Genomic DNA, 56472 nt, shown 5'->3' on the forward strand with positions numbered 1-56472 from the left:
CTACGGGCAGAGAGCAGGAGGGCGTTTACCCTTCCCCCACCGCCACCCCAATGCTGGGGCACCCTCCCCCCCCCCCTCCCCCCCCCCCCCCCCCCCCGCCCCCCCCCCGCCCTGGCACGTCCGGGGCCGTCAGCCCAGCGCCGCGTCGATGAGCGCGGACCACTGGGCCACCACCCGGGCCCGGCGGGCCCTGTCGTCGGTCAGGACGTTGGCCAGCCCCAGACCCCGGGCCATGTCGAGGAGGCCCTGCACGGTCTCCCGTACGCCCGGCCGCGATTCGTCCGCGCCCAGCAGCTCGACGGCGATCCGGTGCGTCTCACGGCCGACCCGGGCCTCGAGCTCGATGACCTGGGGGCGCAGCTGCTCCTCGTTGGAGGCGGCGACCCACAGCTGGAGCGCGGCACGGAACAGGGTTCCGGTGTACAGGTCGACCAGGGCCTCGACTACCGCCGTCCGCGGCCGGGGGGCGGGAGCGGTCCCGAAGAGCTCCCGCAGCGCGGTGGAGCGTTCCTCGGCGACGTACTCGACGGCGGCGGTGAAGAGGGACTCGCGCGTCGGGAAATGGTGCTGGGCGGCGCCCCGCGACACCCCGGCGCGTTCGGCGACGACGGCGACGGTGGAGCCCGCCCAGCCGTGCTCGGCGAGGCAGGACACGGCCGCCTCCAGCAGGTGGCGCCGGGTGACCCGGCTGCGGGCCTGCTTGGGGACGGGGCCGGTCACCGTACCCACGACGGGTCCCGGCGCTCGAAACGGGCGGTGATGCCCTCGCGGGCCTCGGCGGAGGCGAAGAGGCGCGCGGAGAGTTCCGTCAGGCGGGCGCCGTCGCGGTCGAGGGCCCCCCGTACACCGGCGGCGACCATGGCCTTGGTCTCCGCGAGGGCCTGCGGGGAGGCCTTGCGCAGGCCGTCGAGGACGGGGGCCAGGGCGGTGTCGACGTCCTCCGCGGTGTGCAGCGTCAGCAGCCCGATGCGGGCGGCCTCGGCGGCGTCGAAGGGCTCGGCGGTCAGGAGGTAGCGGGAGGCGGCGCGGGGGTCCAGACGCGGCAGCACGGTCATGGAGATCACGGCGGGGGCCAGGCCGAGGTGGGTCTCGGTGAAGGCGTACGAGGACCCGGGCCCGGCGGCGGCGATGTCGCAGGCGCCGAGCAGCCCGAGGCCGCCGGCGCGGACGTGCCCGGTGACGCGGGCGACGACCGGCTTGGGCAGGGCGGTGACCTCGCGGAGCAGGGCGAGGAAGTCGGCGGGGTCGCAGGGGGACTTCAGGTCGGCGCCGGCGCAGAAGGTGTTGCCGGTGTGGGTGAGGAGCACCGCCCGGGTGCGGGGGTCGGCGGCCGCCTGCGCGAGGGCCTCGCGGAGCTCGGCGACGAGGCGTGCGGAGAGGGCGTTGCGGTTGGCCGGGGAGTCGAGGGTGAGGGTGGTGATGCCGGTCGCCGTCGGGGCGGCGTGCACGAGTGGGGCCATGTCTACTCCGGAGGGGTCTGCGGGCGGGCCGGCCGGGCCGTTGCCCTGGCCGGGCGGTTGCCGGGTCGGGCCGTTGCCCTGGCCGGGCGGGGTTCGGTGGGGTGTTGCCCTGCCGGGTGGTTGCCCTGTGGGGCGGGGTTCGGTGGGGTGGTTTTGGGTCGGGGTCGGTGCCGGGGTGGGGTGTCGTCCGGGGCGGGCTTCGATGTTCGGCGCCCGTTCCGGATCCGGTTGTGCTCGGTACCGCGCGCCGAAATCATCTCGTTTTAGCCCCGGACGACACCCCACCCCGTCCCCGCCCCCTTGCGTTGTCCTCCGGCCGCCCGCCTGGCAACTTCAGCCCCGCCGGCGTTTGAGGCGCGGGGGCCGGGGCGGAGCCTCGGGGAACGGGCGAAGGGTGGGCAGGGGACTCCGCACCGCGCAGCGGTAGCCGACCGCGCCGGCCGGGTCAGTACGACTTGGGGAGGCCCAGGGTCTGGTGGGAGACGAAGTTCAGGATCATCTCCCGGCTCACCGGGGCGATGCGGGCGACACGGGCCGCCGTGATCAGCGACGCCAGCCCGTACTCGCGGGTGAGCCCGTTGCCGCCGAGGGTGTGCACCGCCTGGTCCACCGCGCGGACGCACGCCTCCCCCGCCGCGTACTTCGCCATGTTCGCCGCCTCACCGGCCCCCGCGTCGTCCCCCGCGTCGTACAGGTGCGCCGCCTTCCGCATCATCAGGCGGGCCAGTTCCAGGTCGATGTGCGCCGCCGCCAAGGGGTGGGCGACGGCCTGGTGGGCGCCGATCGGCTCCTTCCACACCTGGCGGGTCCTCGCGTACTCCACCGCCCTGGACAGGGCGTAGCGGCCCATGCCGATGGCGAAGGCGGCCGTCATGACGCGCTCGGGGTTGAGCCCGGCGAAGAGCTGGAGCAGGCCCGCGTCCTCGTCGCCGACCAGGGCTTCGGCCGGCAGCCGGACCTCGTCGATGACCAGCTCGAACTGTTTCTCCGCCGCCTGGAGTTCCATGTCGATGACCGAGCGGGAGAAGCCCGGGGCGTCGCGGGGGACGATGAACAGGCAGGGCTTCAGGCGGCCCGTGCGGGCGTCCTCCGTGCGGCCGACGACGAGGGTGGCGTCGGCGATGTCCACGCCCGAGATGAAGACCTTGCGGCCGGTGAGGATCCAGTCGTCGCCGTCGCGCCGGGCGGTGGTGGTGATGCGGTGGGAGTTGGAGCCGGCGTCGGGTTCGGTGATGCCGAAGGCCATGGTGCGGCTGCCGTCGGCGAGGCCGGGGAGCCAGGCGCTCTTCTGGGCCTCGGTGCCGAAGCGGGCGATGACCGTGCCGCAGATGGCCGGTGAGACGACCATCATCAGCAGGGGGCAGCCCGCCGCGCCCAGTTCTTCCAGGACGATGGAGAGTTCGGCGATGCCGCCGCCCCCGCCGCCGTACTCCTCGGGGAGGTTGACGCCGAGGTAGCCGAGCTTGGCGGCGTCGGCCCACAGCTCGTCGGGGTGGCGGCCCTCTCGGGCGACGCGGGTGAGGTAGTCGCGGCCGTAGCGCTGCCCGAGGGCGGCGACGGCGGTGCGCAGGGCCTGGTGCTCTTCGGTCTCGATCACGGCTGTTCCTCCTGGACTACGGCGAGCAGGGCGCCGAACTCGACCTGTCGGCCGGTGACGGCGTGGAGCGCGGTGAGGGTGCCGGAGGCGGGGGCGAGGATGCGGTGCTCCATCTTCATCGCCTCCAGCCACAGCAGGGGCTGCCCGGCGGTGACGGTGCTGCCGGGGGCGAGGCCCTCGGCGATGCGGACGACGGTGCCGGGCATGGGGGCGAGCAGCGATCCCGGTTCGGTGCGGTCCTGGGGGTCGGGGAACCGGGGGACGGGCACGAGGGTGTGGGAGCCGAGCGGGGAGTCCACGTAGACCTCGTGGTTCGCGTCGTGTTTCACGTGGAACACGTGCCGGACACCGTCGACTTCGAGGGTGACGGCCTCCGGGGTGGCGGCCAGGACGCGTACGCCCGGCTGTTCCACGGGTGCGTAGGGGGCCTCGTGGACCGCGCCGGCCACGGTGTACCGGCGGCTCTGCGGCTGGGAGCGGAGGTTGCGCCAGCCGCCGAGGCGGGCGGCGAGGCCGGCGCCGGCGGCCGGGGCCGCTTCGGCGAGCGCTGCGGCGAGGCAGGCGAGCGTGGGGTCCGGGGCGTCCTGGACGAGGGTGGCGAGGTGGCGTTCGTAGAAGCCGGTGTCGAGCCGGCCGGCGGCGAACTCCGGGTGCCGCAGGGAACGTACGAGGAGATCGCGGTTGGTGGTGAGCCCGTGGATCCGGGCCCGGGTCAGGGCGTCCGCGAGGATGCGGACCGCCTCGGCGCGGGTGGGCGCGTGCGCGACGACCTTGGCCAGCAGGGGGTCGTAGTGGATGCCGACCGTGTCCCCGGCGGCGAAGCCGGAGTCGACGCGGACGCGGCCGGGCACGTCGAGGGTGTGCAGGACGCCGGTCTGCGGGCGCCAGTCCCGGGCGGGGTCCTCCGCGTAGAGGCGGGCCTCGACGGCGTGGCCGGCGGGCTCCGGCGGGGTGGCGGGCAGCGCTGCGCCTTCGGCGATCCGCAGCTGGAGGGCGACCAGGTCGAGGCCGTGGACGGCTTCGGTGACGGGGTGTTCCACCTGGAGGCGCGTGTTCATCTCCAGGAAGTACGGGCGGCCGTCGGCGCCGACGAGGAACTCGACGGTGCCCGCGCCCCGGTACGAGACGGCCCGGGCGGCGGCCACGGCGGCGGTGGCGAGCCGCTCGCGCAGCGCTGCGGGCAGGCCGGGGGCCGGGGCCTCCTCGATGACCTTCTGGTGGCGTCGCTGGAGGGAGCAGTCGCGGGTGCCGAGCGCCCAGACGGTGCCGTGGCCGTCGGCCAGGACCTGCACTTCGACGTGGCGGCCGCGCTCCACGTACGGCTCCGCGAAGACCTCGTCGTCCCCGAAGGCCGACAGTGCCTCGGCGCGGGCCGCTTCCAGGGCCTCCTTGAGGGAGTCCAGGTCGCGCACGACGCGCATCCCGCGGCCTCCGCCGCCCGCGGCGGCCTTGAGGAGGAGCGGCAGGTCGGCGGCGGTGGCGGCGGCCGGGTCGACGGGGTCGAGGAGGGGGACGCCGGCGGCGCGCACGAGGTCCTTGGCCCGGGTCTTGGAGGCCATGGCCTCGATGGCCGCGGGCGGCGGCCCGACCCAGGTCAGGCCGGCGGCCAGGACCTGGCGGGCGAAGTCGGCGTTCTCGGAGAGGAAGCCGTACCCGGGGTGCACGGCGTCCGCGCCGGCCGCGCGGGCCGCCTCGATCAGCAGGTCCCCGCGCAGGTAGGTGTCGGCGGGTGCGGCTCCCGGCAGGCGGACGGCCGCGTCGGCGCTGCGGACGTGCAGCGCGTCGGCGTCGGGGTCGGAGTGGACGGCGACCGTGGCCAGGCCCAGGTCGCGGGCCGTACGGAAGATCCGGACGGCGATCTCGCCCCGGTTGGCGACGAGGAGGGAGGTGATGGGTGCGGTCATCTGGGGGCTCACATCCGGAAGACGCCGAAGCCGCCGCGGGCGCCCTCGACGGGGGCGTTGTGGACGGCCGACAGGCACAGGCCGAGGACGGTGCGGGTGTCGCGGGGGTCGATGACGCCGTCGTCGTACAGCCGCCCGGACAGGAAGAGGGGCAGGGACTCGGACTCGATCTGCGCCTCGACGAAGGCCCGCATCTCGGCGTCCTGTTCCTCGTCGTACGGCAGTCCCCGCGCGGCGGCGGACTGGCGGGAGACGATCGACAGGACTCCGGCGAGCTGCTGCGGGCCCATGACGGCGGATTTGGCGCTGGGCCAGGCGAAGAGGAAGCGGGGCTCGTAGGCGCGCCCGCACATGCCGTAGTGCCCGGCCCCGTAGCTCGCCCCGATGAGGACGGACAGGTGCGGGACGCGGGAGTTGGACACCGCGTTGATCATCATCGAGCCGTGCTTGACGATGCCGCCCTGCTCGTACTCCTTGCCCACCATGTAGCCGGTGGTGTTGTGGAGGAAGAGCAGCGGGATGTCGCGCTGGTTGGCGAGCTGGATGAACTGGGCGGCCTTCTGCGACTCGGCGCTGAACAGCACGCCCTGGGCGTTGGCGAGGATGCCGACCGGGTAGCCGTGCAGGGTGGCCCAGCCGGTGACGAGGCTGGTGCCGTAGAGGGGCTTGAACTCGTCGAAGTCGGAGGCGTCGACGATGCGGGCGATGACCTCGCGGGGGTCGAAGGGGGTCTTCAGGTCCGGCGGGACGATTCCGAGGAGCTCCTCCGGGTCGTACAGCGGCTCCTCGGCGCGGGGCGGGTCGGCGTACGGCTTGCGGTGGTTGAGCCGGGCCACGATGCGGCGGGCCTGGCGGATGGCGTCGTACTCGTCGAGGGCGTAGTGGTCGGCGAGGCCGGAGACGCGGGCGTGCATGTCGGCGCCGCCGAGGGACTCGTCGTCGCTCTCCTCGCCGGTGGCCATCTTGACCAGGGGCGGGCCGCCGAGGAAGACCTTGGACCGGTCCTTGATCATGACGGTGTGGTCGGACATCCCGGGGACGTACGCGCCTCCGGCGGTGGAGTTGCCGAAGACGACGGCGACGGTCGGGACTCCCTCGGCCGAGAGCCGGGTGATGTCGCGGAAGATCGCGCCGCCCGGGATGAAGATCTCCTTCTGGGAGGGGAGGTCGGCACCGCCGGACTCGACGAGGCTGACCAGGGGCAGCCGGTTCTGCCGGGCGATCTCGTTGGCCCGCAGCGCCTTCTTCAGGGTCCAGGGGTTGCTGGCGCCGCCGCGCACGGTGGGGTCGTTGGCGGTGATCAGGCATTCGACGCCCTCGACGGTGCCGATGCCGGTGACCATCGAGGCGCCGACCGGGTAGTCGCTGCCCCAGGCGGCGAGCGGGGACAGCTCCAGGAACGGCGTGTCGGGGTCGAGGAGCAGCTCGACGCGCTCGCGGGGCAGCAGCTTGCCGCGGTCGCGGTGCCGGGCGGTGTACTTCTCGCCGCCGCCGGCGAGGGCCTTGGCGTGCTCGGCGGCGAGCTCCGCGAGCCGCTCCAGGGCGGCGGTACGGGCCTTCGTGTGCTCGGCGGCGAGCGGATCGACGGTGGTACCGAGGCGGGTCATCGGGTCCCCTCAGGTGCGGGAGGCGGGTTGTCGGGAAGCCCGGGCGGGGGCGGGGCGGCGGAGGGCGGGGGCGGGGCGGCGGGGAGGAGGTGCGTCGGGATGTCGAGGTGGCGGGCGCGCAGCCATTCGCCGAGGGCCTTGGCCTGCGGGTCGAAGCGGTGGCCGGAGGCCACGCCGTCGCCGAGGAGGCCGGGGACGGTGAAGTTCAGGGCGCGCAGGTTCGGCAGCTCGTGGCGGGCGACGGGCAGCCCCCGGGTCTCCGGGAGCAGGCTCCGGAACGCCTCCACGGTCAGGGCGTGGCGCAGCCACCGCCAGGCGGCGTCGTCGTCCACCCACACCCCGACGTTGGCGTCGCCGCCCTTGTCCCCGCTCCGGGCCCCGGCCACCGACCCGAGCGGGGCACGGGTGGTGGGCCCGTACCCGCCCCGGGCCGCGCCGGCGGCCGCCGGGTCCGGTGCGGCGGGCGGCGGCGGGGCCGGGGACAGGGCCCGCGCGGGCGGGACCGGCAGGCGGGTGCCGTCCTCCAGGACCGCCGTGTGCGGGACGGAGCCGGCCGGGACCAGGGCCGAGGTGAACACCCCGTACGGCTGCGCGGGGCCCGGCGGGGCCGTCACGTGGAAGCCCGGATAGCTGGCGAGGGCCAGCTCGACCGCCGCCGAGGTGAGCGCCCGCCCCACCCGGTCCGGGGAGGGATCGCGGACCACCAGCCGCAGCAGGGCGCTCGCCGTCTCCTCCGTGTCGGCGTCCGCGTGGTCCGTGCGGGCGAGGGTCCAGCGGACGGAGTCCACCCCGCGCAGTGCCTCGGCGAGCTGTGCCCGCACCAGGGCGGCCTTGGCCTCGATGTCGAGCCCGGTCAGGACGAAGACCACCTCGTTGCGCCAGCCGCCGACGCGGCTGACGCCGACCTTGAGGGTGGTGGGCGGGGGTTCCCCCCGGACCCCGCTGATCCGGACGCGGTCCTCGCCGTCCGTGGCGAGGCGGACCGTGTCCAGGCGGGCGGTGACGTCGGGGCCCAGGTAGCGCACGCCCTGCGTCTCGTAGAGGAGTTGGGCGGTGACGGTGCCCGGGGTGACGGCCCCGCCGCTGCCCGGGTGCTTGGTGACGACCGCCGAGCCGTCCTCGGAGACCTCCGCGAGCGGGAAGCCGGGCCGCCGTACGTCGTGGCCGGTGAAGAAGGAGTAGTTGCCGCCGGTGGCCTGCGTACCGCACTCCAGGACGTGGCCCGCGACCACCGCCCCCGCCAGCCGGTCGTACTCGTGCGGGCCCCAGTCGAACCACCAGGCGGCCGGCCCGCTCACCAGTGCCGCGTCGGTGACCCGGCCGGTCACGACCACGTCCGCGCCGGCCCGCAGGCAGGCGGTGATCCCGGCGCCGCCCAGGTAGGCGTTGGCGGTGAGCGCGTCCTCCCCGTACGGCATCAGGTCGTCGCCCTCGACGTGCGCGACGGAGACGGGCACCCCCACCTCGGCCGCCAGCGCCCGTACGGCCGCGGCCAGCCCGGCCGGGTTCAGCCCGCCCGCGTTCGTCACGATCCGCACGCCCCGCTCGTGCGCGAGCCCGAGGCCCTCCTCGAGCTGCTTCAGGAAGGTCTTCGCGTAGCCGAGGCCGGGGTTCTTCAGGCGGTCGCGGCCGAGGATCAGCATGGTGAGCTCGGCGAGGTAGTCGCCGGTGAGCACGTCCAGCGGTCCGCCGGTCAGCATCTCGCGCACGGCGTCGAACCGGTCCCCGTAGAAGCCGGACGCGTTGCCGACGCGCAGGGCCCGGCGCGTCACGGGGCGGTCCCCCGCACGGTCCCCCCGGTGGCCGGCCGGGGCGTTCCCCCGGGAGCGGGCGGCGGCGCCCCCCGGTCCCGCGGCTCCCGGCCCGGTCCCGCGGGACCGGCGAAGGCCTGGGCGATGCCGAGCCAGCGGTCGGCGTCGGGGCCGGTCGCGGTGAGGCCGAGGTCGGCGCGGTGGGCGCGCTGGGTGACCAGCAGGCAGAAGTCCAGCGCGGGTCCGGTGATCCGCTGCGGGGCGTCGGCGGGGCCGTACGTCCACACCCCGCCCCCGTCGGGAGCCGTCAGCTCGACCCGGAACTCCCCCTCCGGCACCGGCAGGCCCCGGACGGCGTACGCGTAGTCGCGCGCCCGCACTCCGATCCGCGCGACGTGCCGCAGCCGGGCCGTGGGGGTCCGCCGTACGCCGAGCGCGTCGGCGACGTCGTGGCCGTGCGCCCAGGTCTCCATGAGCCGGGCGCTCGCCATGGAGGCGGCCTTCATCGGGGGCCCGTACCAGGGGAAGCGGGCGCCGGGGGAGGCGGCCGCGAGCGCCGCGTCGAGGGCGGTCCGGCCCTCCCGCCAGCGGTGCAGCAGCTCGGCGGGCTCCAGCGCGGCCCCCTCCTCGGCACCCTCGTCGACGAACGACTCCGGGGACTCCAGCGCCTCCTCCACCATCCGCGCGAACGCCCCGGCATCGGTGAGGGAGAGCAGCGCGGCCCGGTCGGTCCAGTGCAGGTGGGCGATCTGGTGGGCGATGCTCCACCGGGGTGCGGGTGTCGGCCGCGCCCAGGCGGGGCCGGGCAACTCGGCGACGAGCGCGTCGAGTTCGAGGCCCTCCTCCCGGAGGTCGGCGAGAAGACCGGTGAAAACGGCGGCGGCGTCGACGGCGGACGGATCGGGCACGGCGTGCTCCCCTCTCGGCGTGCGGGGAAGCCTGGCAGCCTCCACTAAAACAATCAAGCGTGCTTGCATGATTTGGCCGAAGTGGACGGCATTCACGCCACGGCCGTCAACACACCGTGCTGGTAGGTGATTTGGGGCGTGCCGGTCATCCGCCGAGGCCCGGCCGGGGACGGCGGCGGGCCGCGTCCGGAACGATCAGGGACGGTTCCGGCCGTACGCCGGGAAGCCGGCCTCACGGTGGCCGCCCGGGCCGATACTGGAGGCTTCCCACCCGTGCAGCCGCCGCGCCGGGCTCCGCACCGCCTCCCTCCACGCGCCCCTCCACGCCACCGACGACGAGGACGGTCCGCCGTGAAGAACCCCGCTGCCCCAGCCGCCTTCCCCTCCCCGCCCCACGCCCCCTCCCTCTATCCCGAACTCGACGCGACCGCCCTCACCGCCTTCGCCACCGCCCTGGAGAGCGGCGACCTCGGCGCCCTGCCGCCCGCGCGCGCCGCCGAGATCGAGGCGTTGCGGGCCGTGGCCGTCTTCAGCCGGGGCGAGGTGACCGGCGCCTGCGGGGACCTGCTCGACGCCGCGCTATGGCGGCACACCGGGACCCGGCCGCGGGCGGCGGTGGTGATGCCCTCGCCGTGGACCGGCCTGGGCTGGACCGCGTACGCCGTCCAGGCCACGGCGTTCGCGGCGCGCGGCTACGACGTACTCGCCTACACCGCCCGCGGGTTCGGCCGCTCCGACGGCCAGGCGGACTTCGCCGGGCCGCTGGACGTGGCCGACGGCCGACGGGCCCTGGACCACCTCCTGGAACGCGCCGCCGGCCCGGTCACCGGGATCGGCTTCCTCGGCGTCTCCTACGGCGCCGGCATCGGCCTGCTCGCCGCCGCGCACGACCCCCGGGTCGACGCGGTGGCGGCGCTCAGCACCTGGGGCGACCTCGACGCCGTCCTGCGCGAGAACTCCACGCGCCGTACCGCCGCCGTGCGCGCCCTGCTCGGGGCGGCGGAGCGGGCCCGGCTCAGCCCAGAGACGGAACGGGCCCTGGAGGACGTCCTGGCCGGCCGGGACGCCGAGGGGACCCGGCGCTGGGCGCAGCGGCGCTCGCCCTTCGGCCACGTCAAGGAGTTCAACCGCCGGCGGCTGCCCGTCCTCCTCTCGCACGCCTGGCACGAGACGCTCTTCCCCGCCAACCAGACGCTGCGGCTGTTCGAAGAACTCACCGGCCCCAAGCGCCTCGACCTGTCCGTCGGGGACCACGCCGGCCCCGAGAGCGCGGGCCTGCTCGGACTGCCGAGCACGGTGTGGACGGACGCGCACCGCTGGTTCGACCACCACCTGCGCGACGCCGCCAACGGGGTGGACGGGGAGGCGCGGGTGCTCTCCGAGGTGATGTGGACCCGCGCCCTCGAACCCGCCAACGACCTGCCCGCCCCCGGCAGCGAGGTCCGCCGGCTGTACCTCACGGGGCGCGGGGAACTGGCCGCCGAGCCCGAGCACGGCTGGACGGCGGGCCTGCTGTGCGGGGTGGACACCCCGGTCACCGCCGCCGACGCCGTCGTGCGCTCCGGGTACGCGGAGATGGCCGGCCGGCCGAAGTCGTACCCGGCCGGGGAGGTCGATGCCGCCGCGGCCTCGTCGGTGACCGCCGCCTGGACCGGGCCCGCCGCCGAAGAGACCCTCCGCGTACGGGGGATCCCGCGCCTGCGCGCCACGTACCGCGCCGCGAACTCCGGCTCCACCTTCGTCGCGTACCTCCTGGACCTCGCCCCGGACGGCTCGGCCCGGCTGATCTCCCACGCCCCGTTCAGCGACCTGCACTCCCCGCCCGACAGCCTGGTGAGCGCGGACATCGACCTCCAGGCCACGGCGTACGACGTCCCGCGCGGGCACCGCCTCCTGCTGGTGGCGACCGCCCGGGACCCCTTCTACGGGGACGCCAACCTGCCGCGCGCGACGCTGGCGTTCACCTCGCCGGAGCCGACGCCGTCGTACGTAGAGGTGCCGGTGGGGTGAGGACAGATGGTTATACGCACGTATTGAACAACCGTATAGATCCTGGTTAGGGTTCATCACGTCAAGGCGTGAACGAACCGCGAAGGGACCCACCATGGCCGCCGACACCATTACCACCGCCGCCGCCAGCCGCTCCGAACTCCTGATCGACGGAAGGCGGTTGTCCTACCTGGACTTCGGCGGCGCCGGCCGTCCGCTGGTCGCCCTCCACGGCCACCTGTCCGAGGGCGTCACCTTCGCCGCCCTCGCCCGGGCCCTCGGCCCCGAGTGGCGGGTGATCGCCCCGGACCAGCGCGGCCAGGGCGAGTCCGACAGCGCCGCCGACTACACGCGGGAGGGCTACCTCTCGGACGTCGGCTCCCTGCTGGACCACCTCGAACTGGACCGCGTCGTCCTGCTCGGGCACTCCCTCGGCGCCATCAACGCCTACCAGTTCGCGGCGCGCCACCCCGAGCGCGTGAGTGCCCTCGTGAACGCCGAGGGCCCGGCCGCGCTCGGGCTGGACGGCTCGAACCCACTGGGCTTCCTGCTGGACCTGCCCCACGAGGCCCCGACCCGCGAGGCGCTGCTCGCGGGCCTCGGGCCGGCCGCGCCGTACTTCGCCGACCGGCTCCGGGAGAACGCCGACGGCAGCTGGCGCCTGCCGTTCCGCCCCGCGGAGATGTACGACTCCGAGCACCACGTCCACGGCGACCACTGGGCGGACTGGACGGCCGGCACCTGCCCGGCACTGCTCGTCCGCGGCGCCCAGGGGGTCATCCCGGCCGACCAGGCCCGGGCGATGGCCGAGCGCCGCCCCGGCACCACCCTGACGGAACTCGACACCGACCACTTCGTCCACACCGCCGCCCCGGAGGCCTTCGCGGCGGCGGTACGCCGGTTCCTGGAGGGGGCCGGGCGGGGCGGGGTTTAGGGCGGGGTCTCGGCGGGGCGGTGTCAGAGCCGGTTTGGGGGGTTCCCGTCAGTCCCATCGTCCTTCCGTGTCGTGCCGGTCCCTCAAGGGCGCTCCTTCGTCGCGTCGCTACGCGATGGCCTTCGGCCACCCTTGACCGACCGACCCGCCCCGGAAAGCCGAAAGACTGCCGGGAACCCCCCAAAAGAACGGTCACGGGGCAGGAGGAGGGGAGCGGCTCCCTCAGTGACGAGACGAGGGGCCCACGGCCGTGTCCCGCATCCGGGCCCGTGCACTGCCCGGCCAGGCCGGGGGCCCGGCTACCCGCACCACATGTTGACCAGGACGACATCCGGGACCGATGGGCGCGACAGATCGCTACACGCTCCTCCCGGCTTGGCGTCCGACGGTCGTCTTCGGCTGATACCCGCACCACGTGCTGACGAGTGAGGGCCATCATGGGGGCGTGCCGCACATACTCGACGCGCCGGGAGCGCTGACCGACAGGGGGCGGCGCTTCCTGTCCGCGCAGGGCCGCACCGTTCCTTTCCCGGTGAGGGAGAACCCGGGCGACGGCGAGGTCGCCGAGCGGCTCGCGGCTTTCCCCGGCGTGGACACGGCGATGGTCCTCGCCCGGCTCCGACGGGCACAGGCTCGTTACGGCGGGCTGGTCTACAGGACTTCGGCGTGGTCGTTCAAGGAGGAGATCCGCTTCCAGCCCTGGCCGTACTACGTGGACAGCGCCGAACACGGGCCGTTGGGAGAGTTCATCGACCACGAGGTGGCGCATCCCTACACCGTCGCGCTCCGGGGCGACGGCGCGGTGGTGTACCGGTTCGGGCGGGACGTCGTGGTGTTTCCGGATCCTGACACCCTCATCGAGGCGGACGCCCTGTACTGGGAATGCGAGAGCTGGATTCCAGTGGTCGAGCCGGAGCCACGGCAGTCCACGGCGGGGGTGTGGGAGGCGGCGTCACGGCTGCCGCTGATCGAGGGTTCGGGCCACACGGAGTGGTGGTGGGAGTCCGACGGGTTCCGGGTGCACTTGTGGCGGACGTTCGCGGAGCTCTTCGAGCAGGAGCGGCTGGCGCAGTGGGGACTCTGGGTGCGGGACGAGGCGGGTCTGCGGGCCGCCCACCGCTTCCTCGCGGAAAACTCTCTTCCGGCTAGGGTGAACGGCACATCGTGAACCGGAACAAGGAGCAGACGTGAGTGCCATCGCCCTGCAGCAGGAGATCGCGCGGGAACTCCAGGTCGCCGAGACCTTCGAGGCCGAGCGGGAGATCGAGCGCCGGGTGGCCTTCCTCGCCGAGCGGCTGACCTCCACGGGTCTGCGGTCCCTCGTACTCGGCATCAGCGGCGGCGTGGACTCGACCACCACGGGCCGGCTCTGCCAGCTCGCCGTCGAGCGGGCCCGTGCGGCCGGGCACGAGGCGCAGTTCTACGCGATGCGGCTGCCCTACGGCGTCCAGGCCGACGAGCACGACGCGCAGCTCGCGCTGTCCTTCATCCAGGCCGACCACGTGCTGACCGTGGACATCAAGCCCGCCAGCGACGCGGCGCTCGACGCGTCGGTGGCCGCCGGTGTGAGCTTCCGCGACGCCCACCACCAGGACTTCGTGCACGGCAACATCAAGGCCCGCCAGCGGATGATCGCCCAGTACGCGGTCGCCGGTGCGCACGCCGGTCTGGTGGTCGGCACCGACCACGCCGCCGAGGCCGTCTCGGGCTTCTTCACCAAGTTCGGCGACGGCGCGGCGGACGTGGTCCCGCTGACCGGCCTGACCAAGCGCCGGGTGCGCGCCGTCGCGGACGCGCTGGGCGCGCCCGCCGAGCTGGTGTGGAAGACCCCGACGGCCGACCTGGAGACGCTCGACCCGGGCAAGGCCGACGAGGACGCCCTCGGGGTCACGTACGACGACATCGACGACTTCCTCGAGGGCAAGCCGGTGGACGAGCGCACCTTCGAGACGATCGTCCACCGCTACCGCCTCACCGAGCACAAGCGCCAGCTCCCCATCGCCCCCTGACCCTCCCGGATGGTGCCCCGGTCGTCACGTGGTGCAGGCATCAGCCCAGGACGGCCGCCGGACGCCAAGCCCGGCGGAGCGCGTAGCGATCTGGCGCGCCATCGGTCCCGCATGCCGTCCTGGTGACCATGTGGTGCGGGTATCAGCCCCGGACGGTCGGCGGACGCTATGCCGAGAGAAGCGATCTGGCGCGCCCGCCGGTCCCGGACGGGATCCTGATCGTCATGTGGTGCGGGTAGCCGGACCCCAGGCCTGGCCGGGCAGCGCACGGGCCCGATGCGGGACACGGCCGACGCCCCGCCCCTCGTCTCGTCACTGAGGGACCCGCCCCTCCATTCCTGCCCCGTGACCGTTCTTTTGGGGGTTCCCGGCAGTCCTTGTCTTTCCGGGGCGGGACGGTCGGTCAAGGGTGGCCGAAGGCCATCGCGTAGCGACGCGACGAAGGAGCGCCCTTGACGGGCCGGCACGCACCGGAAGGACGATGGGACTGACGGGAAACCCCCAAACCGGCTGTGAGACGGCCCCACAGCACCCCGCCCCTCACCCCGCTTCGCGGGGCCCCGCCCCCCTCTGCGACCTGACCGCGCCCATGCTCGCCGCGATCACCAGGGCGATCGCCAGCGCGTCGAGCGCCGACATGCCCTGGCTCAGGAGCAGGAAGCCGGCGGTCGCCGCGATGGCCGGCTCCAGGCTCATCAGGATCGCGAAGGTGGGGGCCGGGAGGCGGCGCAGGGCGAGGAGCTCCAGCGTGTACGGGAGGACCGACGACAGCACCGCCACGCCGAGGCCCAGTGCCAGCGTGCTCGGGGTGAGGAGGGCGGAGCCCGCGTCCACCACGCCCAGCGGGAGCGAGATGACCGCGGCCACCGCCATCGCCAGGGCCAGCCCGTCCGCCTGCGGGAAACGGCGGCCGGTCCGGGCGCTGAAGACGATGTACGCCGCCCACATGGCGCCCGCGCCCACCGCGAAGCCCGCGCCGAGCAGGTCGAGGCCGCCGATGCCCCCTCCGCCGTGCCCGGCCAGCAGGGCGACGCCGGCCAGGGCCAGGGCGGCCCACAGCAGGTTCACCAGGCGGTGCGAGACGATCACGGACAGGGCCAGCGGGCCGAGCACCTCCAGGGTGACGGCGGGGCCGAGCGGGATGCGGTCGATGGCCTGGTAGAAGAGGCCGTTCATACCGGCCATGGCGGCGCCGAAGGCGACGACGGTGCCCCAGTCGGCACGCGTGTACCCGCGCACCCTGGGCCGGCACAGGACGAGCAGCACCAGCGCGGCGGCCGCGAGCCGCAGCGTGACCACGCCCGCCGCACCCACCCTGGGCATGACCATCACCGCGAGGGCGGCCCCGAACTGCACCGACACCCCGGCCGAGACCACCAGTGCGATCGGCCCGAACCGCGAATCCCGGGCGGCGGAGCCCCGGCGGGAACCCGCACCTGAAACGGAACCGGAACCTGAAACGGAACCTGAACCCGACCCTGAACCCGGACCTGAACCCGAACCTGAAACGGGACCCGAAACCGGACCTGAACCCGGGCCGGAAACGGAAATGGCGGGGGTCGTCGGGGACGAGGAGGAGGGCGCGGGCATGAATCCAGACTAAGGGGTCCGTAAGGACCATCCAGCCGTGTTTTACCTTACATCCGGCCCCCGTATCCCCTCCGCTCCCCCACCTCCCCCACCCCCTCCGCGAGCAGTTCCGCCAGGTGCCGCGCCCGGCGTCCGGAGAGCTGCGCGATCTGGGTGCGGCAGGAGAACCCGTCCGCGAGCACCGCCGCGTCCGGTGCCGCGGTGCGCAGCGACGGCAGCAGTTGTTCCTCCGCGCACGCCACGGAGACGGCGTGGTGGCCGGGTTCGAAGCCGAAGTTGCCCGCGAGGCCGCAGCAGCCGCCGCTGAGCTCCCCCGTGAGCCCGGCGCGTTCGCGCAGCCGCCGGTCGGCGGCGTCTCCGAGGACGGCGTGCTGGTGGCAGTGGGTCTGGCCGGCGACGGGCCGGTCCAGGCGGGGCGGGGTCCAGTGGGGGGCGTACTCCTCCAGGGTCTCCGCGAAGGTGCGGACGGCCGCGGCGAGGCGGTGGGCTCGGGGGTCGTCGGGGAGGAGGGCGGGGAGGTCGGTGCGCAGGGCCGCCGCGCAGCTGGGTTCGAGGAGCAGCACGGGGTCGCGTACCTCCCCCAGGGTGTCGAGGGTGCGCAGCATGACCGTGCGGGCGCGGTCCAGGCGGCCGGTGGAGACGTACGTCAGCCCGCAGCACACCGGGCGGCGGGTGGGGACGGTGACGCCGAGGCCGGCCGCCTCCAGGACCCGGACGGCGGCGCGGCCGGCCTCGGGGGCGAGGTGTTCGGTGAAGGTGTCGGGCCACAGGGTCACGGTCACCGCCCCGACGCCACCGGGGCCCGCCGCGCCCGCCTCCCGCACCCCCCGCCCCGGAACCCCCCGCTCCCGCTCCCACCCCCGTGTGAACGGCACCCGTGCCAGGGGTGGCAGTTGCCGTTCGGGGGCCAGTCCGGGTACGCGCAGGGTGCGGCCGGCCGCGTTGACGAGGCGGGCCGCCCGCAGGGCGGAGATCAGGCGGAGCCAGGCCGGGAGGCCGCCGAGGGTGTAGTGGGCCAGGGGGCGCAGCCGGCCGGACCAGTGGCGGTGCAGGAACTCCGACTTGTACGCGGCCATGTCCACGCCCACCGGGCAGTCGCTGCGGCAGCCCTTGCAGCTCAGGCAGAGGTCCAGGGCCTCGGCGACCTCCGCCGAGCGCCACCCGTCGGTGACGATCTCCCCGGCCAGCATCTCGTGCAGCAGCCGGGCCCGGCCGCGCGTGGAGTGCCGTTCCTCTCCCGTGACCCGGTACGACGGGCACATCACCCCGGGTCCGCCGGGTTCGGCGGTCCGGCATTTGGCGACGCCGACGCAGCGTGCCACCTCCTCGCCCAGCGCGGCGCCCCGCGCCACCACCGCGAAGCGGAGGTTCTCGTCCAGCCGCGCCGGGCGGACCAGGATCCCGGGGTTCATGCCGCCCGCCGGGTCCCACACGTCCTTGTACGCGCCGAAGAGCTCCATGACCCGCGGCCCGTACATCCGCGGCAGCAGTTCCGCCCGGGCCTGTCCGTCGCCGTGCTCCCCCGACAGGGAGCCGCCGTGGGCGACGACCAAGTCGGCCAGTTCTCCGGAGAAGGAGCGGAAGCGGGCCACTCCTGCCGCGGACACCAGGTCGAAGTCGATGCGGACGTGGACGCAGCCCTCCCCGAAGTGCCCGTACGGGGTCCCGTGCAGCCCGTGCTGCGCCAGCAGGGCCCGGAAGTCGCGCAGGTAGGCGCCGAGCCGGGCCGGCGGGACCGCGCAGTCCTCCCACCCCGGCCAGCCCATGCCGCCGTCCGGGGTCCGGGTGGCCGTGCCGGCCGCGTCCTCGCGGATCCGCCACAGGGCGCGCTGCGCCGCCGGATCCGTCACCAGGGCCGCGTCGAGGGCGTCGGCCTCCCGCAGCAGGCGCCGGGCCGCTCCCTCGTCCGGCATCTCCACGAACAGCCAGGCCCCGCCCCTGGGGAGCCCGCGGGCGCCGCGCACCAGGTCCTCGGCCATGCCCTCGACGGTGAGCGGCCCGTGTCCGAGGAGTCCGGCGGCCGCGTCGGCCGCCGCGCTCTCGTCGGGGTAGCCGAGGACCGCGAGGACCGGCGCGGGCGGCGGCTCGACGAGGCGCACCACCGCCTCCGTGACCACGCCGAGGGTGCCCTCGCTGCCGCAGAAGGCCCGGGCGAGGCGGACGCCCCGTTCGGGGAGCAGCGCGTCGAGTCCGCCGTAGCCGGAGATCCGGCGGGAGAAGGAGCCGGCGGCGAGGCCGGTGCGGAGTACGGCGAGGTTGCCCTCGACCAGTTCCCGCAGTCCCGCCGGGGCCCCGTTCCAGCCGGTGCCGATCCGGTGGGCGGCGCCCCCGTAGCGGGTGACGCTCAGCTCCGCCACGTTGTCGGCGGTGGTGCCCCAGGCCACCGAGTGGGCCCCGCACGCGTTGTTGCCGATCATTCCGCCGAGGGTGCAGCGGGAGTGCGTGGACGGGTCGGGTCCGAAGGTCAGCCCGTACGGGCGGAGCGCGTCGCGCAGCCGGTCGAGGACCAGGCCGGGCTGGACGACGGCGGTGCGGGCGTCGCGGTCCACGGACACGAGGGCGTTCATGTGCCGGGTGAGGTCGAGCACCACGCCGACGCCCGTCGCCTGCCCGGCGATGGAGGTGCCGCCGCCGCGCGGTACGACGGGCACGCCGGCGTCGGCGCAGATCCGCAGGGCGGCCGCCACGTCCTCGGCGTCGCGCGGGGCGGCCACGCCGACCGGCACCCGCCGGTAGTTGGAGGCGTCCATGGTGGCGAGGGCCCGTGCGGCGGCGCCGAAGTCCACCTCCCCGCGCAGTTCGGCCCGCAAGGTCCGCTCGAGTTTCCCTGGAGACGTCACGCAGCACACCTTCCCACCCCCGTCCGTCTCACCGGGTGGACGCGGCTCCGACGCCCGGTCCGGGACCCGATACGCTCCGCTCGTGGCTGAGATCCAGATTCCCGCTGACATCAAGCCCGCCGACGGACGCTTCGGCGCGGGCCCCTCCAAGGTGCGGACAGAGGCGCTGGACGCCCTCGCCGCCACCGGTACCTCCCTGCTCGGCACCTCGCACCGCCAGGCCCCGGTCAAGAACCTGGTCGGCTCGGTGCGTCAGGGCCTCCGGGACCTCTTCTCCCTGCCCGAGGGCTACGAGGTGATCCTGGGCAACGGCGGCTCCACCGCCTTCTGGGACGTCGCGACCGCCGGTCTGATCGAGCGGAAGTCCCAGCACCTCACCTTCGGCGAGTTCTCGTCGAAGTTCGCCAAGGCCGCGAAGCTCGCGCCGTGGCTGGACGAGCCGTCCGTGATCTCCTCCGAGCCGGGCACGCACCCCGAGCCGGTCGCCGAGGCGGGCGTGGACGTGTACGCGTACACGCACAACGAGACCTCGACGGGTGTGGCGGCTCCGGTCCGGCGCGTGGCGGGCGCGGACGCCGGGTCCCTCGTCCTGGTGGACGCGACCTCGGGTGCCGGCGGTCTTCCGGTGGACATCACCGAGACGGACGTCTACTACTTCGCCCCGCAGAAGTCCTTCGCCTCGGAGGGCGGCCTGTGGCTGGCGGCGTTCTCCCCGGCCGCCCTGGAGCGTGCCGCGCGCGTGCACGCCTCGGGCCGGCACATCCCGGAGTTCTTCTCGCTGCCGACGGCGATCGACAACTCGCTGAAGAACCAGACGTACAACACCCCGGCGCTGTCCACGCTGTTCCTGCTGGACCAGCAGCTGCGGTGGATGAACTCCCAGGGCGGCCTGGAGTTCACGACCTCCCGTACGGCGGCCAGCGCGCGCAACCTGTACGGCTGGGCGGAGGCGTCGAAGTACGCCAGCCCCTTCGTCCAGGACGCCGACAAGCGCTCCGCGGTCATCGGCACGATCGACTTCTCCGACGACGTCGACGCGGCGGCGGTGGCGAAGGTGCTGCGCGCCAACGGCATCGTGGACACCGAGCCGTACCGCAAGCTGGGCCGCAACCAGCTGCGCGTCGCGATGTTCCCGGCGATCGACCCGGCGGACGTGCAGGCGCTGACCGCCTGCGTCGACTACGTGATCGAGCGGCTCTGACCTTCGATCGGTCCTGACCTTCGATCGGTCCTGACGTACGCGTGGAGCCCCCGGCGCCTTCCCGGCGCCGGGGGCTCCTGTGCCGGGGCCCGGCCGCGGGGCGCCGACGGGGCTCCGGCGTCGTCGTGTTCGCCCACCTCACGGGCGGGGGGCGGCCTCACACGCGGTACCTTCAGCACTCCAGAGGCAGCGGCAGCGTGGAGGCAGCGGCGTGAACGTGCGAGTGACGGCGGCCCAGAGCGGCGTGGACCCCTTCAGTACCGCCCGGCTGCGGCGCGGGGTGCTCGACGCGTGGGGTGCGGGCCCGGCCCGCTTCCGCGAGGACGCCAACGCCGAGGAGGACCTCGCGCTCGGCGGCTACCGGGACCGGCTGGTCGTCGAGCTGGCGCAGAACGCCGCCGACGCCGCGGCCCGCGCCGGGGTCCCCGGCCGGCTGCGCCTCACCCTGCACCCGGCCGGACCCGACGGCCCCGCCGTGCTGGCCGCCGCCAACACCGGTGCCCCGCTGGACGCGACGGGCGTGGAGTCGCTGAGCACCCTGCGCGCCTCCGCCAAGCGGGACGAGAGCCACGGCTCCGTCGGCCGCTTCGGCGTCGGCTTCGCCGCCGTACTGGCCGTCTCCGACGAGCCGGCGGTGCTCGGCCGCCACGGCGGCGTCCGCTGGTCCCTCGCCGAGGCCCGCGAGCTGGCCCGGGACGCCGCCAACGGCAGCCCCGGCCTCGGTGACGAACTCCGCCGCCGCGACGGCCACGTACCGCTGCTGCGGCTGCCGCTGCCGGCCGAGGGCACCGCCCCCGAGGGGTACGACACCGTCGTGGTCCTCCCGCTGCGCGACGCCGCCGCCGAGGACCTCACCGAACGCCTGCTGTCCGGCATCGACGACGCGCTGCTGCTGACCCTGCCCGGGCTGCGCGAGGTCGTCGTCGAGACCCCGTCCGGCGGGCACCGGGTGCTCTACCGGCGGATGGACGGCCCGTACACCGTCATCGAGGACTCCGCCTCCGGCACCCACCGCTGGCGCACCGTCCGCCACACCGGCCCCATCGAGCCGGCGCTGCTCGCGGACCGGCCCGTCGAGGAGCGGCTGCGGCCCGCCTGGACGGTCACCTGGGCCGCGCCCGTCGACGCCGACGGCGCACCCGTACGGCCCCGGACCGCGCCCGTGGTGCACGCCCCGACCCCCACCGACGAGCCCCTCGGCATCCCCGCGCTGCTCATCGCCTCCCTGCCGCTGGACACCACCCGCCGCCACCCCGCGCCCGGTCCGCTGACCGACTTCCTCGTGGAGCGCGCGGCCGACGCGTACGCCGAACTCCTCGCCGCATGGCAGCCGGTGAGCACCGGCCTGGTCGACCTGGTGCCCGGCCCGCTCGGCAGCGGCCCGCTCGACGGCGCCCTGCGCGCTGCCGTGCTCGAGCGGCTGCCCCGCACCGCCTTCCTCGCCCCGGCCGCGCCCAGCGAGGAGCTGCCGGCGCTGCGTCCCTTCGAGGCCGAGGTGGTGGAGGGCGCGGGCGCCGACACGGTACGGGTCCTCGCGGAGGTCCTCCCGACGCTGCTGCCCGCCGGGCTGGAGCGGCGCCCCGAGCTGCGCGCCCTGGGCGTGGGCCGGCTCCCGCTCGGTGACGCCATCGAGCGGATCGCGGGCATCGAGCGCACCCCGGACTGGTGGCACCGCCTGTACGACACCCTGGCCGGGGTGGACCCCGACCGGCTGTCGGGCCTGCCCGTGCCGCTCGCCGACGGCCGCACCGCCATCGGCCCGCGTCACGTGCTGCTGCCCGGCCCGGACACCCCGGCGGAGCTGGCCCGGCTGGGCCTGAAGGTGGCCCACCCGGATGCCGCGCACCCGCTGCTGGAGAAGCTGGGCGCGCTTCCGGCCACCGCGCGCGCCGTGCTGTCGACCCCGCAGGTCCGTGCCGCCGTGGCCGCCTCCCTGGACGCGGGCGAGGTCTGGGACGAGGACGCGCCGGACCCGGACGAGCTCGCCGACACCGTCCTGACGCTGGTCCGGGCCGCCGGGCTGGCCCCCGGCGAGGAGCCCTGGCTGGGCGCGCTGGCCCTGCCGGACGAGGACGGGGAGCTCACCCCGGCCGGGGAACTGCTGCTCGCCGGGAGTCCGCTGGCGTCGGTGCTGCGGGAGGACGAGGTCCCGTACCTGGACGCCGGGTTCGCCGCCCGCTGGGACGCGGACACGCTGGCCGCGTGCGGGGTGCTGACGGCGTTCCAGCTGGTCCGCGCCACGGACGTGGTCCTCGACCCGGACGAACTGGAGCCCCGCGAGGGCGACTTCGCCGAGCCCGACGACGCGGGACTGCTGGACGCGGTCGACGTGTGGTGCGAGGACCTGCTCGACCAGTTGCCGGACACCCCGGTGCCGCCGGTGGCCACCGAGCTGATCGCCGTCCGGGACCTGGACCTCGTCGACGACGACCGCTGGCCGCAGGCCCTGGCGATGCTGGCGCAGCCGCCGCTGCGCGACGCCCTGACCCAGCCGGTGCGGATCCTGCTCCCGGACGGCACGACCCGGTCGGTGCGCCCGTACACCGCCTGGTGGCTGCGTGACCACCCGGTGCTCGACGGCCGCCGTCCCGCCGGGCTGCGGGCGGCCGGCGGCGACCCGCTGCTGGCGGGCCTGTACACCCCGGCGGACGCGACGGGCTTCGAGGACGAGCAGGTCCTGCGGGCCCTGGGCGTACGGACCTCCGTGCACGCCCTGCTGGAGGAGCCCGGCGGCGCGGCCGAGCTGCTGGCGCGGCTCGCGGACCCGGAGCGCGAGGTGTCGGGGCAGCAGCTGCACGGCCTGTACGGGGCGCTGGCCGACCTGGACCCGGAGCACGTCACCCTGCCGGACGAGCTGCGGGCGGTGGTGGACGGCGAGGTGGTCGTGGTGGACGCGGCCGAGGCGGTCGTCGCCGACGCCCCCGACCTCCTCCCGCTGACCGGGGGCCTGCCGCTGCTGCCGGTGTCCCCGGCGCGCGCCGCCGACCTGGCGGACCTCCTCCAGGTGCGCCGCCTGTCGGAGACGGTCCCGGCGGAGGTGAGCACGCCGGGCGAGGAGCACGAGGTGCCGGATGCGGTGCGGGTCCTGCTGGGCCCGTCGGCGCCGGTGACGTACGTGGAGCACGAGGAGCTGGTGGCGGGCGGTACGGAGCTGGACTGGCGGCTCACCCCGGACGGCGTCCTGCACGCGGCGACCCTGGAGGGCGTGGCGGCGGGCCTGGCCTGGGCGGCGGGCCAGTGGCCGCGCCGCTTCGAGGTGGCGGCCCTGCTGGAGGATCCGTCCCGCACGGCGGAACTCGCGCGGGACAGGTGGTTCGACTAGACGGGTTCGATCCGGATGCGGTGGTCTCCGAGCAGGCGCTTCATGTCGTCCAGGTCGGACGTGAGGACATTGACGAGGTGGCCCCGCCGGGATGCGACGACGGCGATCGACGCCAGTACCGCGTCGATCGCGTACTTGTGGCCGTACAGGCCGGCTTGCTTCAGAAGTGAGCGGGCCGTCGCGATGATCTCGTCATCGGTGTGCACGATGTCCACGCTCGACAGGAACCAGCCCCACGTCTCCTTGCGAACGCCGGCCCGGGGGTCCCAGGCTTCCAGGGTCGTGAGGGACGAGGTGACCACTCGCATTTCGCGGTTGGGGGCTCGCCGGATCACGCCTCGTACCTCGCGGTCGCCGCGCACGGCCTTGGACAGCGCTTCCGAGTCGAGGACCAAGGTCCGCGGCTTGAGGAGCGGTCCCGCGGGTGCGTTACGCGGCGTCACGCGGCTGCCTTGCCCGCGAGCGGGTCTGCCTCCTCTTCGGGTCTGCCTTCGTGCCAGGCGTCCATGGCGTCGAGACGGGCGTCCGCAGCGCGGAGCTCCTCGTCGGTCAGCGGCCCGTACTCCTCGTCGAGGAGATCCGACAGCTCTCGCAGCTTGTCCATCGCCACCCTGTGCTCCACGGCCGCGGTGACGTACGCGGAGACTCCGCGGTCGTCCACGGTCGCCTTGATGTACTCCAGCACCTCGTCGGGCAAGGTGATGGTGACCTTCTTGGTTGCCATATTCCAACTATGGACACCTCGGGAGGCCGCTGTCATCACCCGGAAGGGTCAATCCGCCGCCCGCCCCCCTACGCCGGGAACCGCCGGTCCACCCAGCGGAAGGCGAACTCGATCAGCGCGGCGGCCGCCGCCGCGACCGCCACCGCGATCCACGGCATGGTCACGCCCTCCAGCTTGAGCTGGAAGAACTCCTGGAGCCACGGCACGACGAGGACGACGAGGAAGGCCGCTCCCATCGCGCCGACCAGGGCCGCCCGCCACCACGTGTACGGGCGGGCGATGATCGCCAGGACCCACATCGAGGTCAGGAACAGGGCCAGCGTCGCCGCGCTGGTCTCGGCCTTGAGGGCGTCCGGGCCGCTGTAGTGGGCGCGGGCGATCACGTACGTGAGGAAGGTGGCCACGGCGGCGATGGCGCCGCCGGGGATCGCGTAGCGCATCACCCGCTTCACGAAGTGCGGCTTCGCGCGCTCCTTGTTCGGGGCGAGGGCCAGGAAGAAGGCCGGGATGCCGATGGTGAGGGTGGACAGCAGGGTGAGGTGGCGCGGCAGGAAGGGGTACTCGACCTGCGAGCAGACCACGAGGATCGCCAGCAGCACCGAGTAGACCGTCTTGGTCAGGAAGAGGGTCGCGACCCGGGTGATGTTGCCGATGACCCGCCTCCCCTCGGCGACCACCGAGGGGAGGGTGGCGAAGCTGTTGTCGAGCAGCACGATCTGGGCCACGGCCCGGGTCGCCTCCGAGCCCGAGCCCATGCTCACGCCGATGTCGGCGTCCTTGAGGGCGAGGACGTCGTTGACGCCGTCGCCGGTCATGGCGACGGTGTGGCCGTGGGACTGGAGGGCGCCGACCATGTCCCGCTTCTGCTGCGGGGTGACGCGGCCGAAGACCGAGTTCCCGTCGAGGGCCTCGGCCATCTCGGTCCGTTCGGCGGGCAGCTCGCGGGCGTCGACGGTGTTCTGCGCGCCGGGCAGGCCGAGCTTGCCGGCGACCGCGCCGACGGAGACGGCGTTGTCACCGGAGATGACCTTCGCCTTGACCTTCTGGTCCTCGAAGTAGCGCAGGGTGTCGGCGGCGTCGGGGCGCAGCCGCTGTTCCAGGACGACGAGGGCGGTGGGCCGCACACCGGTGGTGACGGCGGGGTCGTCGAGCTCGCGCTCGGAGCGGGCCAGCAGCAGGACCCGCAGTCCCTGTTCGTTGAGGCCGTCGATCTCGTCGAGCGCCGGGTCCCCGGCGGGCAGGAGCACGTCGGGGGCGCCGAGCAGCCAGGTGTTGTTCTCGCCGTCGCCCTCGCTGAAGCTGGCGCCGCTGTACTTGCGGGCCGAGGAGAAGGGCAGGGACTCCGTGCAGCGCCATTCGGCGCTGTCGGGGTAGGCGTCGATGACGGCCTGGAGGCTGGCGTTGGGGCGGGGGTCGGATTCGCCGAGGGCGCCGAGGACCTTCTTGACGTACTCCGGTTCCGCGCCGCCGAGCGGCCGCAGCTCGGTGACGTCCATGCCGCCCTCGGTGAGGGTGCCGGTCTTGTCGAGGCAGACGACGTCGACGCGGGCGAGGCCCTCGATGGCGGGCAGCTCCTGGACGAGGCACTGTTTGCGGCCGAGCCGGATGACGCCGATGGCGAAGGCGACGGAGGTGAGGAGGACGAGCCCCTCGGGGATCATCGGGACGATGCCGCCGACGGTGCGGGCGATGGAGTCCTTGAGGTTGGAGTCCTTGACGACGAGCTGGCTGATGATCAGGCCGATGGAGGTCGGGATCATCATCCAGGTGACGTACTTGAGGATGGTGGAGATCCCGGAGCGCAGCTCGGAGTGGACGAGCGTGAAGCGCGAGGCCTCTTCGGCCAGCTGGGCGGCGTAGGCCTCGCGGCCGACCTTGGTGGCGGTGAAGGCGCCGCCGCCGGCCACCACGAAGGAGCCGGACATGACCTGGTCGCCGGGCTTCTTCAGGACGGGGTCGGCCTCGCCGGTGAGGAGGGATTCGTCGATCTCCAGCCCGTCGGCCTCGCCGACGGCGCCGTCGACGACGACCTTGTCGCCGGGGCCGAGTTCGATGACGTCGTCGAGGACGATCTCGGAGGTGGAGACCTCGGCGGTGGTGCCGTCGCGGCGCACGCTCGGTTTGGCCTCGCCGATGACGGCGAGGCTGTCGAGGGTCTTCTTGGCGCGCAGTTCCTGGATGATGCCGATGCCGGTGTTCGCGATGATCACGAAGCCGAAGAGGCTGTCCTGGATGGGCGCGACGATCAGCATGATCACCCACAGGATGCCGATGATGGCGTTGAAGCGGGTGAAGACGTTGGCCCGGACGATGTCGGCGGTGGAGCGGGAGGAGCGGACGGGGACGTCGTTGACGTCGCCGCGCGCTACGCGTTCGGCCACTTCGGCGGTGGTGAGGCCGCCCGGCCTGAACCGGGGGGCGGGGGGTTTCACCGGGTGTACGGGGTCGAGCTCGGCTCCCGCGTCGATGGCGGCGCCGCCGGCCCGTTCCGGCCCGTCGTGGTCGATCCTCGCCCGCTGCGTCATGCTTTCGACGGTAAAGGCGGTTCGAACGCTTCACCCGCCGAGCGGGCGGAAGATCCGACTTCAGGATGACCCGGATCGTCCCGTGGTCGGCCCCCGTTGGCCGGCCCGCAGTCGGCCCCCGCAGTCGGCCCGTGGCCGGCCCGTCAGGCGCCGTTTCCCGGCCGCGCCGCGGGTCCGGCCTCCCCGGGCCCGCCGGGCCCGGCGGCACCGTCCGCACGCCGGGCTCCGGGCGCCGCGTCCGCCCCGCCGTCGGCGCGGGCGGCCCGCTCCGCCGCGTGGGCGCGGAGCGCGGCGTCGCGGCCGCGCACGTACCAGATCCCGATCAGGCCGAGGCCGCCGCCGGCGGCGCAGGTCCACACCCACCACAGCAGGTCGCGGTCGGCGAACCACCCGTAGAAGGGCAGCTGGACGAGGAACAGGGCGAACCAGAGGATCGTGCCGCCGGTGATGGTGGCGACAACCGGGCCCTCCAGGGGCTCGGGCGCCTCGTGCTTCGCAGTCCACTTCGCCATGGCGCCCAGTCTAGGTGGCGCGTTTTGGGGTCTACGCGCGGAGATGGACTGGGCTTCGTTCATGTGTTCATACTGAAACGGTTTGTCTGCGACCGGATTCGTTCGTATGAACCGCCCAATAGAGAACCGTTTGAGGACCGCATGAGCACCTCGGCACCCGCCGCGGCCCCCACCACCGGCCTGGACCGGTACTTCAAGATCTCCGAGCGCGGCTCGACCGTCGCACGCGAGGTCCGGGGCGGCTTCGCCACCTTCTTCGCGATGGCCTACATCATCGTGCTGAACCCGATCATCCTGGGCAGCGCGAAGGACATGTACGGGCACCAGCTCGACGGCGGCCAGCTCGTCACCGCCACCGTCCTGACGGCCGCCTTCTCCACCCTCCTCATGGGTGTGATCGGCAACGTCCCGATCGCACTGGCGGCCGGCCTCGGCGTCAACACCGTCGTGGCCCTCCAGCTCGCCCCGCGCATGAGCTGGCCCGACGCCATGGGCATGGTCGTACTGGCCGGCTTCGTGGTGATGCTGCTGGTCGCCACCGGCCTGCGCGAGCGGGTGATGAACGCCGTCCCGCTGGGCCTGCGCAAGGGCATCGCCATCGGCATCGGCCTCTTCATCATGCTGATCGGCCTCGTCGACTCCGGCTTCGTCACCCGCATCCCGGACGCCGCGCACACCACGGTCCCGCTCCAGCTCGGCGGCAACGGCCACCTGCACGGCTGGCCGGTCCTGGTCTTCGTGATCGGCGTGCTGCTCACGCTCGCCCTGCTGATCCGCAAGACGCCCGGCGCCATCCTGATCTCGATCGTGGTCATGACCGTGATCGCGGTCGTCGTGCAGCTGGTCGCCGACCTCCCCGACCTGGCCTGGGGCCTGACCGTGCCGCAGTGGCCGGGCAACCCGGTGGCCGCACCCGACTTCGGGCTCGTCGGACAGGTCAGCCTCTTCGGCGGCTTCGGGAAGGTCGGCCTGCTCACGGGCATCCTGTTCGTCTTCACCGTGCTGCTGTCCTGCTTCTTCGACGCGATGGGCACCATCCTCGGCGTCGGCGACGAGGCCAAGCTGACGAAGCCGGACGGCACCTTCCCCGGCATCAACCGGGTCCTGCTGGTCGACGGCCTGGCCGTCGCCTCCGGCGGCGCGACCTCCTCCTCCGCCACCACCTGCTTCGTGGAGTCCACGGCGGGCGTCGGCGAGGGCGCCCGCACGGGCCTGGCCAACGTGGTGACCGGCGGCCTCTTCACCGTCTCGCTCTTCCTGACCCCGCTCGCCACGATGGTCCCCTCACAGGCCGCCACCCCCGCCCTCGTGGCGGTCGGCTTCCTGATCCTGGCGGGCTCGGTCCGGGACATCGACTGGAGCGACTTCACCATCGCCGTCCCGGCATTCATGGCCATGGTGATGATGCCGTTCACCTACTCGATCACCAACGGCATCGGCATCGGCTTCGTCAGCTTCTGCGTGCTGCGCCTGGCCACGGGCCGCGGCCGCGAGGTCCCGGCCGCCATGTACGCCGTCTCGGCGGTCTTCGTCTTCTACTACGCGATGCCCGCCCTCGGCCTCACGTAAGGCCGTAGAACTTCTCCGTCTCGTCGACGGCGGCCTTGAACCGCTCGTCGAAGTCATCGCGAATGAGCGTCCGGACGACATAGTCCTGGACGCTCATTCCGCGTTTGGCGGCATGGTGCCGGAGCCGGTCCAGCAGCTCCCCGTCTATGCGCATGCTCAGCACATGTGTCCCCATGCCCGAAAGAGTCGGGCCAGACCGTGCGGACGCGAGTCACTTTCCGCCACCCTCTCACCCGTATGAGTGAGGGGGCGGGATCCCTCACACCGTTTTTCCTTAGACAGAGTAATGAGTTATTCTAAATACATGCATGACCTCTCCCATGGCGACGACGCCGCCGCCGTGAACGATCTGCGCTCCGCCGTGATGCGGCTGGGCCGGCGCCTGAAGCACCAGCGCGTCGACGAATCGCTCAGCCCGACCGAGATGTCGGTGCTCGGCACCCTCGCCCGCTGCGGCCACGCCACCCCCGGTGAGCTGGCCCGGCGCGAACACGTCCAGCCCCCGTCGATGACACGCATCGTCGCGCTGCTGGAAGCCAAGGGACTGGTCACGCTGGAGCCGCACCCCGAGGACCGCCGCCAGAAGGTGGTCCGCCAGACCCAGGAGGCCGAGGCGATGCTCGAAGAGAGCCGTCGCAAGCGCAACGCCTTCCTGGCCGGGCTCGCGGCCGAGCTCACCGAGGACGAATGGGCCAAGCTCCGCGCGGCCGCACCCGTCCTGGAGAAGCTCGCCCACCTATAGGAACGACGCCAGGAGGCGACCGCTTTTGAGTACGGGAACCGGAGCAGACTCCGCACCCGGCCATACATCCACCACTACGCGCACCCCGGGCGGCCGCCCGGGGACACCCCCCGGCGGCGGCCGGGGAACGTTCAGCTCGCTGAAAGTCCGCAACTACCGGCTCTTCGCCACCGGCCAGATCGTCTCGAACACCGGCACCTGGATGCAGCGCATCGCGCAGGACTGGCTGGTCCTCTCCCTGACCGGCTCCGCCTCGGCCGTCGGCATCACCATCGCCCTGCAGTTCCTGCCGATGCTGCTGTTCGGGCTCTACGGAGGCGTACTCGCCGACCGGCTGCCCAAGCGGCCGCTGCTGCTCCTCACCCAGAGCGCGATGGGCCTCACCGGCGTCGCACTCGCCGCGCTGACCCTGGCCGGACACGTCCAGGTGTGGCACGTCTACCTCGCGGCCTTCCTGACCGGCCTGGTCACCGTCGTGGACAACCCGGCCCGGCAGACGTTCGTCTCCGAGATGGTCGGACCCGAGCAGCTCGCCAACGCCGTCAGCCTGAACTCGGCGAACTTCCAGTCCGCGCGGCTGGTCGGCCCGGCGATCGCCGGCGTGCTCATCACCGCCGTCGGCTCCGGCTGGGCCTTCCTGCTGAACGGCCTGTCCTTCGCCGCACCCCTCGCGGGCCTGCTGCTGATGCGCACCCACGAACTGCGCCCCGTCACTCCGCAGCCGCGCGCCAAGGGACAGCTGCGCGAAGGCCTGCGGTACGTCGCGGGCCGGCCCGAGCTGGTCTGGCCGATCGTGCTCGTCGGATTCATCGGCACCTTCGGGTTCAACTTCCCGATCTGGCTGTCGGCCTTCGTCGACGACGTCTTCCACGGGGACGCGGGCACGTACGGGCTGTTCAACACCCTCATCGCGGCCGGCTCCCTCGCCGGTGCCCTGCTGGCGGCCCGCCGGGGACCCTCCCGGCTGCGGCTGCTGGTGACGGCGGCGGTGCTGTTCTCGGTGCTGCTCCTGGTCACCGCGTTCGCGCCCGGCTTCTGGCTGTTCGCGGCGCTCCTGGTGCCGATCGGGATGTTCGGCCTGACCGTCAACGTCGTGGCGAACTCCAGCGTCCAGACGGCCACCGGCCCCGAGATGCGGGGCCGGGTGATGGCCCTGTACATGATGGTCTTCACCGGCGGCACGCCCGTCGGCGCCCCGCTGGTGGGATGGATCACGGACACCTACGGAGCCCGCCTCGGCATGGCCTCCGGCGGCCTGATCTCCCTCGTGGCGGCGGTCGGCGTCGCGGTGGTCCTCTCCCGCGTGGGCAACCTCCGCCTGAGCGTGAACCGCCGCGGCATCGCCTTCGTCCCGTCCCCCCGCCGCGAGCTGGCCACCGCCGCCTGAGCCGCGGCCGGGCGGACCGGCACCCCGGGGCCGCCCGGCGGGGAAGCGGGGGCGGACGGCGGGGCCGCCCCCTCCCCGCCGCACGCCGTTCCGCGCGGGCCCCGCGCCGGGCCGGCGAACCGGGCCGGGGGCCGCCGGGACCCGGAGGCGTGCGCCGCCGCGCCGGGCGGTGCGGGGGCCGCGCCGGGGATAGGGTCGCGGGCGTGAGACTGTTCGCCGCCGTACTGCCCCCCGCGGGCGCCGCCGCGGAACTGCGCGCCGCGCTCGCGGACGTGCCGCACCCCGAGGGGCTGCGGTGGACCGGCGAGGCGGCCTGGCACTTCACGCTCGCCTTCATGGGCGAGGTCCCCGACCCGCTCCTCCCCGACCTGTACGCCCGCCTCGCCCGCGCGGCCCACCGCAGCGCCCCCTTCCCGCTCCGCCTCCACGGCATCGGCCACTTCGGCGACCGCGCCCTGTGGACCGGCGCCGCCGGCGGGCTCGACGCGCTGCGGCTGCTCGCCGAGCGGGCCCACGCCGCCGCCCGCCGCGCCGGGGTCCCCATGGAGGGCCACCGCCCCTACACCCCGCACCTCACCCTCGCGCGCGGCCGCCACGGCGCCGACCTGCGGCCCTGCCTCGACGCCCTCGCCGACTTCGAGGGCACCCCCTGGCAGGTCGACACCCTCAGCCTGGTCCGCAGCAACCTCCCCGCCGCCGGGGTCCCCGGCGAGCAGCCCCGCTACGAGGTCGTCCAGGCCTGGCCCCTCTCCGGCTGAGACCGGGGGCGGGCCGACCCGGCGTTCGGGCACGGTTCATCCCCCGGCAGCCCGCACTTCGGGGCGCGGAATCCGGATTCCGGTGAAACAGAAGCAGTAGAGGCGATCCCGGCATGCTCCGGACACGTATCCGGCAAGCCGCCCGCTGACGCACGCACGCACCGCACCACCGGTCGCCCCCGCCACCACCCCGCGGGGCGGCCCGGAGTCCCTCCGGCCACCCTCGAAGGAGTCCCCGTGCCGTTCACCGAGCCGACCACGGCCCCGCACACGACGACCGCGCCCGCCACCCCCGCGCGCGTCGCCACCCGCCGCAGGCTGCTGATGTGCCGACCCCGGCACTACGACGTCACGTACTCGATCAATCCCTGGATGCACCCGGAGCACAGCACCGACCCCGCCCTCGCCGTCCGCCAGTGGGAGCGGCTGCGCGACCTGTACCGCGAACTGGGCCACTCCGTCGAGGAGATCGACCCCGTCGAGGGCCTGCCCGACATGGTGTTCGCCGCGAACGGCGCCACCGTCGTCGACGGCAAGGTCTACGGCGCGCGGTTCCGGCACGCGCAGCGCACCGCCGAAGGACCGGCGTACCTGGACTGGTTCCAGCGCCGCGGCTACCGCGAGGTGCTGTGGCCCGAGTACGTCAACGAGGGCGAGGGCGACTTCCTCACCGTCGGCCGCCGGCTGCTCGCCGGCACCGGCTTCCGCACCGACCCGCGCTCGCACGCCGAGGCCCAGGAGTTCTTCGGCCTGCCGGTGACGAGCCTGACGCTCGTCGACCCGGAGTACTACCACCTGGACACGGCCCTGGCCGTGCTCTCCGACGACGAGGTCATGTACTACCCGGCCGCCTTCTCCGAGGGCAGCCGGGCCGTGCTCCGCACGATGTTCCCCGACGCGATCCTCGCCACCGCCGAGGACGCCGCGGTCTTCGGGCTGAACGCCTTCTCCGACGGCCGCCACGTGCTGCTGCCGGAGGCGGCGACCGGCCTGACGGCCCAGCTCAGCGCGCACGGCTTCGAGCCGGTGGGGGTCGGGCTCTCCGAACTCCTGAAGGCGGGCGGCAGCGTGAAGTGCTGCACCCTGGAGCTGCGCGACCGCTGAGTCACCACCGACGTAGTTTCCGGAAAGGACCGTTGTGACCTCTGCGACCGCGATCGCGGACAGCCACGCCCGCCTGCTCCGCCTCCTGGCCGACGCGGGAGCCGACTACCGGCTGCTGCGCCACTCCCCGGAGGGGCGTACCGAACTCGCCAGCCTGATCCGCGGCCACAGCCTGGAACAGGCCGCCAAGTGCCTGGTCATCAGGGTCGCGCTGGGACGCAAACAGCGCCGCTACGTGATCGCCGTCGTGCCGGGCCACTGCCGAGTGGACCTGGAGGCGGTACGGGACGAGTACGGCGGCACGAACGCCTCCTTCGCCGTCCGCGAGGTCGCCGAGGAGCTGACGGGCTGCGTCAGCGGTTCGATCATGCCGGTGAGCTTCGACGCGGCCGTGGAGGTGGTCGTCGACCCGGCGCTGCTGGAGCACGAGGAGATCTGGTTCAACGCGGGCCGCCTCGACGTGTCGGTGGCGCTGCGCACCACCGGCTACCGGGCGCTGGTACGGCCGAGGACGGCCCGGATCAGCGAGGAGCCGGCGCTGGTCTAGGCGGGTCTAGGCGTCCTTCTCCTGGCGGCGGGTGAGGGTGACGTACAGGTACTCGTCGAGGAGCTTGGCCAGGCTGATGCCCGGCCGGCCCAGGTCGGCGGTGAGTACGTCCTCCTCCAGCCCGCTCGCCGCCAGCGCGGCCCTGGCCCAGGCCCGGCCGGTGCGCAGGTGCCGGCCGAAGGCCCGCTCGTCGCGGGCGCCGTGCAGCTGGACGGCGATGGCCTCGTCCCACGGCATCACCGTGCGCGGCCGCATCGCGAACAGGGCCTTGGCGGCGGCCGTCGGCCCGAGGGTGCGGCGGCCCGCCGGCAGGGCGGCCAGTTCCCCGTACGCGGCGGCGAGCACGCCGATCTCCCGGTCGGTCAGGGCCGCGAGCGGGGCGTCGGGCAGCACGTGCTGGGCCCACCAGGCGTCGAGCCCGGCGCCCAGCGGGTCGGGCTCGCCCTCGCGCGGGTAGCGGATGCGGCAGCCCCAGGCGTTGAGCCAGCGGTGCAGGGCGGTGCGGTGCGCGGCTTCGGAGAGGTCGATGCCGGGTGCCGTGGCCGCCAGCAGGGTCTGCCGGCTGCGGTCCGCCCGGTAGCCGGCGAACACCGCGGCGGCGGCCCGCAGCCGGTCGAGTCCGGGCGCGGCCGGCAGGGCGTCCTGGTGCGCGCGGGCCACCTTGGCCGGTACGCACGTCCGCCAGGCGTCGGTGACGAGCTCGCCGAGTTCCCCGGCGTCGAGGGCGGCCATGCGGGCGTGCACCCAGTGGTAGCGCATGTCGCCCGCGCCGGGCAGGGAGAACTTCTCCGGTTCGGAGGCGACGAGCGCGGCCCGCTCCTCCTTGGGGAAGGCGAAGCCCAGTTCGGTCCCGTCCCGGGACAGGGCGAGGTAGACGATCCGGCCGATGCGGAACTTCACCCGGTCGCGGATGAGGTGCTCCTCAGTGCGCGGCAGGGCGAGCGCGAGGCGCCGTACGTCTTCGACGGTGACCATGACGGAAGTCTCGCAGCCCCCGGCGGGGGGCGGGGGCGGGAGGGCGTTAGTCTCGACGGGTGGACCCGAAGACCAGGAACCGTGTCATGGCCGGTGTGCTCGTGTTGATGTTCGTCGTCGTGGCGGTGGCGGCCGCGGTGGGTCAGTAGCCCGTACACCCGCCGCCCCGCGCACGCCCGTACCCGCCCGCCCCGTCCGCGCTCGCAGCGCGGGCGGGGCGGTGCCCGTCGGGGGCGCGGCGGTTACCGGGCGAAGGCCTCCGGGGCGGGCCCCGGTCCCGGGAAGATCTCGTCGAGGGAGCGCGGCAGCTCCTCGGACAGCTCCAGTTCCAGCGCGCAGGGCGCTTTCGAGCTGCCCGGCGGTGCGCGGGCCGGCGATGGGGCCGGTGACGCCGGGCCGGGTCAGCAGCCAGGCCAGCGCCGTCTCGCCGGGCTCCGGGCCGTGCTTGTCGAGGAGGTCCTCGTACGCCTGGATCTGCGCCCGTACCGCGGTGTTGGCCAGGGCGTCCGCGGAGCGCCCGGAGGCGCGGCGGCCTGCCAGATCTCCTCGAAGGGGGTCCGCCGGTCGACGTGGTGGAACCGGTAGACGTCGATGTGGTCCGTGCCGAGGCGCTTCAGGCCGGCCTCCACCGCACGGCGGATGTCGAGGCTTGTGGGCACAGCCCGTGCGGTGGCGCCGATGGAGCCCCGATTTCCCGGCGTCTTACGCCCGTCACGTAGCTTCTTGACCCTCACACCGTGTCAGGCGGTCAGCTCGGAGACATCATGTTCACCATCGGAGACTTCGCCCGGCATGGCCGCGTCTCGGTCCGGATGCTGCGTCATTACGACGCCACCGGACTCCTGCGCCCGGCACACGTCGACCCCGCCAGCGGCTACCGCCATTACACTGCTGCCCAGCTCGCCCGCCTCAACCGGATCATCGCGCTCAAGGACCTCGGATTCACTCTCCAGCAGGTCCAGGACATCGTGGACGAGAGGGTCAGCCTGGAGGAACTGCGCGGCATGCTGCGGCTGCGGCGGGCCGAACTGGAGACCGCGGTGGCTGCCGCGGGAGCACGGCTGGTCCAGGTCGAGGCGAGGCTCCGAGCGATCGAGAGCGAGGGGCACATGCCCACGAACGACGTCGTCATCAAGAGCGTCCCCACGGTCCGGGTGGCGGAGCTGACCGCAATCGCCGCGAGTTTCGAGCCCGAGGACATCGGCCCGGTCATCGGGCCGCTCTACGACGAGCTGTTCCGGCGCCTGGGATCGGCGGGTATCACCCCCACGGGCCCCGGCATCGCGTACTACGAGGACGCCCCGGAGGGCGGTGGCAGGATCAGCGTCCACGCCGCCGTCCAGGTCTCCGCTCCTCTCCAGGACGACACCTTCCGGATCCTTGACCTGCCGCCCCTCGGCCAGGCAGCGACCATCGTGCACCGCGGCTCGATGGACACCGTGCTCCCCACCGCCCAGGCCCTGGCCCGCTGGATCGAAGCCAACGGTTACCGGTCGACCGGATACCCCCGCGAGATCAACCTGGAGTGCCCGGAAAATCGTGACGACTGGGTGACGGAACTGCAGGCACCGGTAACCCGGGCCTGATCAATCACGGCAAGCCGAGAAGGGCCGGGAAGTGCGAGCCGTTTCGCTCGTACCGGACGGTGAGGCGGCGGCAGCCGAACAGCCGGGTGATCGACCGCTCGATCTTCACCGGTGCCGGCCGAGTGGTCGGCTCTTGCTTGGAGTGGGCTCGAAGCAGTTGGCTTGTGCCTCATGAAGTACACCCAGCTCGGACGCACCGGACTCAAGGTCAGCCGACTCGTCCTCGGCACGATGAACTTCGGCCCGCAGACAGACGAACCGACAAGTCACGGCATCCTGGATGCCGCGCTCGACGCAGGTCTGAACTTCGTGGACACGGCCAACGTGTATGGGTGGGGTGAGAACAAGGGCCGTACGGAGGAGATCATCGGTTCTTGGTTCGCCAAGGGCGACGGCCGCCGTGACAAGACCGTCCTCGCCACCAAGGTCTACGGGAACATGGGCCTCGACGGCGAGGCCTGGCCCAACCACGACAAGCTCTCCGCGCTCAACATCCGCCGTGCTGTCGAGGCCAGCCTGAAGCGCCTCGGCACGGACTACATCGACGTGTACCAGTTCCACCACGTCGACCGGCAGACCCCCTTCGAGGAGATCTGGCAGGCCGTCGAGGTCCTGGTCCAGCAGGGCAAGATCCTCTACGCGGGTTCCTCCAACTTCCCCGGCTACAAGATCGCCCAGGCCAACGAGACGGCCGCCCGGCGCGGCACGCTCGGCCTCGTCAGCGAGCAGTGCCTCTACAACCTCTTCGAGCGGCGCGCCGAGATGGAGGTCATCCCGGCGGCCCGGGAGTACGGCCTCGGTGTCATCCCCTGGTCGCCCCTCCACGGCGGCCTCCTCGGCGGCGTCCTCAAGAAGGAGACCGAAGGCAAGCGCCGCACGGAGGGCCGCGCAGCGGAGACCCTCGCCGACCCGGTGGTCCGGGCGCGCCTCCAGGCGTACGAGGACCTGCTCGACAAGCACGGCCTCGCCCCCGGCGAGGTCGGTCTGGCCTGGCTCCTCACCCGCCCGGGTGTCACGGGCCCGATCGTCGGCCCCCGCACGCCCGAGCAGCTGGCGGGCGCGCTCAGCGCCCTGGAGCTGGAGCTGGGCGACGAGGTCCTGTCCGCCCTGGACGAGATCTTCCCCGGCCCCGGGCCGTCACCGGAAGCCTTTGCCTGGTGATCGAGTAGGGCCTGGTGAGCACGGCCGTCGCCCGCTCCAGTGGGGCGGCGGCCACAGCGCCGTACCGGCGTCAGACGCTTGGAGTGCGCTCCAGGCAAGACCCCTTCCCGGGAGGGGAGTTACGCGTCCGGCGCGGGGCGGTAGGGGTCGCCGATGCCCCAGGCCTGGTGCAGGACGGCCGCGAACTCGCCCGCGAGGCGGTGCTCGCCCGAGGCGTTGGGGTGCGTGCCGTCGTAGGTGTCGCGGTGGATGTCGTACGCCTCCGGGCGCGCGGCCAGCAGGATCGGCGAGGCGTCGGTGGTGAGGTCGGCGACCGCCTTCGCGAGCAGCTCGTTGAACCGGGCGACCTCCGCCGCGAAGGGGGCGTCCTCCTCGGCCCGGACGTTGGGGATCACCGGCAGGAAGACCATCCGGACCGCGGGGCGGGCCTCCCGGGCGGCCGCGACGAAGCGGCGGACGTTGTCGGCGGTCTGGTCGGCCCGGGTGTAGAAGCCGAGGTCGATCAGGCCGAGGGAGACGAGCAGGACGTCGGCACGGGCGTCCCCGGCGGCGGGCCCGATGAGCGGGGCCATGTGCTGCCAGCCCTCGCCCCAGCCCGCGAGGTGCCGGCGGGCGGGCTCGGGGAAGTCTTCGGCGGCGTAGCCGGAGCCGGTGCCGGCCTCGGTGCCGTACAGCCCGGTGCGCGGGCCGACGATCTCGAAGGAGCCCTCGCCGAGGGTGGCGCCGAGGTGCTGCCACATCCGGTAGCGCCAGGTGTAGTCGCCGGCGCGTCCGATGGTCATGGAGTCGCCGACGAACATGAAACGCATCCGGTCATCATCGCGGATCACACGGCCGGCACCCCTGTGATGCCGGACACCCCCGGGGGGCTGGCAGGCTTGGGGGATGCGCCTGCTGCCCCGGTCGACCGCCGTTCCCGCCGCTCTCGTGCTCGCCCTGCTGCCGGGGGCCGCCGCCGCGGCCGAAACCCCCGCCGCGTCCGGCACCGCCTCCGGGTTCACCATCGCCGATCCGCGGATCAAGGAGTCGAGCGGGCTCGCGGCCAGCCGGATCCACCCGGGCGTGTACTGGACGCACAACGACAGCGACGACGGCCCGTACGTGTACGCGGTGGACTCGGCGACCGGCAGGACCGTCGCGCGGGTGACGCTGACGGGGACCGGGACCCCGCGCGACGTGGAGGCGATCTCGCTCGGTCCGGACGGGCGGCTGTACGTCGGGGACATCGGCGACAACCGCGACGGCACCTGGGACCGCGTGTGGATCTACCGCTTCCAGGAGCCGGCGGAACTGGGCGACCGGACCGTCAGCGCCGAGCAGTTCACGGTGTCCTACGCGGACGGGCCGCGCAACGCGGAGGCGCTGATGGTGCATCCGGTGACGGGCCGGGTGTACATCGCGAGCAAGAACGAGCAGGGCGGCGGCCTGTACGAGGGCCCCGAGCGGCTGTCGGCGGACGGACGCAACGTCTTCCGCCGGATCGCGGAGGTGCCGTGGGTGACGGACGGGGCGTTCTCGCCGGACGGGACCCGGCTGACGCTGCGCGGGTACTTCACGGCCCGTACGTACGCGTGGAAGGACGGCCGCCCGGACGGCGCGGGCGAGCGGGTGGACGCGCCCTGGCAGGGCCAGGCCGAGTCCGTGACGTACGCGCCGGACGGGCGGACGCTGATGTTCGGGGCGGAGGGCGCGAACAGCAGGGTGGTGGCCGTACCGGTGGCACCGGCGGCGGGGCCGTCCGACCCGGCCCGCCCCGGCTCCCCGCAGCAGCCCGCGGGGCCGGGCTCCGGCGGGGCCGCCGGAGCCGGCGGCCGGGGTGCGCAGGGCGCGCCCGCCGGGCAGGACTCGGGCAGCTTCGCCAAGGGGGCGCTGGTCCTCGCGGTGGGCACGGCGGTGGTCCTGGCGGGCAAGCGGCTGTTCCGCCGCCGCCCGAAGGCCTGAGCGGCCCGAAGGCCTGAGCCGCGCGGAGGCCTGAGCCGCGCGGAGGCGCGTACGGCGGCCCGGAGGTGATCCGCCTCACACCCCGTCACACGGGCCGCTGCCGCGGTGTCTTGTGTCCGAAGCCCTGAACCGGAGGAGGACACCATGAGCGAGAAGACCGGTGTGGTCGTGGTCGGCGGAGGTTACGCGGGCGTGATGGCGGCGAACCGTCTGACGCTGCGCGGTGATGTGACGGTGACGCTGGTCAACCCGCGTGCCTCCTTCGTCCACCGCATCCGCCTGCACCAGCTGGTCGGCGGCACCGACACGGCCGTCGTCGACTACCGCGACGTCCTCGCCGAGGACGTACGCCTGGCCGTCGACACCGTCGACCGCATCGACGCCCCCGCCCGCGCCCTGCACCTCGCCTCCGGCGCCACCCTCGGCTACGACTACCTCGTCTACGCCGTCGGCAGCACCGGCGCACACCCGCACGTGCCCGGAGCCGCCGAGCACGCCTACCCCGTCGCCACCCTCGAGGACGCCCAGCGGCTGCGCCCCGTCCTGGACGCCGCACCCGCCACCGCCCCCCTCACCGTCATCGGCGCCGGCCCCACCGGCATCGAGACCGCCGCCGAACTCGCCGGCGCCGGCCGCACCGTCACCCTGGTCTGCGGCGGCGCCCTGGGCCCCTACCTCCACCCCCGCGGCCGCCGCTCGGTCGCCCGCCGCCTCGCCCGCCTGGGCGTCACCGTCCTGGACGGCCCCGCCACCAAGGTCACCGCCGTCACCGACCGCGCCGTCCGCCTCGCCGACGGCCGCGAACTGCCCAGCCACGTCACCGTCTGGACCGCCGGCTTCGCCGTCCCCGACCTGGCCGCCCGCAGCGGGCTGACCACCGACGACGCGGGCCGCCTGCTCACCGACGAGACGCTGACCAGCGTGGACGACGTACGGATCGTGGCGGCCGGCGACTCGGCCGCGCCTTCGGGCGTGCCGCTGCGGATGAGCTGCCAGGCCGCGATGCCCCTGGGCGCACGGGCCGCCGACACCGTCCTGAGCCGGCTGGCGGGCGACCGGCCCGCCACCCTCAACCAGGCCTTCGGCGCCCAGTGCATCAGCCTGGGCCGCCACGACGGCATCTTCCAGTTCGCCGACCGGGGCGACACCGCGATCTGGCTCCACGTCGACGGACGGCCCGGCGCAACGATGAAGGAAGCCGTCTGCAAGGGCGTCGTCAAGCACCTCGCCGACGAGGCCCGCAAGCCCGGCGGCTACCGCCTCCACCGCATCTCCGGCGGCCCCGCACGCCAGAAGAAGCTCCAGGCGCGGGACACGGCGGAAGCGGCGGCCGTCTGATGCGCGCGGCGGACACGGGGACCGGGGCGACCGGCGGGAAGGACGGCACCAGCGGCATGGACGGCATGGACGGAGCGACCGGCATGGACGAGACGGACCGCGCGGGCGGGGACGGCAGCACGGACCGCGCGGGCGGGGACGGCCGCGACGGCGAGGGAGGTGGCGGCGGCGAAACGGCGACCGAGACCTTCGTCGCCCACCGCAACCTGCTCTTCACCGTCGCCTACGAGATGCTCGGATCGGCCTCCGACGCCGAGGACGTCCTCCAGGAGACCTGGCTGCGCTGGGCCGGCGTCGACCTGGAGCGGGTCGACGACCGGCGCGCCTACCTGGTCCGCATCACGACCCGGCAGGCCCTGAACCGGCTGCGCACCCTGAGCCGCCGCAAAGAGGCGTACGTCGGCCAGTGGCTCCCCGAACCGCTGCTCACCGCGCCGGACGTGGCCCAGGACGTGGAGCTCGCCGAGAGCGTGTCGATGGCGATGATGCTCGTCCTGGAGACGCTGGCGCCGACCGAGCGCGCCGTCTTCGTCCTGCGCGAGGCCTTCGACGTCGGCTACGACGAGATCGCCGCCGCCCTCGACAAGTCCCCCGCCGCCGTACGGCAGATCGCGCACCGCGCCCGCCGCCACGTCGACGCCCGGCGCCCGCGCCGGACCGTGTCCGCGAGCCAGACCCGGGCCGCCCTGGAATCGTTCCGCCACGCCCTGGACAGCGGGGACCTCCAGGGCCTCCTCGACGTCCTCGCCCCCGACGTCGTCCTGGTGGGCGACGGCGGCGGGGTCAAACGGGCCGCGCTGCGTCCCGTCGTCGGCGCCAGCAAGGTCGGCCGCTTCATCCTCGGCGGCACCGGCAAGGTCGCGGGCCGGCTCACCGTCGCCCCGACCGTGGCCAACGGCAGCCCCGCGTTCCTCGCGTACCTCGACGGGGAGCTCGACGGCGTCATGGTGTTCCACGTCGAGGACGCCCGCATCACCGGCATCTACTACGTCCGCAACCCCGAGAAGCTGGGCCGGATCGAGGCCGAGACCCCGCTCACCCTGCGGTGACGGCGGTCGCGGGGGCGGGCGTGCCGGTCCCCGGCGGCCCGCCCGCCGCCGTTCCCGCTACGAGTGCCCCAGGTCGGCGGACGGGAGGTCCGCCGCGGGGACGGAGCCGGTGTCGGGAACGGGGCGCAGCGGGAATTCGTCCGTCGCCATCGAGTCCAGTACCGGCGGCGCGGGCCGCGGCGGCTTGGGCATGACGGCCGCCTCCGAGTGGCCGCCGCAGCCGTACGAGAGGGACACGAGCCGGCCGTCCGCCGGGCTGAACTCGTTCGCGCAGACGCCGAAGGCCTGGCCCAGCGAGCCCCCGATCGCGACGAGGAAGCCGCACGAGACGCACGACGCGGGCGCCGCCTGCGCCATCGCGGTCTTCGCTCCGAAGGCCTCGTCCCACCGGTCGGCCGCCGTGTGCAGCCCGTACCGCGACAGGACGCGGGCGCGGCGCATGCCGAGCTCCTCCGCCACCGCGGTGATGGAGCCGCGCGCCGGGGCGACCACCCGGTCGGTGACGTCGGCGTCCTCGGCCTCGACCAGTTCGGCCATCTCGGTGGAGACCACCGAGTTCGGCGGCGGCGTGTCCTCACCGGACCAGCCGGGCTCCAGGCGCAGGTCGTCGGCGTCCGTCGGCAGCAGGTCGCCGGGGCCCATGTCGCCCGGGCGCAGCCGGTCGCTCCACGGCACCCATTCGGGGGCGAGCAGCGCGTCGTCGCCGGGGAGGAGCACCGTTTCGTTGAGGGTGACGTTCTTCGCGCGGGAGGCGCGGGTCACGGTGACGGCCCAGCGCCAGCCCCGGTAGCCCGGCTCCTTGCACTCGAAGAAGTGCGTCACGACCCGGTCGCCCTCCGCTACGGCGGAGACGTGCGCGCCCACCACGCCGGGGTGGGCGGCCTCCTCGGCCGCCGCACGGGCGAGCTCCACCGCCTCGGCGCAGAGGCGGTCCGGGGCGGGCGTACGCGGGGTACGCGGGGTACGGCTTCGCGTCGTCGCAGCACTCACAGGTCTCGTTCTCTCCTACGCCGTCTCACGAGTGCGCCGTCCGTACTGTCGTCCACAACGACCCGTCGGTCTCGTCCGTACGTAGCGCGGGCGGAGCGGACCAGAGGGCCGCGTCGACGTCCGCGCCCCGATCGGCCTCGGGCGCACCCCACTGTGATCCATTCTGCGGGATCACGGAGAGGCGCGCGGCCAAGTGCAACCGCCGGTGGCGCGCTACGCACGCTACCTCCTCCGAAGCCTTCGGCCCACATGCGAGGTCCGATTCGCGGACACGGCACGCGCGGGGGGCCGGCGTGCGCGGGTCCGCGGCACCTCCCGGAAACGCACCGGGGACGCGCCGGGAGGGGTCCCGGACGGCCTCTTGGGGCACTATGGGCCACGTGGCACCCGCACGGTCGTCCGCAGACGGCTCGGGACCGGCCAGGCGGGCCGGCCGGGCTGTCGGGCGTGCCCTGCACCTCCCCTTCACCGGTACGGCGCGCGGGATCCGGCGCGCCACCCACGCCCACGGGGCCGGTGAGTCGGGACTGGGCCGGCTGATCGAACTGCACGCGATCAACGGCGCCGGCGACGTCATGATCACCGTGGCGCTGGCCTCGACGGTGTTCTTCTCCGTCCCCACGGACGAGGCACGCGGACGGGTGGCCCTGTACCTGGCGATCACCATGGCTCCCTTCACCCTGCTGGCCCCGGTGATCGGTCCCCTGCTGGACCGGCTGCCGCACGGCCGGCGGGCGGCGATGGCGGGCGCCATGCTGACGCGGGCGCTGCTGGCGGTGATGATGTCCGGCGCGGTCGCCACGGGCGGGCTGGAGCTGTATCCGGCGGCGCTGGGCGTCCTGGTGGCCTCGAAGGCGTACGGCGTCGTACGCAGTGCCGTGGTCCCGCGCCTGCTGCCGCCGAAGTTCTCACTCGTCAAGGCGAACTCCCGGGTCACGCTGGCGGGCCTGCTCGCGACGGGCGCGGCGGCGCCGGTGGCGGCCGGGCTGCACACGATCGGGCCTCCGTGGCCGCTGTACGGGGCCTGCGCGATCTTCGTCTGGGGCACCTTCGCGGCGTTCCAGCTGCCGCACAAGGTGGACGACGCGAAGGGCGAGCGACGGGCCCGGCTGTCCACGCACGAGGCGCACTCGAAGCGGCCGGGGCTGCGGACGGTCAGCCGTCCGGTGCTGTGCGGGCTGCTGGCGAACGCCTCGATGCGCGGGCTGTCCGGGTTCCTGATCTTCTTCCTGGCGTTCCTGCTGCGCGAGCACCCGCTGGCCGGGCAGAGCGCGGCGGTGTCGCTGGGCATCGTCGGTGTCGCGGCGGGCATCGGCAACGCGTGCGGCACGGCGGTCGGGGCGTGGCTGCGGGCCCGGGCCCCCGAGGCGATCATCGCGTCCGTCCTGTCGGTCACCCTGGGCGTGGCGATCGTGGCGGCGGTCCTCTTCAGCGGCCTGTTCATGGCCTTCCTGGCCGGCACGGCGGGCTTCTGCCAGGCCCTGGCGAAGCTGTCGCTGGACGCGATGATCCAGCGCGACGTGCCCGAGGCCGTGCGGACGTCGGCCTTCGCCCGTTCGGAGACGCTGCTCCAGGTGGCGTGGGTGATGGGCGGTGCGATCGGGATCGCCCTGCCGCTGAACGGCGTCCTCGGCATGTCGGTGGCCGCCGCCGTGGTCGCTCTGGGCACCCTGATGGCCCTGCGCGGCTTCCTGACCTCCCCGCACCACCACCGGCAGCAGGGCTCCTCCCGCACCCGGGTGGCGTAAGGGCCCCGGGCCGGCCGGCCTCCGGGGGCGTGCCGGGGGCGCCGCGCGGGCGGCCCGGACCCGACGCGGGAGCCCCGGCGGGGCGGGCCGCCCCGCCGCAGGACCCCCGTGCGGCGGTGCGGCCCACCGGCCCGATAGCCTTCGGCTCATGACCGCACCGCTTTTCCCGGGTAGGGCCCGCCGCAGCGTCGCGGCCCTCGGAGCCGTGTCCGCCGGCCTCCTCCTCCTGTCCGCCTGCGACAAGCCGACGCCGCTCGCGACGGTGACCGTCGGCAGCTCGTCGGTGTCCGCCGAGTCCGAGTGCCGCACCGACGGCAAGGACCTCTCCATGGACAGGGTCCAGGAGTGCCTGACGGACCCCAAGAACGCCAAGACCATCGAGTACGGCCGCGGGGACACGCTGCGCCTGGGCGTCGAGCCCGAGATCGTCGAGGACGGCAAGAAGTGGCAGGCGGTCCTCGACGGCCAGCCGATCACCGAGCCCTCCGCCAACACCTACCGCAGCTTCCAGGGCGCCGACGTCTTCGCGACCGGCGGCCAGGGCGAGGCGCCCCAGTCGAAGCTGCTGGGCTTCGTCCAGGTCGGCGAGGACGGCAAGCCCCTCTCCGTCTGGTCGTTCAAGCTCAAGCTGAAGAACTAGCGGGCGGAAGGCGGGCGGCGGCGTGCGCGCGCTGATCGTGACCGCGGTGGCCGCGGAGGCAGACTCCGTGGCCGCCGGCCTGTCCCCTCATCCGGACCCGGTCACGCCCGAGCCGCGCACCCTGCCCGGCGGGTACCTCATCACCCGCCGGGACCTGCCCGGCCTCGCGGCCGACGTCCTCGTCGGCGGTGTCGGCCCGGCCGCCGCCGCGGCCGCCACGGCCACCGCGCTCGCGCTGGCCGACTACTCCCTCGTCGTCTCCGCCGGCATCGGCGGCGGGTTCGCGCCCGCCGCCCCGCCCGGCTCGCTGGTGGTCGCCGACGCGCTCGTCGCCGCCGACCTGGGCGCCGAGACCCCCGAGGGTTTCCTCCCGGTGCAGGAGCTCGGCTTCGGCCGCAACGTGCACCTGCCGCCCGCCGGGCTCGCCGCCCGCGCCGCCGAGGCCACCGGGGCACTGCTCGCGCCCGTGCTGACCGTGTCCACCGTCACCGGCAGCGCCTCCCGCGCCGCCGAGCTCGCCGCCCGCCACCCGCTCGCGGGGGCCGAGGCGATGGAGGGCTTCGGGGTGGCGGAGGCCGCCGCCGCGCACGGGCTGCCGGTACTGGAGATCCGCGCCGTGTCCAACGCCGTCGGACCGCGTGACCGGGCCGCCTGGCGGATCGCGGAGGCGATGGACGCCCTCACCGCCGGATTCCGCGCGCTGGGACCCGTACTCGTCCATTGGGGAGAACGCCATGAGCACCGCTGAACCGCTCGCGATCGCCTACTCGCCCTGCCCGAACGACACCTTCGTCTTCGACGCCTGGGCGCACGGACGCGTCCCGGGCGCACCCGCCCTCGACGTGACCTTCGCCGACATCGACATCACCAACGGCATGGCGGAGCGCGGCGAGCTCGACGTGCTGAAGGTGTCGTACGCCGTGCTGCCCTGGGTGCTGGAGGAGTACGCGCTGCTGCCCTGCGGCGGGGCGCTGGGGCGCGGCTGCGGCCCCCTCGTGCTGACGCGCGGGCCCGGCGTGGACCTGAGCACCGGCACGGTGGCGGTGCCGAGCGAACGCTCCACCGCGTACCTGCTCTTCCGGCTGTGGGCGGCGGACGTACTGCCGGACGGGGTCGGCAAGGTGGTCGTGCTGCCGTTCCACGAGATCATGCCGGCCGTGCGCGACGGGCGGGTGGACGCCGGACTGGTCATCCACGAGGCCCGGTTCACCTACCAGGACTACGGACTGCACCGGCTGGCCGACATGGGCGAGCACTGGGAGTCCACCACCGGCCTGCCGATCCCGCTGGGCGCGATCATCGCCAAGCGCTCGCTGGGCGCGGAGAAGCTGCGCGCGCTGGCCGAGGCGGCCCGTACGTCGGTGCGGATGGCGTGGGACGACCCGGAGGCGTCGCGGCCGTACGTACGCGCCCACGCGCAGGAACTGGATCCGGCGGTCGCCGACCAGCACATCGGGCTGTACGTCAACGAGTTCACCGCCGACCTCGGCGACGCCGGGTACGCGGCCGTCCGCGGGCTGCTCACCAGGGCCGCCGCCGAGGGGCTGGTACCGGCCATCCCTGCGGACGCGCTGCGCTTCCCGTGACCTGACGCGCCGCGGCGCGCCGGTGCCCCGCCGCTCGGGGAGCGGCGGGGCACCGTGGGTCCGCGACGGGTCGGACGCCGAGCCGGTCGGACGTCGAGCCGGTCAGACGTCGAGCTGGTCGGCCACCGCGCGCAGCAGGCCGGCGATCTTCGTGCCGTGCGCCTTGTCGGGGTAGCGGCCGCGCTCCAGCATCGGGGTGATGTTCTCGAGCAGGGTCGTCAGGTCCTGCACGATGGAGGCGAGCTCGTCGGGCTTGCGGCGCTGCGCGGCCGCGACCGAAGGCGCCGGATCCAGCACCGTCACCGAAAGTGCCTGGTCACCGCGCTGTCCCGCGACCACTCCGAATTCCACCCGCTGCCCGGGCTTGAGGGCCTCGACCCCGGCCGGGAGCACCGACGAGTGCACGAAGACGTCGCCGCCGTCATCACGGGAGAGAAAGCCGAAGCCCTTCTCGCTGTTGAACCACTTGACCTTGCCGGTAGGCACGTCCGTCCTCTGTCCTTGTGCTCGTCGGGTCCGGTCGGCCGTCGTGAACGGCTCCGGATAGCAGTACAGCGGGTCCTCCGACCCGCCACCTCCAGGCTAATGGTCCAGAAACCGCTGGCAAGACGTTCCCCGGTCCTTCCCGCTCCACCGCTTCGGCCAGGGAACTACCCTGGTGGGGTGACTGTTACTCCTCATCCCGACGAAGCGCGGCCCGGCGACGGCCTGGTCAAGGCCGGCGGCGTCGTGTTCATCGTGGGCGCCGTGGCGACCCTCGCGACGATGGCCCCGCTGTTCCTGGGCACCGACCCGTTCCCGCCGTACGCGTGGGCCGTCTGCATGCTCATGGGCGTCGGCTTCGCCATCTCCGCGGCGGGCGTACTCCGCTCGGCCGCCGCGCAGCGCCGGGCGGCCCGGGCTTCGCAGGCCGCCTGACGGTCGCCCGTAACCGGGGGGCGCCTCAGGCCGCGCGGGCCCGCTCGTACTCCTCGAGCCACTGCGGCAGCGCGGTGAGGTCGCCCAGCACCACGTCCGCACCGGCCTCCCGCAGCTGCGACGCCGTGCACGGGCCGGTCGGCACCACCACCGACAGCGCGCCGGCCGTCCGGGCGCCGCGCACGTCCCCGATGTGGTCGCCTACGTAGACCTGCGCCCCGTACTCGCGCAGCGCCCCGGCCTTGGCCTCGGCCCAGAGCCAGCCGATGACGGCGTCGGGCTCCATGCCCAGGTGCTCCAGGTGGTGGCGGGCGTTGGGCTCGTTCTTGGCGGTCACGACGATCGCCCGTCCGCCGAGGGCCTGAACGGCCTTGATCGCCTCGCGGGCTCCGGGCATCGCGGGCGTCGGCTCGATGGCGTGGTCGACGTAGAGCTCCCGGTAGAGGTCCCGCATCGCCGGTATCTCCTCCTCGGGGAACCAGTACGCGAGCTCCTCCTCCAGCGGCGGCCCGAGGCGCGTGATGGCCTCGTCGGCGTTGATGTACGCCCCGGTCTTCGCGGAGAGCGCCTGGTAGGCGGCCTTGATGCCGGGGCGGGAGTCGATGAGCGTCATGTCGAGGTCGAAGCCGACGGTGAGCTGTTGCGGGATGTGGGAGGTCATAGCGCCATTGTGCCGAGGCTCCACCGGACTGAGCGAAGCTAAGCGGAGGTTGGCTTAGCAGATGCCCTTATTTGGCGAAATGTCGGCTGTGTGGGGGTTGTTGCTGGCGAGGTGGGGCGGGTTGGGCGGGGGCTGCGGGGGGCGGAGTTTCGGCGGGGCGGCATCAGAGCCGGTTTGGGGGGTTCCCGTCAGTCCCATCGTCCTTCCGGTGCGTGCCGGTCCCTCAAGGGCGCTCACTTCGTTCGCGTCGCTCCGCGATGGCCTTCGGCCACCCTTGACCGACCGTCCCGCCCCGGAAAGACAAGGACTGCCGGGAACCCCCCAAAAGAACGGTCACGGGTCCAAGGGGAAGGGACGGGTCCCTCAGCGACGAGACGAGGGACCGGGCACCGGCCCGCCGGGCATCCGGCCCCCAAAGACCCTCAACGGTCCACCCCCGCGCACCAGATCGCTACGCGCTCCTCATCGCTTGGCGTCCGGCGACCGTCCAGGGGCTGATACCCGCACCAGATGTCGGTCAGGGGGCATCAGGGGCCGCTGGGTGCGGCAGATCGCTACGCGGTCCTCATTTCCCGGCGACTGACGGCCGTCTGGGGCTGGGATGGCCGAGACAGGGGTTGGCGGGGGGCTGAAGGGGGCTGTCGAGGAGGCGAATCGCCTCTCCGAGACCTCTCGTCGGCCTTGCCGGACCATGGGGACGCCTTTTTCAACCGCAGACTCCGACAGAGGCCCTCCACGCCTCACCACAACCCTTCAGAGGCGAACGAAAGGGGCATTTCCCCTCTCGGGCGGCTGACGATCAGCCCAGACGAGCCCGCAGAGGCCACCCGTCAGAAGCGCTGGGCGATCCGGCGCGCATCCCGTCCCCCATGGCGCCCTGACCAACATTTGGTGCTGGTATCAGCCCAAGGCGGCCGCCGGACGCCAAGCGGTGAGGAGCGTGTAGCGATCTGGCGCGTGGGGTGTTCCGCAGGGGGTCTGGGGGCCCGGATGCCCGGCGGACCGACGCCCGGCCGCCCGTCTCGTCGCTGAGGGGCCCGCCCCTCCATTCCTGCCCCGTGACCGTTCTTTTGGGGGGTTCCCGGCAGTCCTTGTCTTTCCGGGGCGGGACGGTCGGTCAAGGGTCGCCGAAGGCGATCACGCAGTGACGCGACGAAGGAGCGCCCTTGACGGGCCGGCACGAACCGGAAGGACGATGGGACTGACGGGAAACCCCCAAACCGCCCGGACACCGCCCCGCCGAAACCCCACCCCCCGCGCCGCCCCCTACCCCCCTACCGCCGTCGCGAGCGCCACAGGAGGTACGCCGCCGTGGTGGCGGCCGCTGTGCGGGCCAGGGTGGGCCAGAGGGAGCGGAAGGCCGGGCCGAGCTGGTCGGAGGGGAGGAGGGTGCCCCAGTGGCCGGCGGCGCGGCCCCAGAGCCAGAGCACGGCCAGGGCGAAGACCGTGGCGGGCAGGCCGAGGAGGACCCACTTGCGCTCGCGGGGCCCGAGCACGCGCGAGGCGTACGCCACCAGCGCGCCGGCGCCGAGCAGCGGCCAGTAGGCGGTGAGCGCCCCCGCGAGGAGCAGCACCGCCGCCAGCAGGAGGAACGCGTGGGGGCGGGGCCTCGGTTCCCCCTCCGGGGCGGCGGCCTTCTTCTTCTGGCGCCGGTCGCGCAGGAACCGTACGAGGCCCCCCGCCGCCGCGCCCGGGCCGGCGGCGGAGTCCGGCTCGGCCCCCGGCCCCGCACCCTTCGCGTCCCCGTCCGTCCCCGCACCCTCCTCGTCCCCCCGCTCCCGGAAGTGGTCCGGGAACTCGATGCCGCCCGCGAAGCCCTCCACCTGCGGCGGCCCCGCCCCCAGGGCGCCGGGGGACAGGCTCCACCAGTCGGGTTCGGCTTCGGCGGAGGAGCCGAGCTCGTCGAGGCCGGCCAGGTGCGGCGGGACGTTCTGCGGGCCGCGCTGCGCCGGAACCGCGGCGGGAGCGACCGGAGCCGCCGGAGCCGCCGGAGGCGCGGACCGGGTGGAGTCCACCGCGTCGAGGACCTCCTCCGGTGTGCCGATCCGGTCCAGGATGCTGCGTACGGCCGCCGGGGTGTCCGGTTCGTATCGGGCGCGCCGGCGGTCGATCTCGTCCCGCAGCCCCGCGACCAGCCGCATCCGGTCCCCGGACGACAGCTGTCGGCGCTGCGCCAAGTCCCCGACGCGGCTCAGGTATTCGTAGACCAGATGGTCGCTCTCGATCCCCACGCCCCCGACGGTAGCGCGTGCGTCCGTGGAGCGGCCGACGGCTCAGCGGATACCGTTGGCCGGATGGGGACCGGACGGCGGTCCGGCCGGCGTGACCAGGAGGCGACCAACGTGCCCGAGGCAAGTACCGCTACGGCGAACGCCCCGCGCTCCCTCGCCGAGGCGCTCCGCGCCCGCGACGACGTGGCGCTCGCCGCCCTGCTGCACGCCCGCCCCGACCTGCTGAACCCGGTGCCCGGCGACGTCACCCAGCTGGCCACCCGCGCCGGCACCCGGGCCTCGGTGGTGCGCGCCCTGGACCGTCTGGACCGGTTCGCGCTGCAGACGGCGGAGGCCCTCGCGGTCGCCCCGGACCCGTGCCCGTACCCGGTGCTGGAGTCGCTGCTGACCGGGACCGGCGGCGAGGACACCGCGGCCCGCGACGCGCTCCCCCGGGCTCTGGGGACCCTGCGCGACCAGGCTCTGGTGTGGGGGGACGAGGACCGGCTGCGGCTGGTCCGCACCGCCCGGGAGCTGCTCGCCCCGTCGGCGCAGCGGCCGTCCCCGACGGGGCTGGGGCCGACCGTGGCGGAGGCGGTGGCGGGGATGTCGCCGACCCGGATCCAGGAGATCGTGGCGGCGGCCGGGCTGCCGGCGACGCACGACGCGGTGTCGGCGGTGTCCGCGCTGACCGGGCTGTTCACCGACCCGGAGCGGATGTCGGCGCTGCTGGACGAGGCTCCGGCGGAGGCGCACCAGGTGCTGGGGCGGCTCGTGTGGGGGCCGCCGTACGGGGAGGTGACCCCGAATCCGACGCCGCCGGTGCGCTGGCTGCGCGACCGGGGACTGTTGCTGCCGGCTTCGCCGCGGACGGTCGTACTGCCCCGGGAGGTCGCGCTGCACCTGCGGGGCGGGCTCGCGCACCGGCGGACGGCTCCGCTCCCGCCGCCGGTGGGCGTGCACCGCGAGCACCGTCCACAGCTTGTGGACGCGAACGCGGCGGGGCAGGCGCTGGCGGCGCTGTCCACCGTCGAGGAGCTGGTGAAGTCCTGGGAGCACGCGGGACCGCTGGTGCTGCGGGCGGGCGGGCTGGCCGTACGGGACCTGAAGCGGACGGCGGCCGCGCTGGACACCACCGAGAGCGCGGCGGCGTTCTGGATCGAACTGGCCTACGCCGCGGGGCTGCTGGCCACCGACGGCGAGGCCGACGAGCGGTACGCGCCCACGCCCGCGTTCGACGGCTGGCGCGAGCTGCCGCCCGCCGAGCGGTGGGCGGCGCTGGCCGGGGCCTGGCTGCCGGCCACCCGCACGCCGGGGCTGGTCGGGGAGCAGGACGCCAAGGGGCGCACCCTGTCGGCGCTCGGGCCCGACCTGGACCGTTCGGCGGCGCCGGAGGTGCGCCGCCGGGTCCTGGAGCTGATCGGGGAGCTGCCCGAGGGCGGGGTGCCGGACGCGGAGGCGGTCCTGGAGCGGCTCGCGTGGGAGCGGCCGGCGCGCGGTGCGGGCGATCTGCGGGCCCGGCTCGCGCGGTGGACGCTGCACGAGGCCGAGGTGCTGGGGGTCACCGGGCGGGGTGCGCTCAGCGTGTTCGGCCGCGCGCTGCTGGAGCACCGCGATCCGGCGGGGCTGCTGGCGCCGCTGCTGCCGGAGCCGGTGGACCACGTGCTGTTGCAGGCGGACTTGACGGCGGTGGCTCCGGGTCCGCTGCTGCGGCCGCTGGCGGAGATGCTGGCCGTGCTCGCGGACGTGGAGTCCAAGGGCGGGGCGACGGTGTACCGGTTCACCCCCGGTTCGGTGCGGCGGGCGCTGGACGCCGGGCAGACGGCCTCGGACCTGCACGCCTTCCTCACCGAGCACAGCCGTACGCCGGTGCCGCAGCCGCTGGCGTACCTGATCGACGACGTGGCGCGGCGGCACGGGCACCTGCGGGTCGGGGCGGCGTCCTCGTACGTGCGGTGCGACGACGCGATGCTGGGGGAGATCCTCGCGGACAAGCGGTCGGCGTCGCTGGGGCTGCGGCGGCTCGCTCCGACCGTACTGGCGGCGCAGGCGGATCCGGCGGCGCTGCTCGACGGGCTGCGGGCGATGGGGTACGCCCCGGCGGCGGAGTCCCGTACCGGTGACGTGCTGGTGTCGCGGGCCGACGCGCACCGCACCCCGGCGCGTTCGGCGCCGGTGCCGGTGCCGGACGGACCGCCGGTGCCGGACGCGACGCTGCTGGGGGCGGCGGTACGGGCGATCCGTGCGGGCGATCTGGCGGCGACGGCGGTCCGCAAGGAGCCGGCCGCCTCCTCGGGCGCTCCGGGGGAACTGCCGCGCACGAGCGCGGCGGAGACCCTGGCCACGGTGCAGGCGGCGGCGCTGACGGGGTCGGCGGTGTGGATCGGGTACGTGAACGCCGACGGCGCGGCGAGCCAGCGGGTCATCGCCCCGGTGCGGGTGGAGGGCGGCTTCGTCACGGGCTACGACCACACGGCGGACGAGGTCCGCACGTACGCCCTGCACCGCATCACGGGGGTGGCGGAGCTGGCGGAGGACCAGGTCTAGGAGCGGCCGGCGGGAAAAACCGCTGGCCGGGGGCGGGGCCGACCGGCACTCTGGCGCCATGCCCGAAGCTCTGCCCGAAGCGGGATCCGCGTCCGCCCCGTCCGGATCCGCAGCCGGATCCCCCGCCGCGGCCCCCGTCCCCCGGTACCAGGTCCGCGCCGCCCACACCGGTACCACCGTCACCGTCTACCAGGCCTACGCCCCGCGTCTCGGCGTGCCCGCGGCCCGCGACGGGCGCTTCCCGTCCGCGTGGAAGCGGGAGCGGATGACGTGGATCAAGCCGTCGTTCCTGTGGATGATGTACCGCTGCGGCTGGGCCGCGAAGGCCGACCAGGAGACCGTCCTGGCGGTGGAGATCACCCGCGAGGGCTTCGACCGGGCGCTCGCCCGGGCCTGCCTGTCGCACTACGTGCCCGGCGTCCACGCGGACCGCGAGGCGTGGCGGGCGTCCCTGGCCGGCTCCCCGGCCCGGGTGCAGTGGGACCCGGAGCGGGACCTGCACCTGAACGCGCTGCCCCACCGGTCCCTGCAACTGGGCCTGTCGGGATGGGCTTCGCGGGCGTACGCCGACGAGTGGACGGTGTCCATCCGCGACGTCACCCCGCTGGCCCGGGAGATCCACGCCCTGGTCCGCGCGGGCGACACCGGTGCCGCCCGCGCGCTGCTCCCGGCCGAGGCCCCCTACCCGGCGGGCCCGCTGCCCCACCTGGGGGCGTAGCGGATCCCCCGCAGCCCCGCGCCCCCGGCTCACCTGGGCGCGTAGTCCACCAGCGCGGGGTCGAAGGGCCATGTCTCGCGGAGCCAGGCGCTCACCGCCTCGTGGACGCGGGCGTCCAGGTGGGCCCGGTCGGCCCGTACCCAGGAGCTGACGTGCACCCGCCGGGGATCCTCCTTGGCGGGGTAGACGTAGAGGCACCCGACGACCTCGTCCGCGTCTTCCAGCACGCTGTAGGTGAACCCGCGCCGCTCCGCGAAGTCCCGCGCGTGCCGCTCCAGGTCGGCCAGGTTCGCCTCGGCGGACATCCCCTCGGGCGGCGGCCAGGCGCGGCCCTCGAAGCCGGGCGTGGCCCGGATGTGCGGGATGCTCCCGCTCCAGGCGGCGAGGTCCCGCGCGTTGTGCTCCGCCCCGAGCGGCTCCAGCCGGAAACCGTCGCAGGCGAGCGTGCGCGGCACGTCGAAGCCGTCGGGCACGAAGGACTGCTGGTCTTCATCCATGCCCCGGACCGTACGGGGCACCGGTGGGCCGCGTCAGCGCGTTTTCCGGGCCGGGCCCGGCGGGACCCCCACACCCGCGGCGGGATACGGCAGACTGGAGGTTTGGCCGCCCGCGCCCGGGCGGCCGCCACCCCGCCGGAAAGGGACAGGCGTGAACGGGCCTCTCATCGTCCAGAGCGACAAAACCCTCCTTCTCGAGGTCGACCACGAACTCGCCGGGGCCGCGCGGCGCGCCATCGCCCCCTTCGCGGAGCTGGAGCGGGCGCCCGAGCACATCCACACCTACCGGATCACCCCGCTCGGGCTGTGGAACGCCCGGGCCGCCGGGCACGACGCCGAGCAGGTCGTCGACGCGCTCGTCGAGTACTCCCGCTATCCCGTCCCGCACGCGCTGCTGGTGGACGTCGCCGAGACCATGGCCCGCTACGGGCGCCTCACCCTGTCCAAGCACCCGGTCCACGGGCTGGTGCTGACCAGCACCGACCGGCCCGTGCTGGAGGAGATCCTGCGCTCGAAGCGGATCGCCCCGCTGGTCGGGGCGCGGCTCGACGCCGACACGGTGGCCGTGCACCCGTCGGAGCGCGGGCAGATCAAGCAGACCCTGCTGAAGCTGGGCTGGCCCGCCGAGGACCTCGCCGGGTACGTGGACGGCGAGGCGCACCCGATCGACCTGGAGGAGAACGGCTGGGCGCTGCGCCCGTACCAGGCGCAGGCCGTCGAGGGGTTCTGGCACGGCGGGTCCGGGGTGGTCGTCCTGCCGTGCGGCGCGGGCAAGACGCTGGTCGGTGCCGGTGCGATGGCGAAGGCGAAGGCGACGACGCTGATCCTGGTCACCAACACCGTCTCGGCGCGGCAGTGGAAGCACGAGCTGGTGCGGCGCACCTCGCTGACGGAGGAGGAGATCGGCGAGTACTCCGGTACGCGCAAGGAGATCCGGCCCGTCACGATCGCCACGTACCAGGTGCTGACGACCAAGCGGAAGGGCGTCTACCCCCACCTGGAGCTGTTCGACTCCCGGGACTGGGGGCTGATCCTCTACGACGAGGTGCACCTGCTGCCGGCCCCGGTGTTCAAGTTCACCGCCGACCTCCAGGCGCGTCGGCGGCTCGGTCTGACGGCCACTCTGGTGCGGGAGGACGGGCGGGAGTCGGACGTGTTCTCGCTGATCGGGCCGAAGCGGTTCGACGCGCCGTGGAAGGAGATCGAGGCGCAGGGCTACATCGCGCCGGCCGACTGCGTCGAGGTCCGCGTCAATCTGACCGAGTCCGAGCGGCTCGCGTACGCGACCGCCGAGACGGAGGAGAAGTACCGCTTCTGCGCGACGACCGCGACGAAGCGGAAGGTCACCGAGGCGCTGGTGCGCAAGCACCGGGGCGAGCAGACGCTGGTCATCGGGCAGTACATCGACCAGCTCGACGAGCTCGGCGAGCACCTGGACGCGCCCGTCATCAAGGGCGAGACCTCCAACGCGCAGCGGGAGAAGCTCTTCAACGCCTTCCGCGAGGGCGAGATCAGCGTGCTGGTCGTCTCCAAGGTCGCGAACTTCTCGATCGACCTGCCCGAGGCCACCGTCGCCATCCAGGTCTCCGGCACCTTCGGTTCCCGGCAGGAGGAGGCGCAGCGCCTGGGCCGGGTGCTGCGGCCGAAGGCGGACGGGCACGAGGCGCGGTTCTACTCGGTCGTCGCGCGCGACACGATCGACCAGGACTTCGCCGCGCACCGCCAGCGCTTCCTGGCGGAACAGGGCTACGCCTACCGGATCATGGACGCGGACGAGCTGCTGGCGAGCGACTGACCCGGTCCTCCGGGGCCGGGCGCGGGGCGGGGATACGGCCCCGCGCCGGGCGGTGGCGGGTGCGGCGGTAGGCCGCGCCCGTCAGGGCGGTCAGGGCCGGTACGGACCACACCCACAGGTGCGGCCACTCCCGCAGCAGGGCCCGGCCGGTCAGCGGGACGTGGTGGGCCCAGAAGTCGGCGGAGGCCTCCGGGAGCACCAGCAGCCCGAGCAGGGCGGTGCCAGCGAGACCGGCCAGGGCGGTCAGGGCGGCCCGGACGCGCCGCGTCACCAGCAGGTACGGGATGAAGAGCGCCGGGGTCAGGGTGATCCCGGCGGCGATGCCCAGGGCGAAGCCCTTGCCGAGGGCGGTGCGCGGCCGGCCGAGGTCCCAGACGGCGAGGCAGGCGAGCGCCAGGTTGATCTGGGCGGGCAGCGGGCTCTGGAACAGGGGCTCCAGCCACAGCCCGGCGATGGTGGCGGCCAGGACGGGGCCCCGCCGGGCCCGTACCGAGGCGAGCCGGCAGGACAGCAGGACCAGCAGGGCGAGCAGGCCGGCGTTCCCGAGGACGAGGACGGCCTTGAGCACACCGGCCGGCAGCCAGGCGGCGGGCGTGAAGAGGATCGCGGCGAACGGCGGATAAGCGCTGGGCGGATGCCACTCGGCGGCGGAGAAGCCACTGAGGACGGCGTCGGCGGTGGGGATGCGCAGGGCGATGCACAGGACGCCCAGAACGAGCAGCGGGCCTGTGACCAGCACTCCCGCGAGCGGGGAGGAAGAGGAAGCGGAATCGGGGCTGCGGGTCACGCGCGTGACCCTAGTGGATCAACGCGCGGTTGCCGCCGGGTTCAGGCCAAAGCCTGCGTACCCGTCAGCGGCGTATGACGCCGGCGTCGTGGGCGTACTCGCCGAGGACGGCGACGCTCACGGCGGCGGCGGCGAAGACCTTGGCGGCGCGCAGTACATCGCCGACGCGGTGGCGGGGACGGTGGCCGGAGGCGGCGGTGGCGCCTGCGGCCCCGGGCCCGCCCTGGACCGGGACAAAGGTTGCGGTGCTCATGTGTCCATGGTGCTTCTCCGCCCCTTCCCGCACATCGCCCTCGGGATGGAATCCGCAGCTCTCCCGGGTCCTCCTCGCGGCCCATGGCATCC

At 74.1% G+C, this 56472-nt stretch carries 48 protein-coding genes and 1 pseudogene; 25 read left to right on the forward strand and 24 right to left on the reverse strand.

All coding sequences use genetic code 11. The features are described 5' to 3' along the window. Positions 1 to 129: 129 nt before the first annotated feature. The 7 genes from ACZ4WZ_RS21185 to ACZ4WZ_RS21215 form a co-directional block, all read right to left on the reverse strand. Positions 130 to 729: a TetR/AcrR family transcriptional regulator gene (locus tag ACZ4WZ_RS21185; RefSeq protein ID WP_467892471.1), complete on the reverse strand. Its 600-nt coding sequence runs from the start codon at positions 727 to 729 to the stop codon at positions 130 to 132. After that, the gene (locus tag ACZ4WZ_RS21190) at positions 717 to 1460 is read right to left on the reverse strand and encodes an enoyl-CoA hydratase family protein (RefSeq protein WP_467892473.1); all 744 of its coding nucleotides are present in this window, start codon (positions 1458 to 1460) and stop codon (positions 717 to 719) included. The genes ACZ4WZ_RS21185 and ACZ4WZ_RS21190 overlap by 13 nt, the downstream gene beginning before the upstream one ends. A gap of 445 nt (positions 1461 to 1905) precedes the next feature. Beyond that, complete coding sequence (locus tag ACZ4WZ_RS21195; protein ID WP_467892474.1) at positions 1906 to 3057, reverse strand: acyl-CoA dehydrogenase family protein; 1152 nt, start codon at positions 3055 to 3057, stop codon at positions 1906 to 1908. Further along, entirely contained in the window at positions 3054 to 4961 is a 1908-nt protein-coding gene (locus ACZ4WZ_RS21200) for an acetyl/propionyl/methylcrotonyl-CoA carboxylase subunit alpha (RefSeq protein WP_467892476.1), read from the reverse strand. The genes ACZ4WZ_RS21195 and ACZ4WZ_RS21200 overlap by 4 nt, the downstream gene beginning before the upstream one ends. 8 nt (positions 4962 to 4969) lie before the next feature. Continuing rightward, on the reverse strand, positions 4970 to 6568 hold the full coding sequence (locus ACZ4WZ_RS21205) for an acyl-CoA carboxylase subunit beta (protein WP_467892478.1): 1599 nt from the start codon (positions 6566 to 6568) through the stop codon (positions 4970 to 4972). Then, positions 6565 to 8268 (reverse strand): acyclic terpene utilization AtuA family protein, encoded by a 1704-nt coding sequence (locus tag ACZ4WZ_RS21210; RefSeq protein WP_467892624.1) that lies wholly within the window; start codon positions 8266 to 8268, stop codon positions 6565 to 6567. Before ACZ4WZ_RS21210 ends, ACZ4WZ_RS21205 begins: the two co-directional genes overlap by 4 nt. Before the next feature lie 68 nt (positions 8269 to 8336). Further along, complete coding sequence (locus ACZ4WZ_RS21215; protein ID WP_467892480.1) at positions 8337 to 9227, reverse strand: TIGR03084 family metal-binding protein; 891 nt, start codon at positions 9225 to 9227, stop codon at positions 8337 to 8339. 351 nt (positions 9228 to 9578) lie between these two features. Here ACZ4WZ_RS21215 and ACZ4WZ_RS21220 point away from each other — a divergent pair, with 351 nt between their 5' ends. From ACZ4WZ_RS21220 to nadE, 4 genes are all read left to right on the forward strand, one after another. After that, entirely contained in the window at positions 9579 to 11237 is a 1659-nt protein-coding gene (locus tag ACZ4WZ_RS21220; protein WP_467892482.1) for an alpha/beta fold hydrolase, read from the forward strand. A gap of 94 nt (positions 11238 to 11331) precedes the next feature. Continuing rightward, positions 11332 to 12150 carry an alpha/beta fold hydrolase gene (locus ACZ4WZ_RS21225; RefSeq protein ID WP_467892484.1) on the forward strand — a complete coding sequence of 273 codons (819 nt, stop codon included), beginning with the start codon at positions 11332 to 11334 and terminating at the stop codon, positions 12148 to 12150. A gap of 445 nt (positions 12151 to 12595) precedes the next feature. Beyond that, positions 12596 to 13318, forward strand: coding sequence for a hypothetical protein (locus ACZ4WZ_RS21230; protein WP_467892485.1), 723 nt, complete (start codon positions 12596 to 12598; stop codon positions 13316 to 13318). A 19-nt stretch (positions 13319 to 13337) separates the two neighbouring features. Continuing rightward, positions 13338 to 14159 (forward strand): ammonia-dependent NAD(+) synthetase, encoded by an 822-nt coding sequence (nadE, locus tag ACZ4WZ_RS21235; protein ID WP_467892487.1) that lies wholly within the window; start codon positions 13338 to 13340, stop codon positions 14157 to 14159. Between the two features lie 540 nt (positions 14160 to 14699). On the opposite strand, the gene ACZ4WZ_RS21240 is transcribed toward nadE, so the two are convergent. Both ACZ4WZ_RS21240 and ACZ4WZ_RS21245 read right to left on the reverse strand, forming a co-directional pair. Next, positions 14700 to 15749 (reverse strand): EamA family transporter, encoded by a 1050-nt coding sequence (locus ACZ4WZ_RS21240; RefSeq protein ID WP_467892488.1) that lies wholly within the window; start codon positions 15747 to 15749, stop codon positions 14700 to 14702. 47 nt (positions 15750 to 15796) lie between these two features. Beyond that, complete coding sequence (locus ACZ4WZ_RS21245) at positions 15797 to 18700, reverse strand: FAD-binding and (Fe-S)-binding domain-containing protein (RefSeq protein WP_467892490.1); 2904 nt, start codon at positions 18698 to 18700, stop codon at positions 15797 to 15799. Between ACZ4WZ_RS21245 and serC the strand changes: the two genes are divergently transcribed. Both serC and ACZ4WZ_RS21255 read left to right on the forward strand, forming a co-directional pair. After that, positions 18672 to 19790, forward strand: a complete 1119-nt coding sequence (serC, locus tag ACZ4WZ_RS21250; RefSeq protein ID WP_467892491.1) for a phosphoserine transaminase — start codon at positions 18672 to 18674, stop codon at positions 19788 to 19790. The genes ACZ4WZ_RS21245 and serC overlap by 29 nt on opposite strands. 211 nt (positions 19791 to 20001) lie before the next feature. After that, a complete protein-coding gene (locus ACZ4WZ_RS21255; protein WP_467892493.1) occupies positions 20002 to 23112 on the forward strand; it encodes a sacsin N-terminal ATP-binding-like domain-containing protein in 3111 nt (1036 codons plus the stop codon). On the opposite strand, the gene ACZ4WZ_RS21260 is transcribed toward ACZ4WZ_RS21255, so the two are convergent. The 4 genes from ACZ4WZ_RS21260 to ACZ4WZ_RS21275 form a co-directional block, all read right to left on the reverse strand. Next, a complete protein-coding gene (locus ACZ4WZ_RS21260; RefSeq protein WP_467892495.1) occupies positions 23109 to 23555 on the reverse strand; it encodes a hypothetical protein in 447 nt (148 codons plus the stop codon). The genes ACZ4WZ_RS21255 and ACZ4WZ_RS21260 overlap by 4 nt on opposite strands. After that, complete coding sequence (locus ACZ4WZ_RS21265) at positions 23552 to 23836, reverse strand: hypothetical protein (protein WP_467892496.1); 285 nt, start codon at positions 23834 to 23836, stop codon at positions 23552 to 23554. Before ACZ4WZ_RS21265 ends, ACZ4WZ_RS21260 begins: the two co-directional genes overlap by 4 nt. A 68-nt stretch (positions 23837 to 23904) precedes the next feature. Beyond that, positions 23905 to 26361: a cation-translocating P-type ATPase gene (locus tag ACZ4WZ_RS21270; protein ID WP_467892498.1), complete on the reverse strand. Its 2457-nt coding sequence runs from the start codon at positions 26359 to 26361 to the stop codon at positions 23905 to 23907. Between the two features lie 143 nt (positions 26362 to 26504). Beyond that, the gene (locus ACZ4WZ_RS21275) at positions 26505 to 26873 is read right to left on the reverse strand and encodes a DUF2530 domain-containing protein (protein ID WP_467892500.1); all 369 of its coding nucleotides are present in this window, start codon (positions 26871 to 26873) and stop codon (positions 26505 to 26507) included. A 141-nt stretch (positions 26874 to 27014) separates the two neighbouring features. Here ACZ4WZ_RS21275 and ACZ4WZ_RS21280 point away from each other — a divergent pair, with 141 nt between their 5' ends. Further along, the gene (locus ACZ4WZ_RS21280; RefSeq protein WP_467892502.1) at positions 27015 to 28442 is read left to right on the forward strand and encodes an NCS2 family permease; all 1428 of its coding nucleotides are present in this window, start codon (positions 27015 to 27017) and stop codon (positions 28440 to 28442) included. Here ACZ4WZ_RS21280 and ACZ4WZ_RS21285 read toward each other — a convergent pair. Beyond that, complete coding sequence (locus ACZ4WZ_RS21285; protein WP_249767154.1) at positions 28435 to 28617, reverse strand: BrnA antitoxin family protein; 183 nt, start codon at positions 28615 to 28617, stop codon at positions 28435 to 28437. The genes ACZ4WZ_RS21280 and ACZ4WZ_RS21285 overlap by 8 nt on opposite strands. A gap of 129 nt (positions 28618 to 28746) precedes the next feature. On the opposite strand from ACZ4WZ_RS21285, the gene ACZ4WZ_RS21290 reads away from it, so the two are divergent. The 5 genes from ACZ4WZ_RS21290 to ACZ4WZ_RS21310 all read left to right on the forward strand — a co-directional run bounded on the left by ACZ4WZ_RS21290 (position 28747) and on the right by ACZ4WZ_RS21310 (position 32980). Next, a complete protein-coding gene (locus ACZ4WZ_RS21290) occupies positions 28747 to 29184 on the forward strand; it encodes a MarR family winged helix-turn-helix transcriptional regulator (RefSeq protein WP_467892504.1) in 438 nt (145 codons plus the stop codon). Positions 29185 to 29209: 25 nt separating this feature from the next. After that, a complete protein-coding gene (locus tag ACZ4WZ_RS21295) occupies positions 29210 to 30571 on the forward strand; it encodes an MFS transporter (protein WP_467892505.1) in 1362 nt (453 codons plus the stop codon). Positions 30572 to 30774: 203 nt separating this feature from the next. Then, on the forward strand, positions 30775 to 31329 hold the full coding sequence (thpR, locus tag ACZ4WZ_RS21300; RefSeq protein ID WP_467892507.1) for an RNA 2',3'-cyclic phosphodiesterase: 555 nt from the start codon (positions 30775 to 30777) through the stop codon (positions 31327 to 31329). Positions 31330 to 31566: 237 nt separating this feature from the next. Then, positions 31567 to 32433, forward strand: coding sequence for a dimethylargininase (ddaH, locus tag ACZ4WZ_RS21305; RefSeq protein ID WP_467892509.1), 867 nt, complete (start codon positions 31567 to 31569; stop codon positions 32431 to 32433). A 34-nt stretch (positions 32434 to 32467) separates the two neighbouring features. After that, a complete protein-coding gene (locus ACZ4WZ_RS21310) occupies positions 32468 to 32980 on the forward strand; it encodes a YbaK/EbsC family protein (RefSeq protein ID WP_467892511.1) in 513 nt (170 codons plus the stop codon). Positions 32981 to 32986: 6 nt separating this feature from the next. Here ACZ4WZ_RS21310 and ACZ4WZ_RS21315 read toward each other — a convergent pair whose 3' ends face one another. Both ACZ4WZ_RS21315 and ACZ4WZ_RS21320 read right to left on the reverse strand, forming a co-directional pair. Continuing rightward, positions 32987 to 33955 carry an MmcQ/YjbR family DNA-binding protein gene (locus ACZ4WZ_RS21315; RefSeq protein ID WP_467892512.1) on the reverse strand — a complete coding sequence of 323 codons (969 nt, stop codon included), beginning with the start codon at positions 33953 to 33955 and terminating at the stop codon, positions 32987 to 32989. A 242-nt stretch (positions 33956 to 34197) separates the two neighbouring features. Then, positions 34198 to 34641: pseudogene (locus tag ACZ4WZ_RS21320) on the reverse strand (aldo/keto reductase); the annotation flags it as partial. Positions 34642 to 34719: 78 nt separating this feature from the next. Here ACZ4WZ_RS21320 and ACZ4WZ_RS21325 point away from each other — a divergent pair. Beyond that, complete coding sequence (locus tag ACZ4WZ_RS21325) at positions 34720 to 35541, forward strand: MerR family transcriptional regulator (protein ID WP_467892514.1); 822 nt, start codon at positions 34720 to 34722, stop codon at positions 35539 to 35541. A gap of 171 nt (positions 35542 to 35712) precedes the next feature. Further along, entirely contained in the window at positions 35713 to 36702 is a 990-nt protein-coding gene (locus ACZ4WZ_RS21330) for an aldo/keto reductase (RefSeq protein ID WP_467892516.1), read from the forward strand. 119 nt (positions 36703 to 36821) lie between these two features. Here ACZ4WZ_RS21330 and ACZ4WZ_RS21335 read toward each other — a convergent pair whose 3' ends face one another. Further along, positions 36822 to 37511 (reverse strand): GDSL-type esterase/lipase family protein, encoded by a 690-nt coding sequence (locus ACZ4WZ_RS21335; RefSeq protein ID WP_467892518.1) that lies wholly within the window; start codon positions 37509 to 37511, stop codon positions 36822 to 36824. Positions 37512 to 37587: 76 nt separating this feature from the next. On the opposite strand from ACZ4WZ_RS21335, the gene ACZ4WZ_RS21340 reads away from it, so the two are divergent. The 3 genes from ACZ4WZ_RS21340 (at position 37588) to ACZ4WZ_RS21350 (ending at position 41030) form a co-directional block, all read left to right on the forward strand. Then, positions 37588 to 38643, forward strand: a complete 1056-nt coding sequence (locus ACZ4WZ_RS21340) for a WD40 repeat domain-containing protein (protein ID WP_467892519.1) — start codon at positions 37588 to 37590, stop codon at positions 38641 to 38643. A 144-nt stretch (positions 38644 to 38787) separates the two neighbouring features. After that, positions 38788 to 39981, forward strand: coding sequence for an NAD(P)/FAD-dependent oxidoreductase (locus ACZ4WZ_RS21345; RefSeq protein WP_467892520.1), 1194 nt, complete (start codon positions 38788 to 38790; stop codon positions 39979 to 39981). Positions 39982 to 40046: 65 nt separating this feature from the next. After that, entirely contained in the window at positions 40047 to 41030 is a 984-nt protein-coding gene (locus ACZ4WZ_RS21350; RefSeq protein ID WP_467892626.1) for an RNA polymerase sigma-70 factor, read from the forward strand. Between the two features lie 57 nt (positions 41031 to 41087). Here ACZ4WZ_RS21350 and ACZ4WZ_RS21355 read toward each other — a convergent pair whose 3' ends face one another. Further along, positions 41088 to 42020 (reverse strand): DUF3027 domain-containing protein, encoded by a 933-nt coding sequence (locus ACZ4WZ_RS21355; RefSeq protein WP_467892522.1) that lies wholly within the window; start codon positions 42018 to 42020, stop codon positions 41088 to 41090. A 371-nt stretch (positions 42021 to 42391) separates the two neighbouring features. Here ACZ4WZ_RS21355 and ACZ4WZ_RS21360 point away from each other — a divergent pair, with 371 nt between their 5' ends. The 4 genes from ACZ4WZ_RS21360 to ACZ4WZ_RS21375 all read left to right on the forward strand — a co-directional run bounded on the left by ACZ4WZ_RS21360 (position 42392) and on the right by ACZ4WZ_RS21375 (position 45994). After that, a complete protein-coding gene (locus ACZ4WZ_RS21360) occupies positions 42392 to 43768 on the forward strand; it encodes an MFS transporter (RefSeq protein ID WP_467892523.1) in 1377 nt (458 codons plus the stop codon). Positions 43769 to 43916: 148 nt separating this feature from the next. Further along, positions 43917 to 44408 carry a DUF2771 domain-containing protein gene (locus ACZ4WZ_RS21365; protein WP_388942269.1) on the forward strand — a complete coding sequence of 164 codons (492 nt, stop codon included), beginning with the start codon at positions 43917 to 43919 and terminating at the stop codon, positions 44406 to 44408. 22 nt (positions 44409 to 44430) lie between these two features. Further along, positions 44431 to 45156: a futalosine hydrolase gene (locus tag ACZ4WZ_RS21370; RefSeq protein WP_467892525.1), complete on the forward strand. Its 726-nt coding sequence runs from the start codon at positions 44431 to 44433 to the stop codon at positions 45154 to 45156. Further along, positions 45143 to 45994 carry a 1,4-dihydroxy-6-naphthoate synthase gene (locus ACZ4WZ_RS21375; protein ID WP_467892526.1) on the forward strand — a complete coding sequence of 284 codons (852 nt, stop codon included), beginning with the start codon at positions 45143 to 45145 and terminating at the stop codon, positions 45992 to 45994. The genes ACZ4WZ_RS21370 and ACZ4WZ_RS21375 overlap by 14 nt, the downstream gene beginning before the upstream one ends. A gap of 102 nt (positions 45995 to 46096) precedes the next feature. Here the strand turns inward: ACZ4WZ_RS21375 and ACZ4WZ_RS21380 are convergent, their stop codons facing one another. Then, positions 46097 to 46480 (reverse strand): cold-shock protein, encoded by a 384-nt coding sequence (locus ACZ4WZ_RS21380; RefSeq protein WP_361603696.1) that lies wholly within the window; start codon positions 46478 to 46480, stop codon positions 46097 to 46099. 177 nt (positions 46481 to 46657) lie between these two features. On the opposite strand from ACZ4WZ_RS21380, the gene ACZ4WZ_RS21385 reads away from it, so the two are divergent. Then, positions 46658 to 46912, forward strand: a complete 255-nt coding sequence (locus ACZ4WZ_RS21385; RefSeq protein WP_467892527.1) for a hypothetical protein — start codon at positions 46658 to 46660, stop codon at positions 46910 to 46912. A 25-nt stretch (positions 46913 to 46937) separates the two neighbouring features. Here ACZ4WZ_RS21385 and ACZ4WZ_RS21390 read toward each other — a convergent pair whose 3' ends face one another. Both ACZ4WZ_RS21390 and ACZ4WZ_RS21395 read right to left on the reverse strand, forming a co-directional pair. Next, entirely contained in the window at positions 46938 to 47573 is a 636-nt protein-coding gene (locus ACZ4WZ_RS21390; RefSeq protein ID WP_467892529.1) for an HAD family hydrolase, read from the reverse strand. Positions 47574 to 48847: 1274 nt separating this feature from the next. After that, the gene (locus tag ACZ4WZ_RS21395; protein ID WP_467892530.1) at positions 48848 to 49804 is read right to left on the reverse strand and encodes a hypothetical protein; all 957 of its coding nucleotides are present in this window, start codon (positions 49802 to 49804) and stop codon (positions 48848 to 48850) included. A gap of 63 nt (positions 49805 to 49867) precedes the next feature. Here ACZ4WZ_RS21395 and ACZ4WZ_RS21400 point away from each other — a divergent pair, with 63 nt between their 5' ends. After that, positions 49868 to 52330, forward strand: a complete 2463-nt coding sequence (locus tag ACZ4WZ_RS21400; RefSeq protein WP_467892532.1) for a helicase-associated domain-containing protein — start codon at positions 49868 to 49870, stop codon at positions 52328 to 52330. Positions 52331 to 52388: 58 nt separating this feature from the next. After that, a complete protein-coding gene (locus tag ACZ4WZ_RS21405) occupies positions 52389 to 53048 on the forward strand; it encodes a DUF4291 domain-containing protein (RefSeq protein ID WP_467892534.1) in 660 nt (219 codons plus the stop codon). Between the two features lie 29 nt (positions 53049 to 53077). Here the strand turns inward: ACZ4WZ_RS21405 and ACZ4WZ_RS21410 are convergent, their stop codons facing one another. Then, positions 53078 to 53545, reverse strand: coding sequence for a GNAT family N-acetyltransferase (locus ACZ4WZ_RS21410; RefSeq protein ID WP_467892535.1), 468 nt, complete (start codon positions 53543 to 53545; stop codon positions 53078 to 53080). 151 nt (positions 53546 to 53696) lie between these two features. On the opposite strand from ACZ4WZ_RS21410, the gene ACZ4WZ_RS21415 reads away from it, so the two are divergent. Then, positions 53697 to 55340, forward strand: a complete 1644-nt coding sequence (locus ACZ4WZ_RS21415) for a DNA repair helicase XPB (protein ID WP_388942299.1) — start codon at positions 53697 to 53699, stop codon at positions 55338 to 55340. On the opposite strand, the gene ACZ4WZ_RS21420 is transcribed toward ACZ4WZ_RS21415, so the two are convergent. Then, the gene (locus ACZ4WZ_RS21420) at positions 55306 to 56127 is read right to left on the reverse strand and encodes a glycosyltransferase family 87 protein (RefSeq protein WP_467892538.1); all 822 of its coding nucleotides are present in this window, start codon (positions 56125 to 56127) and stop codon (positions 55306 to 55308) included. The genes ACZ4WZ_RS21415 and ACZ4WZ_RS21420 overlap by 35 nt on opposite strands. A gap of 64 nt (positions 56128 to 56191) precedes the next feature. Continuing rightward, positions 56192 to 56380, reverse strand: coding sequence for a hypothetical protein (locus tag ACZ4WZ_RS21425; protein WP_467892539.1), 189 nt, complete (start codon positions 56378 to 56380; stop codon positions 56192 to 56194). Positions 56381 to 56472 lie beyond the last annotated feature (92 nt).

The organism is Streptomyces sp. NPDC029122 (genome assembly GCF_055569445.1).

Bases quoted from the DNA above. Each gene is read 5' to 3' on its own strand.
- ACZ4WZ_RS21190 (WP_467892473.1), bottom strand. From the start codon at position 1,460: ATGGCCCCACTCGTGCACGCCGCCCCGACGGCGACCGGCATCACCACC.
- ACZ4WZ_RS21200 (WP_467892476.1), bottom strand. From the start codon at position 4,961: ATGACCGCACCCATCACCTCCCTCCTCGTCGCCAACCGGGGCGAGATC.
- ACZ4WZ_RS21205 (WP_467892478.1), bottom strand. From the start codon at position 6,568: ATGACCCGCCTCGGTACCACCGTCGATCCGCTCGCCGCCGAGCACACG.
- ACZ4WZ_RS21210 (WP_467892624.1), bottom strand. From the start codon at position 8,268: ATGCTGACCGGCGGACCGCTGGACGTGCTCACCGGCGACTACCTCGCC.
- ACZ4WZ_RS21225 (WP_467892484.1), top strand. From the start codon at position 11,332: ATGGCCGCCGACACCATTACCACCGCCGCCGCCAGCCGCTCCGAACTC.
- ACZ4WZ_RS21240 (WP_467892488.1), bottom strand. From the start codon at position 15,749: ATGCCCGCGCCCTCCTCCTCGTCCCCGACGACCCCCGCCATTTCCGTT.
- ACZ4WZ_RS21245 (WP_467892490.1), bottom strand. From the start codon at position 18,700: ATGTCAGCGGGAATCTGGATCTCAGCCACGAGCGGAGCGTATCGGGTC.
- ACZ4WZ_RS21265 (WP_467892496.1), bottom strand. From the start codon at position 23,836: ATGGCAACCAAGAAGGTCACCATCACCTTGCCCGACGAGGTGCTGGAG.
- ACZ4WZ_RS21270 (WP_467892498.1), bottom strand. From the start codon at position 26,361: ATGACGCAGCGGGCGAGGATCGACCACGACGGGCCGGAACGGGCCGGC.
- ACZ4WZ_RS21275 (WP_467892500.1), bottom strand. From the start codon at position 26,873: ATGGCGAAGTGGACTGCGAAGCACGAGGCGCCCGAGCCCCTGGAGGGC.
- ACZ4WZ_RS21280 (WP_467892502.1), top strand. From the start codon at position 27,015: ATGAGCACCTCGGCACCCGCCGCGGCCCCCACCACCGGCCTGGACCGG.
- ACZ4WZ_RS21285 (WP_249767154.1), bottom strand. From the start codon at position 28,617: ATGGGGACACATGTGCTGAGCATGCGCATAGACGGGGAGCTGCTGGAC.
- ACZ4WZ_RS21290 (WP_467892504.1), top strand. From the start codon at position 28,747: ATGCATGACCTCTCCCATGGCGACGACGCCGCCGCCGTGAACGATCTG.
- ACZ4WZ_RS21315 (WP_467892512.1), bottom strand. From the start codon at position 33,955: ATGGTCACCGTCGAAGACGTACGGCGCCTCGCGCTCGCCCTGCCGCGC.
- ACZ4WZ_RS21325 (WP_467892514.1), top strand. From the start codon at position 34,720: ATGTTCACCATCGGAGACTTCGCCCGGCATGGCCGCGTCTCGGTCCGG.
- ACZ4WZ_RS21330 (WP_467892516.1), top strand. From the start codon at position 35,713: ATGAAGTACACCCAGCTCGGACGCACCGGACTCAAGGTCAGCCGACTC.
- ACZ4WZ_RS21335 (WP_467892518.1), bottom strand. From the start codon at position 37,511: ATGCGTTTCATGTTCGTCGGCGACTCCATGACCATCGGACGCGCCGGC.
- ACZ4WZ_RS21340 (WP_467892519.1), top strand. From the start codon at position 37,588: ATGCGCCTGCTGCCCCGGTCGACCGCCGTTCCCGCCGCTCTCGTGCTC.
- ACZ4WZ_RS21345 (WP_467892520.1), top strand. From the start codon at position 38,788: ATGAGCGAGAAGACCGGTGTGGTCGTGGTCGGCGGAGGTTACGCGGGC.
- ACZ4WZ_RS21350 (WP_467892626.1), top strand. From the start codon at position 40,047: ATGGACGGAGCGACCGGCATGGACGAGACGGACCGCGCGGGCGGGGAC.
- ACZ4WZ_RS21360 (WP_467892523.1), top strand. From the start codon at position 42,392: ATGGGCCACGTGGCACCCGCACGGTCGTCCGCAGACGGCTCGGGACCG.
- ACZ4WZ_RS21365 (WP_388942269.1), top strand. From the start codon at position 43,917: ATGACCGCACCGCTTTTCCCGGGTAGGGCCCGCCGCAGCGTCGCGGCC.
- ACZ4WZ_RS21375 (WP_467892526.1), top strand. From the start codon at position 45,143: ATGAGCACCGCTGAACCGCTCGCGATCGCCTACTCGCCCTGCCCGAAC.
- ACZ4WZ_RS21390 (WP_467892529.1), bottom strand. From the start codon at position 47,573: ATGACCTCCCACATCCCGCAACAGCTCACCGTCGGCTTCGACCTCGAC.
- ACZ4WZ_RS21400 (WP_467892532.1), top strand. From the start codon at position 49,868: ATGGGGACCGGACGGCGGTCCGGCCGGCGTGACCAGGAGGCGACCAAC.
- ACZ4WZ_RS21405 (WP_467892534.1), top strand. From the start codon at position 52,389: ATGCCCGAAGCTCTGCCCGAAGCGGGATCCGCGTCCGCCCCGTCCGGA.
- ACZ4WZ_RS21410 (WP_467892535.1), bottom strand. From the start codon at position 53,545: ATGGATGAAGACCAGCAGTCCTTCGTGCCCGACGGCTTCGACGTGCCG.
- ACZ4WZ_RS21425 (WP_467892539.1), bottom strand. From the start codon at position 56,380: ATGAGCACCGCAACCTTTGTCCCGGTCCAGGGCGGGCCCGGGGCCGCA.